The following is a 50,515-nucleotide window of genomic DNA, read 5'->3' as shown; positions in this document are numbered from 1 at the left end:
CCTGGGGCTGGAGAAGGTCCCAAGGGTTCGGCTGTTCGCCGATTAAAGTGGCACGCGAGCTGGGTTCAGAACGTCGTGAGACAGTTCGGTCCCTATCTGTGGTGGGCGTAGGAAGTTTGAGAGGCTCTGATTTTAGTACGAGAGGACCGAATTGGACTGACCGCTGGTGTATCTGTTGTCTTGCCAAGGGCACGGCAGAGTAGCTAAGTCGGGACGGGATAAACGCTGAAAGCATCTAAGTGTGAAACCCACCTCAAGATGAGACTTCCCTTGAGGAACGTTAGAGATTATGACGTAGATAGGCTACAGGTGGAAGTGCAGTAATGTATGCAGCCGAGTAGTACTAATGAACCGAGAGCTCTTAAATTTTAATTTTCAGTCTTTCTTTATCACAATGTTTTCATTAGGTATTAGGTATCAGGTATTAGGTATTAGGTATTAGTATCGATTCAAAAAACCAAAAGGAAACAATGTCAAAAAATATTTAGTAACCAAAGTGTATAGGTAAATAATAGACTTAGCTAATAGGTTAGTACCACAGGCTAAGACCTAATATCTAAAACCTAAAGCCTTATATTAAGACCTTCATGGTGTCAATAGGGCGGGTGAACACCTCTTCCCATTTCGAACAGAGCAGTTAAGCCCCGCACCGCCGATGGTACTTGGATCAAACCCGGGAGAGTAGGTAGATGCCAGTTATTTATTAGAGCCTCAAAGAGTATTCTTTGGGGCTTTTTTGTTTATATAGCCTCTAAGACCCTATATTTCCCCACTCCACCACCTTGCGATAGCTATCGGAAGTATTTGGATCAATGAGGACGCCCTTTAGTTTTACAACTAAGAGAAATATTGAAGATTACGAGACTTAGGTTAATTTTATCATGGTAAATTTTCCTAAGAGGGAAGCAGGAGAAACCTAAGGGGACGCTAAGAATAAACTTTGACTAGATCCAGGCCCTGCTCCCCTTCTCATTATAGACAATTTAACTATTTAGAAGCAGCATTTGCTGTTAATCTTATAAAGGCTCTTGTCATTTGAGATTTTCTTAGGTCAATTTTTTTTTCTTACATTAAAATTATAAAAAAATGGAAGTTTCTACAAACAATTACTCTTATTTTGTTGGCATTGATATGGCCAAAAAAAAGTTTGATGCCTGTATTATTAATGGTTTAGGCAAGAAAGTTATTCACAAAGTTTTTATTAAATCACCGAATTCCTTTGATGATTTTTTGATTTGGGTCAAGGACCAAACCAATAGTACTAATGTTTTATTCATTATGGAATATACAGGAATTTACTCAAGGCTTTTATGGTTTTATTTACAAGATAATTCTTGTGATTTGGTAATGGAATCAGGATTTAAAGTTAATCGTTCGGCAGGTATAAGGAAAGGGAAAAATGATAAAGTAGATGGTTATTTAATTGCAAATTACGGGTTTGAAAAGCGACATACACTGCAATTAACTGCTAATTATGATGAAGATTTATTCGTATTGCATGATTTATTATCTAACCGTAAAAGGCTAATTGACCAAATAAAAGCCGTTGAAGTTCCTCTAAATGAATTTAAAGAATATGCTACCAAAAAAACAAATGACTTATTACAAGAAATAAATAAAGCGGCAATTGAAGGCTTAAAAAAATCACTAAAAGAAATTGATAAGGCCATAGATACACTAATTCAGGAAAATGACGAATGGGAAGAGAATATCAAATATGGGTCATCTGTAAAAGGTATTAGTAAAATAATGATTTGTTGGATGATTGTTTATACTAGAAATTTTTGTCCAGAATTTAATGCTAGAAAATTTGCGTCATTAGCAGGTATAGCACCTTTTGATTTTACATCAGGTACATCAGTAAACAAAGGAAATCATGTAAGCCATTTTTCTCATAAATTTCTGAAAGGACTTTTACACATGGCAGCTATTACGGCCTTGACACATGACCTTAAAATTAAGACATATTATAAAAAAAAGAAGGAAGCGGAGGGCAAAAAAGGGTTTGTGGCAATTAATAATGTAAAAAATAAGCTCGTTCAACTTGTATTTGCTTTGGTAAGAACAAAATCAATGTATGAATCCGATTTTGTACACAAATTAGCCGCATAATTTCTTGAGAAAAATTAGGAATTAACTTAACTATCTAGTTCCAGGAGAATAGAGGTGCTGTATTTCGATAGATGCCTATATTTATTAGAGTCTCAGTGAGTAATCTTTGGGCTTTTTTTTGTTTTATAGTTTTAGGTACAAATTATTTAACTCAAATGCAGCAAAATAGTGAGGGAATTTAAAAAGATATTTACTTCAAGTTAAAAACAAAGAACTTTAATCAAGGACTACTTCAATTATTATTCCTAAAAGAATAATTTGAATATTATAAAATTTCTAAAGTGGATTTTTTTTATTCACAGACTTACTTAATAGAAAATTATTTTATTAATCTGCAAATCTGCATTGAAATATCTAAAAATACTATTTTTGCTCTAACATTACGCTCAATTAGCATTTGTGCATCAGAGATTTGCTCTGTGATTTGACCAATATTTTCGAATTTAAAGACTTTTGAGAATTTTTGAACAAATTGTAATTCTTCGCCCTCTAATTTAATTAGGTTATCCGCACTGATACATTTTAAATATATCTCTCTTATTATTTTTAATCCATAATCAAGTAGGCTTCTTTGACTTTCCTTTGTAAGTGCATCAAATTCATCTGCTAATGGTATTAATTTACTAAGGTCGAAGGCATAACAATATCTCATCCAGTTGGCAAACCAGTCTTTTTCGTTTTGGTCTTTTTTGTCTAAAATATCAAGTGCTTTATTTATGTTTCCTTCGGATAAATATGCAATTTTTGGTGCTCTTTCTGCAGTCACACCTTTTATATTTATTAAATAAGGGATGAGTTCTTCATCTGATAAATCTCTTATCGCTATTCTTTGTGTTCTGGAAATAATTGTGGTAAGTAATCGATGAATATTGTTGGTGATTAAAATAAATATTGTTTTTTCAGGGGGTTCTTCTAAAATTTTTAAAAGTGCATTTGCAGCTGATTGACCCATTGCCTCTACCATCCAGATTAATACAATTTTATAACCTCCTTCGTAGGATTTTAGGCTCAAATTTTGAACAATTTGTCTTGATTCTTCTACTGGTATGTTTCCTTGCTTGATTTCAATAAATTCTAACCATTCTGATATTCCACCGTAAGGTGTTTGTCTGATAAATTCTCTCCATTCTTTGATGAAGTTTTCTGAAAGGACTTTTTTGCCTCCTGCAGTTGGATATGCGTAAATAAAGTCAGGATGAGCTAGTTTGCTGATTTTTTGACAAGATGGGCATTCTCCACATGCGTCTGTTTCAGAAGGTTTTTGGCAATTGATATATGTGGCAAATGCTAATGCCATTGGTAGAGCAGCACTTCCAGATTTTCCATCAAACAATAATCCATGTGCAACATGATTTGATTTTACTGAGTTTATCAATAATTGCTTGGTTTCCAATAGACCGGGAATTTCTGAAAATAACATTTTATAAATTTTGGTTTTTGGAAATATATTCTAGAATTCTTCTATCCTCTTCGGAGAGAATCAATGCCTTTCGCTCCATTGTTGAATTGATTACTTCAATAGCCTTAGAAAATCGATATTTTTCAATTCCTTCATTTTTGCCACCCCAAGTAAAACTCGGAATGAATTTTTCTTGAAATCCCGATCCAAAAACGTTTGAACTTACACCAACAATTGTTCCAGTATTAAACATTGTGCTTATTCCTGCTTTTGAGTAATCTCCCATAAAAGTCCCGCAGAAAATTTCTTTTGTGTCATATAATTCGTTACTATCGTAATTATGTAGTTTAACGCTTTTATAATCGTTTTTTAGGTTTGAGTTGTTTGTATTTGCACCTAAATTACACCATTTTCCAATATATGAGTTTCCTAAAAAACCATCGTGAGCTTTGTTGCTATAGGATTGAAATATTGTATTACCTACTTCGCCCCCAACTCTAGAAAATGGGCCAATGGTAGTATTTGGTCTTATCTTTGACCCAAAAGCTACCATGGAGTTATTACAAATAGCGACAGGGCCTATAACAATACTGCCCTCTTGTATGACTGAATTTTTACCAATATAGATTGGGCCATTTTCAGCATTTAAAATACATGCCTTTATATTTGCTCCTTCCTCGACAAAAATATTTTCCGGAGAATAAATACTTGAAAATTTATCAATGATTTCAACAGAATTTCTGGATTTAGTTAATAGTTCAAAATCTGATTCAATTTGGTTGCCATTGTTTAAAAATAAATGAGGGAGTTCAGTTATTGAAGTAATATTTGTCCCGATTTGTTTTTGTACAAAGTCGTTTTGTGAAAAATCAAATGCAAGTTTTTTATCACTTTTTATTGCAATTAGATCTCCTTTGAACCACAATGATTCATTTTTTATTAAATCCTTAATTGTATTTGCAAATTCAATATTTGGCAAAAAAGAAGCATTAATATATATGTTTTCTTCTTCGTATTTTGGATAATATTTATGAGCTAAATATTCTTCTGTCAAAAAAGAAGGCTCAGATTTAAAATAAATTTGCCATTTTTCCTCAATAGTAAGTATTCCAATTCGTATTTTACCTATAGGTCTAGTTAAAGTTATAGGCTTCAGTTGATTACGGTACTTTGGAGAATCAAAAAGAATAATGTTCATTCGAAATATATGTTTCGATGGTAAAATTACCTTAAAAAATATTAAATCGTAGAAGATTATTGCTTTTCTACCATTTGAATAGCCATTTTTACTGCATTGTAAGTATTTACGATTCCCGCCGTATTGCACAATTCTGAAAAATCGACTTTTGTTTTTTCTCCAGGTAAGTTTACAGATACACCATTAAGCTTAACCGATGTTTCCAAAATAATATTTTTTATTTGGTTGGCCGTTAATGTTGGGAAATATGATTTTAATAATGCAGCAACTCCAGCTACTGCTGGTGAAGCCATACTTGTTCCTTGTTTCTCTTCATATCTTGAGCCTGGCACAGATGAATAAATTGCTACTCCTGGTGCAAATACATCAACGCCATTTTTTCCATAGTTACTAAAATCAGCAGGGAGTTCTTCTCCTTCAGTAAAACTACTTGCCCCAACTGTAATCCATGAACTAATTGTTTTGCCATTGTTTAGTATTCTAGTAGGATAATGAACATGTTGGTCAATATCTTCACTTTCATTTCCAGCTGCTGAAACTAATAAAACACCTTTTGATTCTGCATATTTTACAGCTTCATCAACCCATTTTTTTTCTGGTGAATATGGTTTTCCGAAACTCATATTTATAACTTCCGCTCCATTATCTACAGCATATTTTATGGCATTTGCAACATCTTTATCTCTTTCATCCCCATTAGGAACACACCTTATGGTCATTATTTGAACATTGTCAGCTACTCCCATTACCCCTAAATTATTATTTCTAGAAGCCCCTATAATACCTGCAACATGAGTTCCATGCATTGCATCAGGACCAGTAACTTCATTGTTTCCATAGCTACCATATCCTAAAGTTTTTAAATCATCTCCAACTATCTTTCTCGGGTCAAATTTTTCATTAAGGTTATATTCTATTTCTTCTTCAAAATGTGTAACTCCTTCTTTAATATCGGTTAGGGTTGCACCCATAGCAATTAGGTTTAGCCAAGCTTGTTTGGCGGCTCTAACTGATCTATCAAAGTTTTCTTCTTTCAATTCTATTACATCCTCTTTGGTGATAGTTTCCTTTCCAATTGTTTTCTTTAGTAAATCTTCGGCTTTAGAGATTCTATCATACATGCCTTTGTACATTGGCAAATATTGAGTTGCTTCTTGTCTTTTTTCGTTTATTTCACTTTTTAAAGTAGACATGAGTGCAAAGTCTACTTTGTTTTTTTTCTTAAGCCTTTTACTAGGGTTTTCTCCAAATTTTTCCTCAAGGCTTTTTAAAATCCTTACAGATTCTAATTGTTCTTGGTTGATGTCTTGACCAGAAGCTCCTCCAATAAAATCCCATCCATCTACGTCATCAATAAAACCATTTTTGTCATCATCGACTCCATTACCAGGAATTTCTTTCGAATTTATCCATATAATGTCTTTTAGGTCTTCATGCTTAATGTCTATTCCTGAGTCAATTACACCCACTATTACCGTCTTGGAAGGTCTGTTTTTAAGTAATTCTTTATAAGCCTTTTCTGTGCTCATTCCTCTTACACCATCGTCCTGTAAGTCAAGGTTGTGCCAATTGAATTTAGTTTTTAGGTCTTGAGCGTTGGCATTTATTATTATAAATAAAAAGAAAACGATTTTTTTCATAAGATTGAAATATAGTTTGCCTTAGAGCAATTTTTTGATTTGATATTTAAATGGTAAAATAACGCTTTTTTCTATAATTTAGCTTAGTGCTTGACTAAAATCTTCTAATAAATCATCTATATCCTCGATTCCGACAGAAACACGAAGGAGATTTACTGGGCTTACAGAATGAATTCCCTCAGCAGTTCGTCTATGGTCAACTAGGCTTTCTACACCACCTAAGCTAGTGGCGTGCTTAAAAACTCTTAGTTTTGAAGCTACCCTAAGGCAATTATCTTCATCACCTTTGATTTCAATTGAGATCATACCACCAAAACCATTTTTCATCTGTTTTTTAGCAATTTCATGGTTTTCATGCTCTTTAAGTCCAGGATAATAGACTTTTTCAATTTTGTCATGATTTTGAAAAAAAAATGCAAGTTTTTTAGCATTTTCAGCATGCCTTTGCATTCTTAAAAAAAAAGTTGAAAGGCTTCTGTTTAGCAACCAGCAATCATTTGGAGAAGGTACTCCACCTCCTATCGATTGATAATCCTTTAAAGCAAGTGTTAAGTTTTCATCAAGGTTTTTTCCAAATATTAATGCCCCACCTAGAATATCTGAATGTCCTCCAAGATATTTGGTGGTTGAGTGCATTACTATGTCAATTCCGAATTCTAGTGGCTGGGTAAAATATGGGGTTGCCCAAGTATTATCACAAGCTGTTAAAATATTTTTAGATTTAGCTAGTATTGAAATTTCTTGTAAATCAGCAATTTTGAGTTTTGGATTTGAAGGAGTTTCTATCCAAATTAATTTTGTATCAAGAGTTATCGCTTCTTCGATATTTCGGAGATTTGACATATCTACAATACTAAATGTTATATTCCAATTGGCATAAAGTTTCTCGATGATTAACCGAGTGCCATAATAAATATCGTCAGGGATGATTATGTGAGAAGAGGATCCTATTGTGTGAAATAGAGCAATAGAAGCTGCTTGGCCAGATGAAAAACACAGGGCTTCTGTTCCATTTTCGAGTATCGCTAATTTTTCCTCTAAGAGCCTTCTGTTTGGGTTCGAAGCTCTAGAATATATGTCTCTTTCTTTTACAAAAGAACCATTTTCGTCTCTTAAGAACGTAGTGCTTTGAATTAGAGGACTTACAACAGCTCCAGAATCTTGATTGCTTATTCCTTTATGAATTATTGTAGTTTCTATACTTTGCATATACATTTTTTAATACACAAAGTTAAGAATATTAGCCGAATTTAATTCTGTATTTTATAAACAATGCCGTTGGCATTTGAGCCTGATAAACTCGATGTTATTTCTATTTGGCTTTCTGGAATTCCTTTTTCTATTAACATTTCACGTAATGCATAAGCTCTATCTTCTGAAAGCCTTCTATTCCCAGTGTTTAAAGGAGAAATATTTATTGTTTTTGATGAGTTTTTTAATTGACTAAAGATAGAGTTTACACCAGATTTGTTGTTGATTTCTGCACTGTTATTTTTGAAAATATTTGAAAAAATAGTATTCCAACCACTTGGTGTAATGTTTTTGATTGCCTTGCTTTCAGTATCAGTTTTTTGCTGAATACTTGTTGTTGTTTTGGGGTTTTCTACTTTTTGGGTGATTTTGTCTGTATCTTTTGAGGTGACAGATTTGGGTTTTTCAGGAAGAACTGACTCAGTCTTTTTTATCTCAGGTTGGTCTTTCGAGTCGGGAACAGTATTGGAAACGCTATTTTTCTCATCTGTTTTAAGATCTGAATTTACTGGAACTGGCACAATATTTATTTTGCTCGTGTCATTTGAACTAGCGTCTGGCATAAAGTCCTCAGGTCGAAGGTCTTCTGCAGTGGAGTCTTTATACATTGGTGTAATAATTCCACCTTTTTTATTGCTTTTGTTTCCGAATTTAGCATAATATAATACTGAAAATCCCGCTATAGCCAAAATAACCCATGGGAGTATTAAGCCCCAGTTTGTTTTTTTTGATGTTCTAGCTTTTTCAACTATAGATTTTTCTAGTACAACTTTTGAGTTCTGTTGTGTACTTATTTTTTTAAATTGGAATATATTGTTGATAGCTGGAGGTAAAACGTTAATTACATTATCATTGATTTCTCTAAAATAATTTCTAAGACCTGATATGTCAAAGTTTTTATCTTTCATTAATTTTCCAATATAACCCAATACAATAGGGGCAGATAAACTAAGTAAAGAATTTGCACTCGTTTTTCGAACTTCAGAAATACCAGCAATCTTTTCTACTAAAAGAGGTACTTTATTTCCTAAAAAGTGACTAGATATATTACTTCCTATTGTAACTAGCAATTGTGTTTTTTCGAAATTACCTGAAAATGCTTCGACATTGTTAAGTATATCCCCTGTATGACCTCCGTCAATAAGGATATTTACGATGTTTTTCAGTTCAACATCAGAATGGGCATATTTTAATAGTCCTGCAACAAAAGAATTGGTACAAAGGCTAAATCCTGATGCTACAGCACTTGTTTCTTCCCCTAAAAAGGTAGCCAAGTTTGAAATAGTTTTGTCAGTTACATTACTTTTTATTTGCGATAAAAAATCCATTCTTTTAGTTTTTTAAGCTTTTTGGATAAAATTACTCCAGTTTCTTTCCTGAAACTTTAGGAGTACGAATTAAAAATACAAAAACCATGCCCATTCAATACGAACAAATTCCAGAAATATTTGAGATTTAATATGCAATTACCGAAAGGTATTAAAAAAAGAAAATCTCCAAATATTGGAGATTTCTTTGTTCACTAGGATTATTAGTTTTATTGCACTTAAGCCAACTCATTTACAGTCGAAACTATAGCTACATACTTCGACACTTGTTTTACCATTTCTCAAGGAAACAGTCTCGGATTGAATTGGTAATCCGCTATTATTATATAAATAATCAATTTGAGTCTCTTGGTCTACTTTTCCTTTATCATTATACACTTTTCCAGAGATCATGTTGTTTTCTCCGAAATACGAAAAGAAATTGTTGGCAATACCTACAAAACCAAGAGCGGCTGTTTTATACACGTCAGGGAAAAACTGTTTTTTATCGTCATATTTTTCACCTACAAATGCTAAAGTTTCTAATTCATCATTTATAGATGAATACACTTTTGCAACGTTATTGTTTGCATATTCTAACCTTGTTTTGCCAGAAACTTTTCTTCCAAACAACTCTACAGTCGTTTTTATACTTGAAAGGTTATTTTTCTCATTATATGAAAATTCGTTGGTCATAAACTGAATTCCATTAATTGACACATTGCTTTTAGTGATAATATTGTTGGTTCCATAATCGAACTTAACAATATATTTTTCTGAAGAGGCCTCCGTGGTAATCTCCATAGATTCCGCCAAGTTTTTGTTGTTGTATCTAAAAATTACAACCGTTGGGATAGAGTCTTTACTGAAAACCCGTATGAGTTTACTACCTACCCACTCGTAGTTTCTTATGTTTCCAGTAGGCCCATCTATCGACAAAAGTGGACATTTGGTGTTCTGGATAGCGGGATTGTTGTTTTTCTTTTTACAAGAAAAAATAATTGTAGAAAGTAACAACAGTCCAAAGAATAGTATAGAATTCTTTTTCACTTTAATAATTTTTATAGATTCACTCAATAGATTGATTAAGTAGTTACAAAAACTATACCGTTTGATAATGTTTTATGAAAAAGAAATTATTTGATGGGATGATATGTAGTGTAAGTGCTTGTTTATTAGGAAAGTAAATGATTTTACTTTTAGTGAAATTTTGAATGTTTTTTGTAATTAGGAAATTCTAAATTGCCACCTTTTAAAAATATTATTGACTTAAAAAATAATCTAAAGGTGTTATTATAGGCTTGTCAAATTCCGTGCCATAATTTCAGAAGTGATTTTAGCGGAAGACAAAGCCAGAGGAATACCTCCTCCTGGATGCACGCTTCCACCTACAAAATATAGATTTGGGATTTTTCTTGAGAAATTTGGATGTCTTAGAAATGCTGAAAATCTGTTATTAGAGCTGTTACCATATAATGCTCCTTGACTACTCGAAGTATTTAATTCTATTTTTATCGGATCCAATATTTTTTCGGTAACTATTAATGCTTCAATGTCAGTTTTCAATACTCTATTTATTTTTTTTATTATAGATTCTCTAGTATTTTTTATTATTTCTTTCCAGTCCTGGCCAATATTCGATGGAGCATTTATAAGAATAAACCAGTTTTCGCAGCCATCTGGAGCGTCTGACGGTATATGTTTGCTTGTAATGTTTATATAGATTGTTGGGTCTTTATAAATATCTTTCTTTTCGAATTGGTGTTTAAATTCTGTTTTATAATCCTCAGAAAATAGTATATTGTGTAAACCTAATTCTTTGAATTCTCTTTTTATACCCCAATAAAATATCAGAGCAGAGCCACTTTTTTCTTGGTTTAAGAGTTTTTTGGGTGGGTTTATATTTGGTAAAAGTTTTAAATAAGTTGGCGTAACGTCCATATTGCTTACAATAGCATCGAAAGGCCCGAAATTTTGTTTTTTTGATTGTAATGATTCTGCTTTTTTGCCATTTAAAATTATTTCTTCGATTTTGGTGTCAAAATGAAAAACTACGCCTAAGTCTAAAGCCAATCGGTAAAGTGATTCTGAAATTTGAAACATTCCTTTTTTTGGAAGGTACGCTCCAATGTTGTATTCTAAATGTGGAATGATGCCCATGGTAGCGGGGGTAAGAAAAGGGCTTGATCCATTGTAAGTTGCGTATCTGTTGAATAATTGGATGGTTTTTGGGTTTTGGAAATAACCAGAGTTTAAATCATTGAAACTGTTAAAAATGCCGAGTCTGAAAACGTTTAAATAGCCTATGATAGCTTTTTTGGAAAGCCAAGTTGATATTTTATGTAAACTTTTAAACATAAAAAGCTCGCTGAGTATTTTATATTTAAAAGCACTTTCGGAAAGGTATTTTGTTATTTTCGAGTACTTTTCACCAAGTATCTCGCTTACATCTTTGTCGAATTTTTCTAAATCACTTGTTACGTTTAACCTTGTCTGGTCTTCCCAAAAATATCTACATACCTCAGAAAGTTTCTCATATTCAAAGAAATCTGCTGGGTTTTTATTTGCTGCAATAAATAATTCATCAACAAGAGTAGGCAGTGTGAAAAGTGATGGGCCGGTGTCGAATCTGTAACCGTTTTCCGTCATTTCTCCGATTTTCCCACCTGGTGTAGAATTTGCCTCAAAAACTTCAACTTTATGGTTTTGAAGAGCAAGCCTTATTGCGACTGCCAAGCCACCTGGACCGCTACCAATTACCCCAATTTTTTTCACAGATTTCACTTATTTTTTTATTTAAAACTAATAGATTTATGGATTGTTTTTGGAAATATAAAATTTCTAGATTTTTATAAATTTACATAAATATTAGAGTTTAAAGCCTGTTTATACAAAGTTTTTGGGTAAATTGCGAAATATTTAGAATAAACCTTAAAAGGAATTTTTTTCGTATCCCATGGCCAAAATATTAGTAATAGATGATGAAAAAACAATTCGAGATGCCTTGAGAGACATTCTCGAATATGAAGGTTATGACGTAGACGAAGCCAAAGATGGACAGGAAGGTCTTGATATGGTTCTTGCTAGCCTTTATGATGTGGCCCTTTGTGATATTAAGATGCCAAAAATGGACGGATTGGACGTTCTGTTGAAAGCCAAAGAAGAAGGTGTAATTACACAATTTGTTATGGTTTCTGCTTTTGGAAATGTCGAAAATGCCGTAGAAGCTACAAAAAGGGGGGCCTTTGATTTTATCACTAAGCCACCAGATTTAAATAGATTGTTGGTAACTGTTAGAAATGCGATTGAAAAAAGTAATGACGTTGAAGTTATCAAAACCCTTAAGAAAAGAGTATATAAACTTAATGAGATAGTAGGGGAGTCGCCTTTGATTCAAAAAGTTAAAGACACAATAGATAGAGTTGCACCAACTGAAGCAAGGATTTTGGTGACTGGACCTAACGGATCGGGTAAAGAGATGGTGGCTAAGCAGATTCACGAAAAAAGCAATCGATTAAAGAAGCCTTTGGTTGAAGTAAACTGTGCTGCTATTCCTTCTGAATTGATTGAAAGTGAGTTGTTTGGGCATGAAAAAGGTGCTTTTACTTCTGCAATTAAGCAGCGTATAGGTAAGTTTGAGCAAGCAGACAATGGAACACTTTTCTTAGACGAAATCGGTGATATGAGCCTTTCGGCACAAGCTAAAGTATTGAGAGCTTTGCAAGAAAACAAAATCACTAGAGTAGGTGGAGAGAAAGAAATAAAAATTAATGTAAGGATAATAGCAGCGACCAATAAAGACCTTAAAAAAGAGATTGCGGAAGGTAACTTCCGTGAAGACCTTTATCATAGGTTGAACGTAATTCCGATTTATGTTCCGCCATTGGCTGAGCGTAGAGAGGACATTCCGTTATTAGCTGAGAAGTTTTTGGGCGATGTTGCTGAAGAATATGGTGATCAGCCGAAGACTTTTTCTTCAGATGCAATGGATTACATGAAAAACTTGCCATGGACTGGTAACGTGCGTGAATTACGCAACGTAGTTGAGCGTTTAGTGATTATGTGTGATGCAACAATTAGTGTGGACGAGGTTAAGTTATACGCTGGTTTAGGATTGTGATAAAAATTAGAATATAAAAAAAAAGAGTCGCTTACGACTCTTTTTTTGTGCTCAATATTTCAAAATTACGGGTCCTAGTAGTCCAGAGTATACTGGTTTCCAATTGGATGCATTAAAAGGTTTGTACTGAATATCTACCATATTGATATCATAGAATTTTTTCCAATTGACTTTTTGTTTATCTAAGTAAATCATTCTATTGGCTGATACATTTCGAACTTCTATTTTTAGCTCATTTTTTTCTTTTAAGATATATTGTGGAATAGATAGTTCAAAAGGTAAAGACCAAGCTATTCCTATTTCAATTCCATTGATGGACACCTTCGCTGATTCTCTCACATCTCCAAGTGATAATAATGCAGGTTTATTTATCGCATCTTTTCCAAGTTCAAAAGTTGTAGTGTATTCTCCGATTCCGCTAAAGTAATGTGCAAGCGTGTCAACTGTTTCAGTCCAAGACTTTAGCTCAGTATAGCTTTGGTTATGAGGCATAAATGGTTCTCCTTCTTTAAAAGTCAAGGTCCAATTTCCACTGATTTGTTTACGGTTTTTAAACTCCATAAAGTCGGTTTTTTCGAGATTCTCAGCTTTGTTTGAGAAAATAAAAAAAGTGCTTTTCCCAGAAGGTAAGTAGATGTTTATCAGCGTTTTGTTGTTTTTTATGACAAAGTCAATTTTGTTTTTTACGCCTGAAATTGCATCAAAAAGATAAACGTTTTTTGCAGTAGTGTTAAATTCAATATTTCCTACATTGAATTTGGTGTTTTGGTTTGCCAGAAAATATATAGTTTCGTCACTTGTTTTCTTTCTCAAAAATTGTAATCCAGTTTGAGAAAGAGATTCTTTTTTGATATTATATTTCTTTAAATTTTCAATAATATTCGTTGAGACGAAAGGTTTTAGATTTTTTATTTTCTGTTCGAATAGTTTTTGATTTTGCTGCCAATCAAGCAATCCCGAGACTTTCTGTGGGGTTTTGTTTAGGATTATTGTTTTCAAACCAATTTTAGATAGGGAAACAATATTATCTAAAGTTCCCATAGGGAAGTATTCAGTTTCTGGAATTACAATCGCTTTGTAGTTAAAATTTCCAATACCGAAACCACCGTTTTCTTTTTTTAGTTCAGCTATTTGTCTGTCAGAAATGAAATCAAACTGATAACCATTTTCATTCAATTGTTTTATGATTTCTCTATATTCAGGTGTGAAAAGCCCATTTTTTTCAATATTATGAACATCTATCAAGTGCAGGTTTTCTTTTGCTTCGTGCCAAAGGTCATGAATGGGCAAATAAAGCAAAACTTGGTTGTCTGGCTGAGAATTTTGTAGAAGTGTTTGGGCGTTTTCTATGTATTTATTTAACAAAGGCAGCTCTTTATAAAAATGGCTATTTTGATTAAAGTTAGTAGAAGCATAAAACAACCAGCCAGGAAATCCCGCTGAATGCGGAGAGTAAGGTATGCCATGATAAAAAACATGGTTTATGCCACCTAAAAAAGATTCATCAATGATAGGTTTAATTTGTGCTAAAGATACCTTGAAATGATTGCCTAGCCAGGTAGCAGTTTCGGAAGATACCAGTTTTTTACCCAATAAATGTGCTGGGGAAGAAGCGAGCTTTAAAACCGAAAGGTTAGGTTTGCCAAACTGTTTCTCAGAATAATCAGGGTCTTGTCTGTAGTTTTTTATATCGTATGGTTTTGAACCAAAAAATTCAGATTCGGGTACGTCTGAAGCTGCATACAAGTCCAATATATTCGCCGGTGAACCGTGAGATTCATTTCTGTTTATTTTATTGAATTTATGGGCAAAATCCGTAAATGAAGTAGTAAATCCATCCAATAGCAAATCTGAAATTGTCTCTTGGTAATCATGCCAAATTTGTTTGTCGACTTCTGTTAAGTTTTCAGTTTTCGTTAATGAACTCAAAAAAGGTTGGAGGTCGTATTTTCGATATGCTTTAAATTTTTCCAAGAAGTTTTCAGTCCAGTTTGCTCCATAAACTTCGTAAGAATCGCTATAGAAAGCTCTCACTCTAATGTTTTCTTTTGAAAAAACTGAGTCGAATACTGCAAAATACTTTTCAGTTGCTTCTTTGCTGAAATGGTCTAAAACAAGCCCTTCGCCACCAGGAGCGGCTCTTTTTACTTTTTGATTGGTGTTTTTGAAACTTGCATTGAAATTCCCCGAACTGTCTTTATCTAAAATTAGCGACTTAGCGGCCATCTCTTTGGTAACGTTTTTTCCTCCAAAAGGCCAGCCAGTTCCAAGCGACATATCTATTCCTAAACCAAGTTCCCTGGCAGTCTCCGTACAAAATTTTAAATGCTCAATATATTTTGGACTTAAATAATACAGGAAATTATCCTCTTCTCCTTTTACGCCATATATCGGGATTATGTGCAATCCTCCAAAACCTGCGTCGGCGTATGATTGCAAATTGGCTTTTAAATCGCTTTTATTTACAGCACTTCCCGGCCACCACCAATAAGCCCATGGTTTAGCAGTGTTTTGAGCAATTGTTTTTAGAGAAAATAATACTAGGATTAAAATTAATTTACAGTCTTTCATCAGGTTAGGTTGATTACAGTCGTAAATATAAAGAATGGATTTTTAATTACTGTTCTTTAGTGTCATGCTGGGTGCTTTTGGTGAATCTATGGGATTGATATTACACACGGATGTTACGGATTTGGCACGGATTTCTATTTATTTTGGCTACTAAATTTCATAAGGGATCAAAATTAGGTAGATTAATAAAGGAAAGAAATTGTGTTAATTCGTGTCCAATCCATCCAATCTGTATTCTAATCAATATATCCCAAATCCAAAAAACTTAATACTCAAACTCCCCAAACTCACTAGAAATTGTCAGTTTCTTAACATCCGAAGCTTCAACTCTCCCTACAATTTGAGCTGGAATACCAAAGCTTTCTGAAATTCTGATTATTTCTTCAGCGTGTTCTGGAGATATGTAAACCTCTAATCTGTGGCCCATATTGAAAACTTTGTACATCTCTGACCATGAAGTACCTGATTGCTCTTGAATAAGTTTGAAAAGCGGTGGTATTGGGAATAAATTGTCTTTTATAATATGGACATTGTCTACAAAATGTAAAACTTTGGTTTGTGCACCTCCGCTACAGTGAACCATTCCATCTATTTTGCCTTTCAGTTTTGCCAATATTTCTTTTACAATAGGTGCATAAGTTCTTGTTGGTGAAAGGATTAGTTTTCCGACATTTGCAACTAGGTTATCTTCTACTTCGATTTTATCTGTTAAAACTTTTGAGCCACTGTAGACAAGTGAACTGTGAATGTCAGCGTCATAGCTTTCTGGATATTTCTCCGCATATTGAAAATCCAGAACATCGTGCCTTGCCGATGTAAGACCATTGCTTCCCATGCCTCCGTTGTATTCGGTTTCATAGTTGGCTTTTCCATAAGATGCCAATCCTACGATTACATTTCCGGGTTTGATATTGTCGTTTGAGATTACATCTGCTACTTTCATTCTGGCTATTACTGTGGTGTTTACAGTGATAGTTCTTACTAAGTCACCAACATCTGCTGTCTCTCCTCCTGTGCTATATATTTCAACGCCATTCTCTCGAAGCATTTCTAATACTTCCTCACTTCCGTTTATTATTTCAGCTATTACTTCACCTGGTATTTTTCCTTTATTTCTGTCTATTGAAGACGACATTAATATTGGTCCAGTAGCTCCCACACAAAGGAGGTCGTCGGTATTCATTATTATAGAATCTTGTGCAATTCCTTTCCATACAGACAAGTCTCCAGTTTCTTTCCAATACAAATAGGCCAATGAGGTTTTTGTGCCAGCACCGTCAGCATGCATTATGTTACAGTAATCTACATCGCCACCTAAAATATCCGGAGAAATTTTGCAAAAAGCCTTAGGAAATAATCCTTTATCCAGTTTTTCGATGGCTTTGTGAACATCTTCTTTTGAGGCGGAAACACCCCTTTGCATATAACGGTCTGACATAGTAATGTATTAAAAGTCGCAATTTACGGATTTTTGGGGAAGAAATTCGGAATTCAGTTTATGAGTTTTTGATAAAAGCTTCCAAAACACTTAAATGGTCTTCGAAAGCCTTACGGCCATCAGCCGTGACGAGGTATAATGTGTTAGGTTTTCTGCCAATAAATTCTTTTTGAACAGATAGATAACCAGCTTCTTCTAAGGCTTTTACATGTGTTGCCAAGTTGCCATCGGTTAGATTCAATAGTTCTTTGAGTGAATTAAAATTCACAGACTCATTGACCATCAAAACCGACATGATGCCCAACCGAGCTTTGCTCTCAAAGGTTTTATTGAATTTTTCTAAAATCATTTATCGTATTTAAAATACATGGAGCTTCCATATAATATATGTAAAACCCCAAATCCTACTACCCAAAACAAAAAAGTATATCCTACAAATATAACACTTAAAAGTCCTAACACTATTTCTAATAAACCTAAGTAAAATACATCTCGGACAGTATAATTAGAAGCGAATATTAGAGCTAATCCATAAAATATTAATGTGGATGAAGCAGCCATCCAAAGCATGTTTTGCTGTACCAATGCCAAAGAAAATAAAGCTCCTGTTACTAGCGGAATACTCAAGTTTAGTAGCAGTTTTTTGGATAGATTATTCCAAATTTTTTCATTTGACTTTTTTGCTTTTCTCACTGTAAAATAAATTCCAGAAATCAAGGCTCCAATTAATGTAAAGCAAGCAACTTGAAATACAAACATTTTGAAGTCTGTTCCTTGCAAAGCTGCATCAAAAATGCCTTTAGGGTTAGAATTGTTGGTAATTTCTACTTTTTTTGCATAAACAAAATAAGCTCCAACTAAGGCAATTATTCCTGCTGAAATACCTGACAAGCCACTAAGTGAAAGGAATTTAGAGGAACGTTCCATTAAAGAACGGATTTCTTTTAGATTTTCTAAATGCTCATTCATATTTTGAACAATTTTGGAATAAAAACTATACCACCGGCCACTGCCGAAGCTATGGCTAAAAATAAAACGCCAGCTGCAGACATATCTTTAATCGTTTTGATAATAGGGTCTTTTTCTGGGCTAATTTTATCGCAAATTTTCTCAATTGCCGAATTAAAAGCTTCCCCTGACCACACCAATGCTATCGAAAAAACAATTATAAGCCACTCATTAATATTTATTTTTAAATAAAAACCAGCGGATATTACCAATACAGTCGCCAAAAAGTGGAACTGAGCATTATTTTCGTTTTTTACTAATGACCAAATACCTGCAAGTGCATATTTGAAGCTTTTTAGCATTTTAATCCAATTCATTTTTTACAGATATTAGATTGTAAAAAGACAAATATACGCCAATTAAAACAATACTGAAAACAGCTGTGGTTTGTATTGCCAAAGGCGTTTGACTGATTTCTATGGACTGTTTTAATAAAGAAAATGGCTTAGAAAAAGCGTCCCAACTATTGAATCTCGCAAATCGACCCAAGTACAAACCGAAACCACTTAAAATCATGCTCAAAACCACGAAAAACCAAGCTTTGAAATTTCCAACTAATTTTTGAAGAAGTGTCTGGAAAATGAAAATTGAGTATAGTCCAACACATAAACCAGTTAGTGCAGTGACGAATATGCCTACAGAGTCAAACCAGAGTAGGTTTTTCGGTAAATGGCCCAAATGCATTAAGTCGGTAATGATATAAGGTGAGTTTGGAAAAAACAAAAGCCATGCTATCATGAATGTATAAATAATTAATCTGGCAATCGGTTTTTTTGAGTCAAACAACTCGAAAGTTTTTTTTGCTAATAAAATGAAAAATAAAGGAGTAATAGCTAAGAATAGATTCCAAACTAAAAATAGCCCAATAAACGATCCTGTTATTTTTACTCTTATCATTAAAAGTATAAAGCACAGAAAACATAGAATCAAGACACTTACAGTAGGTTTGCTTGGACGTAAATTCATTATTATGTAATTAAAAAGTACTTTGTAGTTCAAAGTAAATACTTATTCCTCTAGTTTCAAAATTTTTGACTGAAAGAATTTAGGTAATTATCAGAATTAAGGAAAACTAGAAAACTATCCTTAATTTTGCAAAAAAAAGAATTGAATGCCTAAATCGAAATTTGTAAAAGAATCCTTAACAATAATGACCGAAATGGTTATGCCAAATGATACCAATACTTTGGGTAATTTAATGGGCGGAAACCTGATGCGTATGATGGATGTTGCAGGTGCTATAGCAGCTCAAAAACACTCCAACAGAATCGTTGTAACTGCATCAGTTGATAATGTTTCTTTTGTTAATGCTATACCTTTGGGTAATGTTGTTACACTCGAGGCCAAAGTTACAAGGGCATTTAATACTTCTATTGAGGTAATAGTTAATGTTTTTTCTGAGAATATTCCAGCAGGATTAAAAGACAATACGAACCAGGCATTTTTGACTTTTGTAGCTGTTGACCAAAGCGGGAGACCCATTGAAATTGCGGAAGCCATTCCTGAAACCGATCTAGAACAAGAATTATTTGAGGGAGCACTTCGCAGAAGACAACTAAGATTGGTATTAGCAGGTCGTATGAAACCAAACGAGGCAACAGAATTAAAAGCAATTTTTGATTTATAAATAAAAGTATGGCTCAAAAAGCCTAATTTTGCAAAACTTTTTAAGGCTCCATAGTTTAATGGATAGAACGGGGGTTTCCGGTACCCTTGGTGTGGGTTCGATTCCCTCTGGAGCTACTTTTTTTTGTTTCCGGTACCTAAGGGGTGGCGGTTTGACGCTTCGCTTCGATTCCTTCTGGAGCTACAACTATTTATTCTCAAAACTTTTCTAGAATAATTAGTTTAATGGATAGAACGGGGGTTTCCGGTACCTATGGGGTGGCGGTTCGACGCTTCGATTCGATTCCCTCTGGAGCTACTCTTTTTTGTTTCCGGTACCTATGGGGTGGCGGTTAGACGCTTCGATTCCTTCTGGAGCTACTTTAATTTCGGTACCTTTGCATATGTGATTTTACTCTTCAATTTCTTTTTAATATAATTTGTATCATTATAATACTTTTTTTTCTCAAAAAAATCTCTTTCTCATCTTCGAATTATTTCCTTTTGTCAATATATAATAAATTATTTTAAAAAAATCTGCATTGATTTTTCGTTTAACAAAATAATGGTTCTATTTTTAGGGTAATAAAGATTCAACCCCAAATATATGTTAGACTTTCAGATAAAAGAGCAAGCCAATGTGTTTGATGTAGTGATTGTTGGTTCTGGTGCTGGTGGTGGCATGGCCGCTTACCAACTTACCAAAGCAGGTGCAAAAGTTTGTTTACTCGAAGCCGGTGGATTTTACGATCCAGCCGATCCAAAATATATAACTCAACTCAAAAAACCATGGGAATCCCCTCGCAGAGGTGCAGGCACTACAAGAGCATTTGGCGACTTTGACGCCGCTTGGGGCGGTTGGGAAATAGATGGTGAACCTTATACCCGTAAAAATGGAACTGAGTTTGACTGGTTTCGCTCTAGAATGTTGGGCGGTAGAACCAACCACTGGGGAAGGATTTCTTTACGTTTTGGCCCTAAAGATTTTAAAAGAAAAAGTATAGACGGATTGGGCGATGATTGGCCAATCAGTTATGATGATATCGCTCCATATTACGATGAGGTAGATAAACTTGTAGGTGTATTTGGTACTCGCGAAGGTCTTTCTAATGATCCTGATAGTATATTTTTACCCCCTCCAAAGCCCCGTTTGCATGAATTAATGCTGATGGAGGCCAATAAAAAAACCGGCGTTTTAACTATTCCTTCAAGAATGTCAATGCTTACCAAGCCAATAAATGGCCGCGGAGAATGTTTTTATTGTGGCCAATGTAGCAGAGGCTGTATGGCTTATGCAGACTTTTCTTCATCATCAGTTTTGGTTAAACCAGCAATGAAAACTGGTAACCTAACTTTGATAAACAATGCCATGGCGAGAGAGGTCCTGACAGATGAAAAAGGTTTGGCAACTGGAGTTTCGTATGTAAATAAACATACATTAGAAGAAACAACTGTGCATGGCAAAATTGTAATTTTGGCAGCAAGTGCTTGTGAATCAGCTCGTTTATTATTGAATTCAAAATCTTCAAAACATCCTAATGGTCTTGCTAATTCATCTGGAATCGTTGGCAAATATCTTCATGACAGTACAGGTGCTAGTCGTAGTGCTTTTATTCCACATTTGACAAATAGAACCAGATATAATGAAGACGGCGTTGGCGGTATGCACGTTTATTCGCCTTGGTGGTTGGATAACAGTAAACTAGATTTCCCTAGAGGATACCACATTGAGTATGGTGGTGGACAGAGAATGCCAGGCTACGGTTTTGGATTTGGGATGGAAAATGTAAACGGAAAATATCCAGACAGAAGCGGAAATATGAAAGAAGCTGGAGGATATGGAGCTGCATTGAAAGACGATTATAGATTTTTCTATGGCACTGACATAGGCATGGCAGGTAGGGGAGAAGCAATAGCAAGAGAAGACAATTATTGTGAGATTGACCCCAAAACAGTTGATAAATGGGGTATTCCAGTGCTTAGATTCAATTACAACTGGAGCGATAATGAGATAAAACAAGCCAAGCACATGCAGGACACATTTGAGGAAATAATCCATGCTTTGGGAGGAATTCCGAATGGAACTAAACCTGGTGCTGATAGTAATTACGGTTTGGCTGCTCCGGGTAGAATAATTCACGAAGTTGGTACTGTAAGAATGGGAAATGATCCGAACAAGTCGGCATTGAATAAAAATTGCCAAGCCCATGATGTTAAAAACTTATTTGTGGTAGACGGCGGCCCATTTGTTTCTCAAGCTGACAAAAACCCAACTTGGACTATTTTGGCTTTGTCACTTCGTGCCTCTGAGTTCATCATGAATGGCGTAAAAGCAAAAGATTTTTAATTAATTTTTGAAATTCCTTGAAAACGGATTGAACGTTTTTACCAAAAAAAAAGAAAAATGAAAAGAAGAGATATTCTAAAAAATATTGGTTTAGGCACTGCTGGAGTGATGGTTTCGGGTGAAACTATAGCTCAAACTAAACCAAAAGCAACTCCTTCGAAAGAAATCCCAGAAGCTGAAAATGGCAGATTGAGAGATGAGATAATTCGAGACAATAAATTAAAAGCTGAAAAGTTTTTTACAGCTCATGAATTGGCCACAGTAACTGTTTTGGTTGATATTATAATACCTGCAGATGCCAAATCGGGCAGTGCAAGCCAAGCTGGGGTTCCGGCATTTATAGAATTTATTGCTAAAGATATGCCATATCAACAAACTCCTTTAAGAGGTGGATTGATGTGGCTGGATAATGAATCCAAAAAGCAGTTTTCAAAGAAATTCGTTCAATTGTCTGCGTCAGATAGGCTTAAAATAGTGGATTTGATAGCCTATCCCGCTAAAGCTAAACCTGAACATTCGCAAGGTGTAAGTTTCTTTAATCTAATGAGAAATCTTACGGCAACAGGTTTTTTTAGTTCAGAAATAGGCATTAAAGATTTGGGCTATGCTGGAAATACACCAAACAAATGGGACGGAGTTCCGCAAGAAGTTTTAAATCAATATAACCTTAGCTACACAGAATGGGAAAAGCACTTAGCAAAATAATTCGCTTTTCTTTTTTAGTATTGTTCTTTTTTGATGTTCAGGCTCAAGCTGATTCAACAATTCTATTGGACGAAACTATAGTTAAGGGTTTCGAAACAAATCAAAGTATTCTAAAAACGGGTGCTGCAGTCTCAAAAATAGACCTTAAAACTATAGAGCGTTTCGGGAATACGAATCTTTTGCCGGTTTTTAATTCACAAGCTGGAGTTAGGTTTGAAGAAAGATCACCTGGGAGTTATAGGATTGCTATTAGAGGGAGCTCGCTTAGGTCTCCTTTTGGCGTTAGAAATGTAAAAGTATATTGGAATTCTATACCGATGTCAGATGCAAATGGTCAGAGTTATTTTAACCAATTGGATATGAATAGCATTGGGAATATTGAAATACTGAGAGGTCCTTCAGGGAGTATTTATGGTGCCGGTATAGGTGGAGTCATAAATATGCAAACCAAAACTGCAAATCCTGGAAATACAATATCAACTGGTTTACATTTAGGTTCTTACGGAACAGTTAATAGCTTTGCCGCTCTTCAAAATGGGAATTCAAAAAGTAATACTTTTATTAATTTTTCGCGATTAAAATCTGACGGTTATCGCGAAAATTCTGCTTTAGAAAAGAATACTTTAAATTTAAACCATTCATTATTTTTATCGAATAAGCACACGTTAAATATTCTTGGTTTTTTGTCAGAACTTGAATATCAAACACCAGGAGGTTTAAATTTGGCACAAAAAGACGCCAATCCTCAGGCTTCAAGACCTAAAACACCAGCTACGCCAAGTGCAATAGATCAAAAAGCAGCCATTAGACAAAAAATAGCCTTTATTGGTTTTTCTGATCAAATTGCTTTAAAAAATAGTTTTGATTTAAATTCTTCGATTTTTTACACTACCAATAAATTGGAGAATCCTTTTATTACCAATTTTGAGAAAAGGAATGAATTCTCTTTGGGCTATAGAGTTGTTTTATCCAAAAAAATAGTGGAGTTGCCTTTGAAATTTTGGTTGGGTTCAGAAGGCACAAATACAAATTCGACTTTTGCAGTTTATGACAATAATCTTGGAGTTTCTGGAGCAGGAAGATATTCAGACCAAGTAAAATCGTTTCAAAATTCTATTTTTGGTCAATTCCAATGGGTTTTGCCTCATGATATTTTTCTTACTGCAGGCTTAAGTTATAATTTACAGAGTTATGACTTTGTTCGTACGCCTTTGTCTACCAAAGAAAAGAGTATTATTGTTAATGATAAGCCAGTGGTTCCATTTACACCTAGAATCTCACTTTTGAAATCTTTCAATGATAAAAGTTCTATTTATTTTAATTTGAGCAATGGGTTTTCGGCTCCAACAGCACAAGAGTTTGTTTCAACTATCCAAACATTATCTCAAGTTCAGCTTTTGAAAGCCGAAAAAGGGATCAATAAAGAAATTGGATTTAAGTCCAACGCTCTTCCGTTTTGGAATATAGACTTGGTGCTTTTCCATCAAAATGTTAAAAATGGCCTGATTAGGAATCTGAATGCAAATGGTGATGAATATTTTACTAATTCAGGAGGATTGATTCAAAAAGGTATAGAATTTTCTAATATTTTCAAAATTGTCAAACCAAATAAAAATCAATTTTTCAAAAAGGTGGATATGGTTTTAAATTTCGTAGTTTATGACTTTAAATACCAAACCTATAGCTCAGGGAATAATGATTTTTCTGGCAATTATCTTCCAGGAGTAGCAAAATACAATACTTTTTTTAGATTAGACTTAGAACAAAGGAATGGTTTTTATATGTATTTTGACAATAATTATCTTTCTAAAATACTATTGAACGATGTAAATGATGTTTCAAGCGATAAGGCTTTAGTTTCGATTTTAAGATTGGGTTATTTAAAAGAATGGAGCAAGTCGAAACTGAAAATTTATGGTGGAATTGATAATCTGATGAATGCCAAATATTCTGCTGGATATGATTTTAATGCTTTTGGCAATCGATTCTATAATCCGGCTCCACCAAGAAACTACAACGCAGGAGTACAATTTGAAATAAAAATTAAATAAAATGCTGCGTTTTTTAATTTTAATGATGCTTTTTATGAATCATGAAATCAAACATTTTGAAATACAAGGCCACAGAGGTTGCAGAGGGCTTATGCCTGAAAATACGATCCCTGCTTTCATTAAAGCTATTGATTTAGGCGTGGAAACTTTAGAGATGGATGTGGTGATATCTAAAGATAAAAAAGTGGTGGTTTCTCATGAGCCTCAATTTAATCCAGTTTTTACTACTAAAAAAGACGGAACGCATTACCAGAAATTTGAGGATTCTAATTTGTATCAACTTACTTACAATGAAATAAAAAGCCATGATGTAGGTCTTAGAGGAAATCCGCTTTTTCCCGAACAAGAAAAAATCAATGTCTTTAAACCTTTGCTTTCTGATGTTATAAAAGAAGTAAAGGCACATTTAAAAACTAAAGGAAAATCAAGAATTGCTTATAATATTGAAATAAAAAGTCTGCCCGAAGAGTATAATAAAACTCAACCAGAGGTTAAGGAATTCGTAGATTTGGTATTGAAAGTTATTGGTAAAAACATTTCTCCAGCTGATTTGACTTTGCAAAGTTTTGATTTTAATGTTCTTCAGCATCTTAATTCGCTGAATAAAGAAAAGCATAGATTTAAAATTTCGGCTCTGATAGAACCCGAAGACAATAATGAAATAGACTTCAATATTGAAAAACTCAAATTTAAACCCGATATTTGGAGTCCGTATTTCAAAGTTCTTGATGAGGTTAAAGTGAAATATTTGCACAGCCTTGGTATTCAGGTGATTCCTTGGACAGTAAATTCGGAATCTGAAATGGAGCAAGTTTTTGATTTACAATGTGATGGATTGATTACGGATTATCCAAACAGAGCTGTGAAGTACATTAAAAAATAAATTTTAATTCCCTTGAGCGTAATTACTGAAGTTGTTGGCTTTTTTATAAAAAGGCGAAGGTCTCGGATTGAGCATTTTAAAATGTATCCAATTGAGACCCAAAGCGAAGTTTTTTTTAGCTTAATTGATAGAGCCAAATTTACCATTTTTGGAATAAAATACAGTTTTAGTTCTATAACTTCCATCAAAGATTTTCAGGAACGTGTGCCTGTCGTAAGTTACGAGGAGCATTATCCATGGATTGAAAGGGTGATGAAAGGAGAAAAAAACGTGCTTTGGCCTTCCGAAATCAATTGGTTTTCTAAGTCTTCAGGCACTACAAATGCCCGCAGTAAGTTCATTCCAGTTTCTGAAGAAGCTCTTGAAGAATGCAACTATCGCGGTGGCAAAGACTTACTCACTTTGTATTTTGAAAACAAAATAGATTCCCAGCTTTTTGATGGGAAAAGCATCTCAATTGGAGGTTCATTGAGTCCAAATCCTTTCAATACTCCTGCCATGACGGGTGATATTTCGGCTATAATTACTCGAAATATGCCAAAGTGGGCTGAAATGTTCAGAATTCCGCCTCCAGAAATTGCTTTGTTAGAGAAATGGGAGGATAAAATGAAGCTTATGATTGAGCTTTGTTCTAAAGAAAACGTGACGGGAATTGCCGGCGTACCAACTTGGACTGTAGTACTTATTGAAAGTATAATGGAAAAAATGGGAGCCAAAACGGCTCTGGATATTTGGCCAAATTTCGAAGTGTTTTTTCATGGTGCGGTTTCATTTACCCCTTATCGTAAATTATTTGGGGAAAGGCTTTTTCCAAGTTCAAACGTTAATTATTTCGAGTCATACAACGCTTCAGAAGGCTTTTTTGCTATTCAAGACGATTTTGCTTTGCAAGATCAAATGCTTTTGATGCTAGATTATGGTATATTTTATGAGTTTTTGCCTGTAGAAGAGTGGGAAAAAGAGTTCCCGAAATCATTAACTTTAGACGAAGTAGAGTTAGAGAAAAGTTATGCCATGGTAATCTCTACCAATGGTGGTTTATGGAGATATAAGATAGGAGATACCGTGAAGTTTACCTCCAAGTATCCTTTTCGGATTAAGATTACGGGTAGGACTAAGCATTTTATCAATGCATTTGGTGAGGAATTGATGGTTGAAAATGCCGATACCGCTCTTACATTTGCAGCTCAAGAAGCGAGTGTAGATTTGAAAGATTATACTGCCGGGCCAGTTTATATGGCAGATGATGCCAAAGGAGGACATGAATGGATTGTGGAATGTTCTGCAATTCCTGAAAATACCGAAAAGTTTATTAGTGATTTAGACGCCAAACTAAGAGAAATAAACTCTGATTATGACGCCAAACGTCAAAATGACATTGCATTGTTAATGCCGATTGTTCATTTTGTAGAAACAGGTACTTTTTATAAATGGATGGAAAAAAGAGGTAAATTGGGTGGTCAACACAAAGTGCCGAGATTGAGCAATTCACGCGATTATTTGGAGGAAATTCTTCAAGGATAAACATTATCATAAATGAAAGCTATCATATTGGGTTCTACTGGTCTTATTGGATCTACTTTAATATCGAAACTTGATGCCGATGCAAGTTTTACTGAAGTGATAGCATTGGTAAGAAAAAAAACGGACAAGAATTTCTCAAAAGCAAAAGAAGTAGTTTTTGACTTTGAAAATCCTACCGATTCGGTTTTTGAAGGAATTGATATTATATTTTGTTGTTTAGGAACTACAATTAAAAAAGCTGGAAGCAAAGAAGCTTTTCGAAAAGTAGATTTTGAATATCCATTGGTTACTGCTCAACTGGCTAAAAATAAAGGTGTTGGGAAATATGCCATTGTGACTGCAATGGGTGCAGATAAGTCATCTGCCATTTTTTATAACAAAGTAAAAGGGGAAATTGAGTCAGAATTGGAAAAGTTGAATTTCCCTAGTTTAGGAATATTCAGACCTTCTATGCTTTTAGGAGAAAGAAAAGAGTTCAGATTGGGCGAAAAAATAGGTCAAATGGCAATGAAGGCCTTGGCATTTCTAATTCCGGCAAATTATAAAGCCATCCAAGGCTCCAAAGTTGCCGAAGCTATGGTTAAGTTTTCGAAACAAACCCAAAATTCAGAAAAAGAAATAATATTTTCAGGAGAAATGCTTTAATCCCATTTTAGGTCTGAACCTAAAATTTCAGTATCGTCTTTTTTGTAAAACGATTTTTCATTGAATTCTTCTTCCGTGTTTTTAAATTGAGAAAAATCTACATGAGGCATTAATTCATTTTTTATATGATCTACAGTTTCTTGTAGTGCCTCCACCACTTTGTCAAAGTCTTCTTTATAAATAAATAATTTGCTTTTTTCGTAAACAAAATCCCCGTCTTTTTGAAATCTCCGGCTTTCTGTAACGGTAAGATAATAGTCATTTGAGCGTGTGGCTCTTACATCAAAAAAATAAGTTCTTTTTCCTGCCCTGATTCTTTTAGAAAAAATCTTCTCTTGCTCTTCTCTTTCCACTTTAAGTATTATTTTATGGGTTTTTTCGATTTCCAAAAATAGGTTTTTATTATTTTAAAAAAAAAATTTTCATTAGAAAAAACAGATGGTTTTGAATTAAATTTGGTAGAAAATAAATATTTATTTGTACTTTGTAGGTAAATATCTTCAAAAAGTGCTATCCAAAACAATAAAATTTAAATAAATTGATTCTTTTGCAAATATGGATTTAGTGAAAAAGCGTTTTGAAGGCATGGTTTGGTTAATTACAATATTTTTTATATTTTCCTCAGATTTAGTAGCTCAAGAATCAGAAATAGGTTTAACAATTAAGGGTAAGGCTTCTTATTATCATAAAAAATTTCATGGTCGAAAAACTGCTAGTGGTGAAGTTTTTAGCAATTTGGAATATACATGTGCTCATAGAACTTTACCTTTCGGTACTATGATAGAAGTCGAAAATCCATATAGTCATAAATGGGTAATTGTTAGAGTTAATGATAGAGGGCCATTTACTAAAACTAGGGTTTTAGATTTGTCTTATCAAGCTGCAAAAGAGATTGGAATGATACAAAAAGGCATTATCTTTGTTAATGCCAAAGTAGTAGGTAAGGATGGCGAGGTTATGTTATTCAGAGAAGGGAGTACTGAAGATAATTTCTTCGAAATTTTCCCTTCAGATAGTGTTGACTTTCCCGCCTCACGGATACCTGAAACAGTTTCTTCCAAAAAACAGAAATAATGCAAAAATTAGATTTATCTAAAATAAGAGAATACGGAAACCTCGATTTTTTGTCGAAACAATTGGTAGAAGGGTTTATTACGGGACTTCACAAATCTCCTTTTCATGGTTTTTCAGTAGAGTTTGCAGAGCATAGATTGTACAATTCAGGTGAAAGCACACGCCATATAGATTGGAAAGTTTTTGGTAAAACGGACAAGCTATTTGTGAAACGATATGAAGAAGAAACCAATCTTCGCTGTCATCTACTTTTAGATGTTTCATCTTCGATGTATTATCCTATTAAAACCAACGGTAAGCTGAATTTTGCGACTTTAGCGGCTGGAACTTTAGCCAATATGTTACAAAGACAACGTGATGCGGTTAGTTTGGTTACATTTTCTGACCATATTGAAGCTCAAACAGAGTGCAAGTCTACCACTACGCACATCATGAAAATCTATCATGAGCTTGAGAGAGTGCTGAACAGAAAACAAACACTTCAGAAAACCTCTGTTGTAGAGACTCTTCATGAAATTGCAGATAAGATTCATACCCGCTCATTGGTAGTTATTTTTTCAGATATGTTTGAAAATATGGATGATATGGAGAAAATATTTTCTGCATTACAACATCTGAAACACAATAAACACGAGGTTTTGCTTTTTCATGTCACTGACAAGAAAACTGAAATGGATTTTGAGTTTGATGAGAGACCTTATGAGTTTATTGATTTGGAATCTGGCGAAAAAGTTAAGATTCAACCTTCTCAGGTTAAAGATAAATACGTGGCTGTACTTGAAGACTTTCATCATGAATTAAAAATCAAATGTGGTCAGTATAAAATAGATTATATCGAAGTTGATATAGAGAAAGGATTTGATCAAATTTTGTCATCTTTTCTAGCCAAAAGGGCGAAGATGAGTTAAGTTTATTAAAATAACTTTAAAAAACAACCTTCCATATTTCAAAAAATACCAATCATAAACATTCTATTGATTCGCTACCTTATTAGCATCTATTTTTGAGAAAATAAAACAAAAAATAGACATGTTATTAACTACAACCCCAAGTATAGAAGGCCGTAGTATTGTAGAATATAAAGCAATAGTTACTGGCGAAACCATCATAGGAGCAAATATTTTCAAAGATTTTCTAGCAGGCATAAGGGACGTTATAGGTGGTAGGTCAGGATCTTATGAAAGAGTTCTGCGTGAAGCAAAAGATACCGCTATGTCAGAAATGATAGATAGAGCAAGAAAATACGGTGCAGATGCGATTGTAGGCATTGATCTTGACTACGAAACTGTAGGTAAATCAGGCGGTATGCTAATGGTTTCTGCCTCAGGTACTGCAGTGAAATTAAACTAAAAGATTGGGTTTTGAACCCAATCTTTTTTACTTCTCATTCAAAATCAATGCAGGGAGATTTTTTTGTTTGTAAAGCTCATTGTAGGCTTTTACGTCTTCATTTATGATTTTATCCAAAGTGTTTTTCTGCTTTGTCCATGCATCTATCAACTCTATGTATTTGGCTTTTGAGCCTTCTGTTAGTCTAGGGTCGTGCATGTCGGCTCTTGATTTGAGGTCTAGAAATTCAGCATTTAACTTATTTTGAAAATTAATTACATCTTGGAAAGTCTCTTGTTTCACCGTAATTAGATTTCCTTCCCAATCATTTAGAGATTTTAAAATACTTTTTCCTTTCTCTAAAAGATCTTTTGCTTCATTATTGTTTTTTAGAAGACTATTATAACCATCAATTTGGGTTTTTACTTTTCGCATTTGATTCACTGCCTTATGGATTTCTTCAACGTTTTTATCTATTTTTTGCAAAAACTCGCCTTGCTTATCAAAGTCGGACTGACTAACTTTTAATCTTGGGTCAGGAAGAATAGTTGCTTCTGTTTCTAAAGTATCCTTTGGTGTTATTAATTGCACAAAATACTTGCCGGGAGGAACACTAGAGCCTCTATAATCACCATTTACAAATACTTTATTTACTCCTTGAATACTCTCATTTCTTAAGTCCCATGCCATTCTGTTTATACCTTTTTTGCTAGGAATTGGTTTTTTCTCAGCTGGGCCACCGTCATATTTTACATAAGTCTTGTCTTTTTGATTGCTGTAGCTTCTTATTGTTTTTTTGTTTTTGTCCAAAATATTGACCGAAACTCTAGAACTGTCTAAGTTTTCTTCCAAGAAATAGTCAATAATCAATCCTGTCATAGGATTTTGTCCCATGCCAGGAATAGGCTCAGGAGGAGTTTGTGCATCGATTTTTACAGTACTTTTTGGTTGAAAAAGCATTGTTTTCTCAAGCTTTCGTGATTGTTGAAGAGCTGCCAAATCATCTAATATCCAAAATCCTCTGCCAGCGGTAGCCGCTACAAGGTCATTGTCATGTATCACCAAGTCGTTAATGGGTACAATTGGTAAGTTTAGTTGAAGTTTGTTCCACTGCTCACCTTGGTTATAGGAAATATATAAACCTAATTCAGTACCTGCATAAAGCAAACCTTTATGCTTGGTGTCTTCTCTAACTACCCTCACAAAGTTTTCATTCGGAATGCCACTGATGATTTTTTTCCATGTTTGTCCATAATCTTTTGTGATATATACCATTGGACTAAAGTCATTAAAGCGGTATTTGGTAGCCACAACATAAGCCGTAGCAGGATCATGAGGAGACACCTCGATGCTGTTTATCATGCATTCGTCGAGATCTTTTGGTGTTACATTCTCCCAGTTTTTTCCTTCGTTTTGGGTAAGAAATACCAGACCGCAATCGCTTCCTGTCCATATCACGCCTTCTTTGTGCGGTGAAACAGCGATGTATTGGAGCGTATTATAGACTTCGCCACCTGCACCTTCGTTGGTATAAGGCCCACCGCCTTCTTCTTGTTTGGTTTTTTCATTTCTGGTTAAGTCACCACTTATTTCATTCCAGCTTAAGCCTCCGTCAGTACTTTTTAATACTACATTGCCACCATGGTAAAGTACATTGTTTCTAAACGGAGAATTTACCAGCGGAGAGTTCCAATTGAAACGATACTTTTGGTCTTTGGGTATTTCACCTAAACCAATGTGAGGATAAGCAATAATATCTTTTGTAATACCTGTATTTCGATCTAAAACTTCCAAATTCCCTTGATAACAACCTCCGTAAATAAGTTTAGGTTCGTTGGGATTGTCAAATGCGATAAAAGCAGACTCGCAACCAGGTCCTGTAAACCAGTCTTGCCAGCCTATGCCCGGCCCAGTGGTTCTGGAACTAATGCCCATTGAAGAATTATCTTGCTGACCGCCATAAACATTATAGGGAAACTGATTGTCCGTAATCACTCTATAAAACTGTGCCGTCGGCTGATTCTCTTGTGTACTCCAACTCGCTCCTCCGTTGAAACTGATGTTCGCACCTCCATCGTTTGCATTAATCATTATTTGATTATTTGTTGGGTTTATCCAAACATCGTGATTGTCGCCATGGGGAGTTTTAACTGGGAAGAATGACTTTCCGCCATCAATAGATTTTAGAAACGGGGCGTTCATAATATATACCAAGTCTGCATTGATAGGGTCAGCGAAAATTTCTATATAATACCAAGCTCTCGCAATCGTAACTCTCTGTTTGGAAGTTTGACTCCACGTTTTGCCAGCATCATCACTTCTATAAACCCCTGCTTTATCGCCTTCAGCTTCTATATTTGCATAAACTCTGTTTGAGTTTGCCTTCGAAACCGAAACCGCAGATTTTCCAAAAGCCTTAGGTAAACCTTCACTAAGTTTTTTCCAAGTTTCACCACTATCATCTGATTTGTAAATGGCACAACCAGCACCACCAGAAACTACTTTCCAAGGATAGCGTCTATGTTCCCACATGCTGGCATACAAGATTCTCGGATTGTTCATGTCCATGCTGAGGTCAGCACAGCCAGTGTTTTCGTCTACATAAAAAACTTTTTGCCAAGTTTTACCGCCATCTATAGACTTATAGATTCCTCTATCTTCATTGGCACCATAAGGGGCACCTTGTGCGGCCACATAAACTACATCGGGATTGTTCGGATGAATTCTGATTTCCGCAATTTGTCTGGTTTTTTCTAGACCTATGTGCTTCCAAGTTTTACCAGCATCAGTTGATTTGTATACGCCATCGCCATGGGAAGTCATCACACCTCGCACAGGATGTTCTCCCATTCCTACATATATTACATTTGGGTCTGATTCTGCAACAGAAATGGCTCCAACACTTCCTGTGTTTATTTGTCCATCTGTAATGTTTTTCCATGAAATTCCAGCGTCTTCAGTTTTCCAAACACCACCACCTGTTCCACCAAAATAATAAACCATTGGATTTTGGGTTACTCCTGTAGCAGTTACGCTTCTTCCTCCTCTTGTGGGTCCAATGTTTCGCCATTTAAGGCCTTTGTAAAGTTCGGTATTCAATGTGTCCACGACTGTTTGCGAGGAAATATCAATACTTTTTTTCGATTTTTTTTGGCTAAAAGCTATTGTAGTTGTACAAAAAGTAAGGCAACAGAGTAAGAATGTTTTCATTTTGGTTATTTAGGTTATTGATGAAATAAATATAGGGAGATTATTTTGAAAAATTGTATTTTTTTTGTTTTCAATTTGATGAAGAATGATAGGTCTTTAGATGGCTTAAAGCTAATTAGAGGCAGGTATTTATTATTTTAGATTAAATTAAAATTACAAGAGTTTTAATTAATTATTACTCTAAAAATGTAAATATATTTATTCTATTGAATAATTTTATATTAAATTTTTCAATCTATTGAAGGAATTAATGAAAAATATTTATTTTTGGTAAAAAATATAGATTGTGGATATTAATAGAGTAATAGAGAAAATCCTTGTCGAGAGACTGGTTCCTAATAAAGTTAATCTGATTTTTGGAACAAGACGCGTTGGTAAAACATTTCTTTTAAAAAAAATTATAGCTAATACATCTTTCAGAATATTGATGTTGCAAGGCGAAGATATTGATACGCAACAACTCTTGGTACATAAAAGCATAGCCAATTATGAAAGGATATTGCAAAATATTGATCTTTTGGTTATTGATGAAGCACAAGTAATTCCTGAAATTGGTAAAATATTAAAATTAATTATTGACAATATTAGTGGCATAAGAGTTATTGTCACAGGTTCATCTGCTTTTGATTTGGCTAATGTATCAGGAGAGCCACTTACTGGAAGAGCTTACTTTCATGAGTTATTTCCAATTTCGCAAGGGGAATTAATGGAACAAGAGAATGCCTTGCAAACCCTTCAAAATTTAGAGGAGAGAATGATATATGGGGCTTATCCTGAACTTTGGAATTTGCCATTTTCGGTATCCAAAGCTGAATATTTGAAGGATCTACTGAATACCTATTTGTTAAAAGATATTATTGCCTATGAAGGAATTAAGAATAGTTCAAAAATAAGGGATTTGCTAAGGTTGATTGCTTTTCAAATTGGAAAAGAAGTTTCTTTGGATGAACTGGCTAAACAGCTTCAAATGAGTAGAAATACGGTTGAAAAATATCTTGATTTATGCAGCAAAGTATTTATTTTGAAAAAAATAGAAGCCTTTAGTGGAAACTTGAGGAAAGAAATCAGTAAAAGTTCACGATGGTATTTTTGGGATTTAGGTGTAAGGAATGCCTTAATAAATGATTTTAGACCAATGGCGTTGAGAAATGACAAAGGCGAATTATGGGAAAATTATTTAGTTTCTGAAAGGCTTAAGTTTTTAAAATATAGCAAAAGCTTGACTGAGACTTATTTTTGGCGTACTTATGATCAACAAGAAGTCGACTGGCTCGAACATGAAAATGGGCAGTTGCGAGCATTTGAATTTAAGTTTAAAGACGGAAAGGCAAAGGTTCCTACAGCATTTGCAAAAACTTATGTTGAAGCAACTTTTTCTGTAATAAACCAAGAAAATTATTTGCAATTTATTACTGGGGAAACTTTATAAATATGAATTCTCAGCTATATAAATAATCTATCTTGATTTATAAACTTTGAAAATCCCATACATTCGGGTTTTGTGCGTAATTTTGCAAAAAAAACGCATAGGGATGTTATACCCCAAAAATATAGAGGTAAAATTAGGTTTTGATAAGATAAGAGTGCTTTTGGCTGAAGAATGCGTGAGTTCTTTAGGAAGGTCTTTTGTGGATAAAATTAAGTTTTCGGATAGGTTTGACCAGATTAAAAAGATGGTCGAACAAACTGCTGAGTTTCGTTTGATTTTGCAACTCGAATCCAGTTTTCCTAATCAAAATTACCTTGATGTAATTCCCTATCTAAAACGTGCGGCCATTCCGGGGGCATATCTTGACGAAGAAGAGTTTTTTGATATTAAATTATCATTGACCACCATTCAGCAAATCATTCATTTTTTTAAAAATAAAGAAGATGAAAGATATCCTCAGTTAAAAACCTTGATGCGAAACACACTTCCTGAGAATAAACAAGAGGGCTGGGGTGATTTGATTGCACAGATTAATGGAGTAATAGATGAAAAAGGAAAAGTTAAAGATAATGCCTCGCGTGAGTTATATGACATACGGAGGAAACTGGCCGTTGAGCAATCCAATGTAAAACGAACTTTAGAAAGAATATACAGAACTGCCAAAAACTCTGGTTGGATAGGCGAGGATATGAGCTTGGCTTTTAGAAACAGTCGCTTAGTTTTGCCACTTTTGGCTGAACATAAACGTAAGTTGCAAGGCTTTGTACACGATGAAACTTCCACAGGCCAGATAGCCTTTGTAGAACCGGGCGAGGTTTTAGAAGCCAACAATGAGATTAGAGATTTAGAAATTAAAGAGAGAAGAGAAATAATAAAGATTCTTGAAAATCTTACTTCGGCACTTCGGCCTCATTTGCCAGACTTAGAAAAGTCTTATAACTTTTTAGGTTTGATGGATTTTATTAGAGCAAAGGCACGATTGGCCCATAAAACAGATTGCTCGAATCCTTGGTTGGTAAACGAAACAATAGTTGATTGGACAAAAGCCACACATCCGCTTTTGTATTTGGCTCATAAAAAAATAAATAAGCCGATAATTCCGCTAAAAGTTGGCCTAAATGCTGAAAACAGAATCTTGGTAGTTTCTGGTCCTAATGCAGGAGGTAAATCAGTTATGTTGAAAACCATAGGGCTGCTGCAATATATGGCTCAATGCGGACTGATGGTGCCTGTTTCTCCTGATTCTAAAATCGGAATTTTCAAAAGTATTTTTATAGATATTGGCGACGAACAGAGTATTGAGAATGACCTTTCCACTTACAGTTCGCACCTGACCAATATGCGGGAGTTTCTGGTGCATTCCGACAAAAATACTTTGTTTTTGATAGATGAGTTTGGAACTGGTACAGAGCCATCTTTGGGTGGAGCTATCGCGGAATCTATTCTTGAAAATTTACTTAAAAACAATGCTTTTGGTGTTGTAAATACACACTATACCAATCTTAAAATATTTGCAGACAAAAACCCTGGACTGATAAATGGTGCAATGAAGTTTGACGCCGAGCAATTAGATCCTTTGTATGAACTTGAAATAGGAAAGCCTGGAAGTTCTTTTGCCTTGGAAGTAGCCCAAAAAATAGGTTTGCCAAGACATATAGTAGACAATGCCAAAAGGAAATTGGGCAAAAATCAGGTGAATTTTGAAAAGTTGCTGAAAGAGTTAGAAATAGAGAAAAAGGTTTTTGCCGAGCAAAATGCTTTATTGAAAAAAGAAACGACCGAACTTAAGCAAAAAATAGATCAATACAATGCTTTGAAGAATTTCTTGGATACGGACAAAAAACGTATATTGAATGAAGCCAAAGAAAATGCCAAAACTTTGCTCAAAGATGCCAATAAGCAGATAGAGAGCACCATTAAAGAAATAAAAGAAAACAAAGCAGACAAAGAAAAGACCAAAGATGTCAGAAAAGCTTTGGATGATTTCAAAGTAGAAAAACTTAAACCTGAAAAAACGCAAGCTGCTGTTGTTACTAATAAAATAACTTTTGAAAAAGAAGACGGGAAAATAGGAATAGGAGATTTTGTGAAATTAGCTGGCCAAGAAACTTATGGTCAGGTGATAAGCTTAAATGGCAAAGATGCCGAGGTAATGTTAGGCGAATTGAAATCTAATATAAGATTGGGAAGGTTAGAGCGGGTATCTAAAAAAGAATACAAATCTGCCGTAAAAGAAACGCCCAGAGAAAACCTTCGTGGAATCGACATAAATGAAAAGATGACCCAGTTTAGTTTTAATTTGGATATTAGAGGAAAAAGGGGAGAGGAGGCACTTCAAGAAGTGGATGTATTGATGGACGACGCCATATTTTTGGGCTATCCCCAGCTAAGAATTGTGCATGGCAAAGGCGACGGAATTCTGCGTAATTTGATAAGAACGCATCTAAAACAATACAAATCCGTAAAGAAAATGTCTGACGAACATGCAGATAGGGGTGGTCAAGGTGTTACTGTGGTTGATATGAAGTAGACTTTAATTTGTTAGGCTATTTTCGGCGTATTTTATTTTTTGTTGATAAATCCGTGAAAATCTGCGTTACTTGCATCAGCTTTATCCGAGTGCCATAAAATTTGTATCATTTCCGTTTTTCGAAAAAAAAATCATAATCAAAAAAAACTTCTCATCACTATTTCCATCCATTCATGTACTTTGTTATGCACAGTACCTTGCTGTGTGTTAGTTTTGAATCATCAAACAAAGCAAAACAAATTACAAATATGAAAAAGCTATTTAGAATAAAAGGAAACGAAAGTATGTTAGGTGGAGTATTCGCTGGATTGGCAGAATATTTAGAAATAGATGTAACACTTTTAAGAGTATTGGCCGTTGGAGCATTTTTTACTCCGATACCTATCGTGTTTTTATACATCATTATGTGGGCGGTTTTCCCGAAAAAACCACAGACATTTGCCACTTTAGCACAATAAAATCTAGCCCGAGACTATGTTTCGGGCTTTATTTTTTTATTTGAGTCGTTCTGAAATAACTATAAACCACAGATATCAAAATCCAAAGGCCCATTTTGCCAAAGGTCAAAATACTATTAAACCAATCTACCATAAGTTGTCCAGAAAATTCTTTTGTAAGGCGATCTACACCTGTATCAAGTACAAAACTGATCAACATTATCAAGATTACGAAAACTGCAGCTTGGCTTAAAATGGTTTTTATAAGGGATGTATTCATAATATTTTTTTATGCAATTTAGCAACATTCCAATTGCCTTTCCCAAAAAGTACTTGAAGATTTTTCTTTTGTTGATTTTGAATTTCTTCAAAAAATAATTTTTAAATTCTAGAATTTTGAAATCCTTGTTCATTTTGTTGTAACTTCGATTAATATCAAAAAAAAGGGTTTAATTTTTTCAAAATGCTTAAAAGTGCCATCTTCTCCTTTTGTTTTTTTCTGATTTTCTCAAATTCTTTTTCCCAAAACCAAGCTCTTTATTATTTTGACAATGGTTTTGAAGAATTCACGAAGAAATATCCAGCCTTACAAGTAGAAGGGGAGAAAGGAGAGTTTATTGAAGAAGTTGTGGAGAAATTTGGCAAAGAAAAACGCAAAGTTTACAGGATTCCGGAGAGTTCGGGCTTGATGTTTGACAACTCAAAAATCAAAAACTTTATAAGTGGGTCTTACGGTATCGAGATGTATTTCAGATATGACGACGGAAGCATGCTTTTATATGGCCAACTTTTTGGTGACCAACTGGCCTCAAGTCAAGGTAAATATGTGCATTTGGTGACCACGCGAAATGCTAAAACCAAACTAGTGAACGTTTTTGTGAATGGAAAACTTACCATGAATTTTCCAGATGCTGATGATAATATGGACATCGATAATAAATCTCAAGTGAGTTTTTTCAACCAAGAAGGCACTAAGACAACCTCAGGAGCTGTGGCAATGATAAAACTCTACGATTATTTTATTGATGAAAATACAGCGAGTAACTTATTTGATATTTTTCAAAATGATAATATTAGTCCAAATCTCAACCCTGATGGCGTCATAAAAAACTTGTATTTTGTGCAGAGCTTACCCATTTTATTGCCTGAATCTTCCCCTGAACTAGAGAATGTTTTTGCTTTTTTAGAACAAAATCCGAAAGTCGAAATTGAACTTCAAGGCCATACCGACAATCAAGGCGATTATAATTTAAACATGAAACTCTCCAAAGAAAGAGCAGAGGCTGTAAAGGAATATTTGACAAAAAAAGGCATCAAAAGTTCAAGAATTAAAACCAAAGGTTTTGGGAGCCTAAAGCCAATAGCCAGCAACGCTCAAGAAGAAACCAGACAAAAAAACAGAAGAGTAGAATTGCAAATACTCAAAAAGTAATCTTTGACAAATCTACATTTCCGCCGCTGAAAATTATCCCTACTTTTTTGCCATTAAACAAGTCTTTTTGTTTTAAAAGTACAGCAAAAGGCACAGCCGCTGAAGGTTCTATTACGACCTTGAGTCTTTCAAATACCAGTTTCATGGCTGCTAAAATCTCATCATCACTCACGGTGAAAATGTCCGTCACGGTTTCTTTAATAATACTCAGCGTTTTATCTGAAAGTTTAGTAAGTAGCCCGTCCGCGATGGTATTGATAAAAGGAGCATTTTCGATTTTTCCAGACTTAAAAGACAAAATAGCATCCGCTGCACCTTCTGGTTCACATCCATAGACTTTGGCTTTTTTTGAAAAATATTTCGCCGATAGTCCAGTTCCGCTTAAAAGTCCGCCACCACCTACTGGGGCTAATATAACATCTAAGTCGGGATATTCCTCCAAGAGTTCTTTCGCTGCTGTGGCCTGACCAGCTATTACGTCATAATTGTCAAATGGATGAATGAAAAACGCCTGGGTTCTTGCTATGATTTCCTTCACGCCGTTTTCTCTTGCTTCTAGTGTTGGCTCACAAAAAATCAACTCAGCTTCTAATTCTTTTACACCATTCACTTTTGGCAAAGGAGCATTTTCTGGCATCACTATGTAGGCTTTTGTGTTGAGCATTTTGGCAGCAAGTGCCACCGCTTGGGCGTGATTGCCAGACGAATGTGTACAAATTCCGTTTTTTGCCAATTCTTTGTCTAAACTCAATGCCGCGTTTATTCCTCCTCGAGCCTTAAATGCCCCGATTTTTTGAAGATTCTCGCATTTAAAAAATACCTCAGCACCAGTTTTTTCGTTTAAATACTCGGAGCTAAGGACGGGTGTACGGTTTATATAAGGCCTCACTCTTTCGTGGGCGGTCATTATGTCGAGTTTGGAGGGTTTACTTTCAAGCATACAGTGAACTGTTTATACCATTATCAAATTTATATATCGAAAAGCCTTAAAAAAATAGTATTTTTGCGGGCGAATTCTCCAGTTACAAAATTATGCGAATATTAATATTATTTTTCATATCCTTTAGTTTATTTGCTAAGGCACCTCTAAATGTAAACCTTAAAAATCCTCCTCCGAGAATTATCCGCACATGTTGCTCTTTTGGTGTAGACGTAAAAGTGGCAGGTATGCCATTTGTGAAAATAACCGAAGTTACCTCTTTTGAGCAAATGGGGAAACACAAGTTTCTTGGTAGCAAGGAAGAACACAACGGCATAATATACACACAGAATGGCGGTTTTATAGATATGGGACACCTGAGAGATATTGCTGATTTTACAGCCTATTTGTATGTGCTGATTCAAAGCCAACAGAACCAAGGTGAGTTTGTACTAAAGCTTGGAAATGAGGCTGGTATGAAGAATCTAATTCTAAATATACCTGAAAATTTCCCAAATGAAGACGCTGTGCATTTAGCAGGAAAAATAGCCTACGATTTGTCTGTTTGGCACGAAATCTCTACGGCTTATGGGGCGTCTTTTATTCCATTGGTGCCGGAGCGATACTCAAGTTTTTCTATCGAAGACGCATATTCTAACCTTACAGGTGTGATTTTAGGCATGAAAGCACTTTTGAGCGAAAACGCTTATGAAGACGAAATGAGCAAAAATATCACGGAGACTTTAATTAAGCTAGAAGCCGTAAAAGGCGAAGAAGCTACCAAAGACGCCATGAATGCTGTGAAAGACATTTGGTGGTCAGGAAAAGCCAAATTACCAAGTCGAAAGGTATTGATTAAACGCCAGTTTGCGGTTTACGGTTGTGTATATCCCATGTTAATAGATGACAATAAAATCGAAAATAGCGATAATAACAAAGTTTGTGTACCTGAAAACACTTTGGCAAATGAGCCTTTGAACAAATATTATTCTTTGTCCATAAAAGCCAATTTTAAAATTCCCGTTAAGAAGGTTTTTGGTGAAAACGTGAAAGAAAAAAACACCATCACACAATTGGATTTTCCCGCTTTGATAAAATATGCGGAGGAGGAAACTTTCAAGGAGCAGGGGAAGTAAGAAAATCAAAAGATATTTTTAAATATTTGGATAGTTATTTTTAAAAGTGAAACTACACCTATCTCATTTAATTCTCCTAGATTCAATTAATAAAAGTAATACCACCCTTATAAACTCCCACCCAAGCCCTTAACTTTATCTTGTAATAATTCAATAATAATCTTTTGGTGAGAGATAGTTTCTTTTAAATGCCTTATCTCATCTTGAGTTTCTGGATTTTTAGGAGTCATAAGTTTGAGTAATAGTTCTTTTTTGTCCGCTTTGGGCTGGTTGTATCCGCTTTCCCAAAAACCTACAGTTGGCTGTGACACACCTAGTATTATGGCAAGGTCACTTTGGGTTAAGTTCTGTGCTTTTCTGAATTTTAGGATTTGTGTACCGAAGTCTTCTTTAGACATATCTCTTGTGTTTTAAAAGTTTTGAATTGTTTGCGTTTCTTTTTGGGTGATTTTTTAAGAAACCAAATATAGAAAGGAATATTTCAAAAATCAAAACTTATTTTTTTTATAAGTTTTACAGGAGGGGGGTAAGTGTTTGATTATTAGCATATTGTGTAAGTAATAATTTTCTGAAAAATGATTTTAAGGTAAAAAATATAACAAAATTTATTAAAAATATAAGTTTACTTATAATTTTTATAAGTTAGAAATTTAGAAATGGGTTTTAGGTTTTTCACTTTTGATGAAGCAAATAATCTTAAACACCTTGAAAAACAATTTCCTAAGCACTTTCACCAAATTCTTAAAGCAGCTACAAGTATCTGTTACAGAAAGCAGTGCATTGGAGTATTTGGAAACGCACCCTGACGAAGGCTCCATGTTGGCCTATTCTGATGCCCTTAATCATTTTAAGATAGAGAATGCAGTTATAAGAATCAAACAGGATTTAAGTACGATAAAAGCAGTAAACTTGCTCGTAGTTCGAGTTGTTAAAAAAGCAGTCTGTGTTGTTGATAATTTAATTGATAAAACTATTATTCTGTTTTTAAATAAAAAAAAAGAAAATAGGTATAAAGCAATTTTCCTTCTAGAAATTGAAGGAATTCAAAAAAAAATCAAAAACAACAAATTAGTTTTTTTTTTATTTCTGATAATTCTAAACTTATTTAATTCAAAAGATCTAAGTGCCCAAGACTATATAAACAACTATTACCCATATATATATGATGCTGAAATTAATTTTCTAAATAAGAAATACAACGAATCTTTTCTGAACTACTCCAAAGCTTTTTCAAATGAGGAAGGACTTAGACCAAACCTAATGAACGCTGCAGTTGTCGCGATTAAAGTAAAAAATTATGAACAAGCTATAATTTGGTTAAAGAAAGCTGTAGAATATGGAGCTACAATAAAGAGTATAGAAAAGTTGAAAAACATTAGAAACCTTAAAAAATCAAAATTATGGGCCTCATTTGTGCAAGAATATCCTACACTAAGAGATTACCATTTAAAAGGTATCAATAAAATATATCAAGAAGCAATAAATAGAATGAAACATGATGACCAATTGTATAGAACAGGTAAATATAAGAAATTAAGACATCAAGTAGTCAAAAATGATACAATAAAGGGATGGCAAGGCAATCCAGATATCATTAAAAAAATTACTGGTTTTGAAATTCAAAAACAAATAGACAACAAAAACATTCTCGAACTCTTAGAATTAATTGAAAAATATGGATTTCCCAGTGAAAAAACAATTGGCGTTCAAAGCATTAAAAAAGACTATCAAGACCCATGGCTGGGAGCCGGTTTGATTATTATTCATGGGTTTTATATCAAAGACATAAAAGACAAATTGTTCATTACCTTGTTGAATCAAATAAAAATTGGAAATTGTTACCCCCAACTTCTAGGTTATGCCTATGATTATTCAAATTTAACTCAGTTCCAAAAATATGGTACTGGTAATACAATAAAATTTTCTTTTCCACCTTTTCATGTTTTACCATATAGTAATATTATTTCCTTAAATAAAGATAGAGAATCTATTGGAATTGAACCACTTGAGAATTATCAAAGGAAAAACAGGTACCTAATAAATAAAAAATCAATTAAATAAATTTATAACTTAAACAAGTCAACTATGGAACAAATCAATCACGAGTCTTTCAAAAAATTTAGAGGCTCAGAAATTAACTCCCTCGAACAAATTAAAGGGGGATCAGACAGCTATGAGATGGTTGGATGTGGCTCATCTTCCTCAGTGGGTGGTGGGGCATATGAGCGTTCGGACACAAAAATACTTGGTATTACTATATGGGGTCGCTGGAAACCAATGGAGTAAGACATTATTATTACAAGTTGTTATAAGTAAAATCATAAAAACAAACAAAATGGAATCAATTAAATCAAACAATTCTAAGTTTTCTAAATTCGAGACTTCCGAAATTTCTAAATTAGAAACTATTAAAGGAGGGAGTACTAGTTATAATGTGGTTGATCTTTGCGATGGAAGAGAAATGGTCGAGGAGGACCATAGCTTTTTAGGAATTCATTGGACTAAACGTTATATTCAAGAATGTTAACTAAATTACCTGAGTGTAAGCTTTTTGCACTCAGGTTCTTTTACTTATGATATTAATACTTACTGAGCAAAAAGAGGATAGCGTCAATAAAGTAATTGACTGGTTAATTTACTATAATTTCGAGTTTATAAGATTTAATGAATCTGACTTCATTAGTAAATTTGAAATGGAGATTAATTTAAATTCTACCATTAAATTTAATCTGAAGGAACTTAAATTTTCTGAAATTTCATCAGTTTGGTTAAGAAAAGGAGCTTTTAATTACCAAATATCCAATAGTAATGCAAATCAAAGTATAACGAGTTATCTATTCAATGAATGGAATTCTTTTAGTAATTACTTAATGGAAGAATTTAAATTCCATGGTTCTTTAGTCCTTGGTACATCAAATGATTTAAAATATAATAAACTTATAAATTTAAAAGTTGCATTAAATGCCGGTCTTTTGATACCACAAACTTTAATTACTGATTATTTAAACCACGGAACTACAAAATTTTTTAAAGAAAACTCAATTGTTTCAAAGGCAATACAGGATGTATTTACAGGGAAATTGTTCAACAAAAATGTTGGAACTTATGCAGAATCAATTAAAATACCCGATACGAAAACTGGTGACATCTTTTTCCCAACTTGCTTACAAAGTATTATCAGAAAAAAAATGGATGTAAGAGTGTTTTTTCTAAACTTCAGTTTATTCGCTTTTGCAATCTTTTCAAGTTCTGAAAATCTTGACTACCGAAAGGATGATAAAAATAGTCAACGAATAGTTCCTTTTAAACTGCCAAAAAATCTTATAATAAAGATAATTAAATTTATAAGAAATTTAGATTTAAACTGTGGTTCTATTGATTTTATTTACTCTACAGATGGAAAGTTCTTTTTCCTCGAAGTAAATCCTGATGGTCAATTTGGAAGACTGTCATATGAATGTAATTATTATTTAGAAAAAGAAATTGCAGATTACCTATGTTTTCAAAAAAGAAATTAAAATCATTACCAATAAATTTCAGGACTTTAACAACATTTCGGGCTGAAAACTCCACGAAGGTAAGAATTACTACAAACAATGAACTAAATACCAGTTTTTATATAACACAGCCGCCACATAAAAAAATATCTAAAATAATAAGTTGGGATTCCTTTTATGAAAAACAAATATTTTAAACTCTATGCTTGCTGTCTAATTTCCAAAGGGTTTTCAAGATCAATTATAATTGACATCAATAGGAATACTTTTCACATGATTCCAAATTCATTATATGAAATCTTGAATAATCATCAGGGAAAGACTGTTTTTCAAATCAATGATTTCTACAACAACAAATATGAGAATATTATAATTGAGTATTTCGAATTTCTGGAACAAAATGATTATATTTTCTTTTGTTCCAAGAAAGAATTAGAATACTTCCCTAATATAATACTTGACTATCACTACCCAGGTGAGATTTCAAACTCAATTCTAGACCTTTCATCAAATTCTGATTACAACGCTCTTTCAGCAATGATTCAGCTAATAAATTTAGGTTGCAGACATTTTCAAATTCGATTTTTTTGTGACTCTTCATTAGAAAATATAGAAAGCCTTTTAAATCCTCTCGAAGGTGAAAACATTAGCTCCATTGAATTCATACTTAAATTTAATGGCTCAATTCCAATTGAAAGTTATCACAAAATTTTGGCTGAAAGGCCCGTGATACAGAGTATTATTTTATATTCTGCTCCGGAAAATAAGATTTTAGACCTTCATAAATCAAAAATGGGTAATCTAATATTAGTAAAACAAATTCTTAATGATAGTTCTCACTGTGGTGCAATAAGTGAGCATACGTTCGCCAACAATATAAAAACTTTTTCAGAATCCCAAACTAAAAACACCTGTTTGAATAAAAAAGTAGGTATCGATATTAATGGCGAAATTAAGAACTGCCCGTCGATGACAAAAAGCTATGGAAATATAAAAAATATTACGGTAAAAGAAGCAATTGAAAAGAATGATTTTAAAGACGTATGGAATATACATAAAGACCAGATAGAAGTTTGTAAAGATTGTGAATTTAGACATATCTGTACCGATTGTAGAGTGTATATTCAAGACCCAAACAATATTTACTCAAAACCTGCTAAATGTAGTTATAATCCGTACACTGGTACGTGGGGAGATGAAAATCTAACTAATAACCCTCTATATGGGCAATGAGTACTTTTCCTACATATCGCCAATATGACGCCATGGACTGTGGTCCAGCTTGTATTAGAATGGTTGCAAAGTTTTATGGTCGCAATTTATCTGCACAAGAATTACGAGACGCTACGGAGCTGGGCAAAGAAGGTGTAAATCTATTAGGTATTGCTCAGGCATCTGAAAAGGTTGGATTTAGAACCCTTGGTGTTAAAGTTAATCTTCAAAAATTAAAGAAAGATGCACCGCTTCCATCAATAGTCCACTGGAGTCAGAACCACTTCATTGTGGTCTATAAAATTTCAAAAAACCAAGTCTTTGTAGCCGACCCAGCTAAAGGTTTGATAATATATAGTTTTAAAGAATTCGAATCTCAATGGGCAACAACAGTCATAGATGGCGAACGCACTGGCGTGGCTTTGCTCCTAGAGCCTACGGCGGCTTTTTTTGAGAACGATACCTTTGCAGAAAAAAACAAAGAGAAAAGCTTTGGGGCTTTGTTTCAATATTTTTTTAAGTACAAATCCCTTGTTGTTCAGCTGGGTTTGGGGCTTTTGGTAGGTTCCATGATACAACTCATTATGCCTTTTCTTACCCAAAGTGTGGTAGATACGGGCATCCAAACCCGCAATCTTAATTTTATTTATCTGGTACTGGCTGCACAACTCATGCTTTTCATTGGTCGCATGGCGGTAGATTTTCTGCGGTCGTGGATACTGCTACATGTGAGTACCCGTATCAACCTGTCCATTCTTTCAGAGTTTTTGGGCAAACTGCTCAAACTGCCTGTAAGCTATTTTGAGAGCAAACAAACTGGGGATATCCTCCAACGCATAGGAGACCATAGCCGCATAGAGTCATTTCTAACAGGCACCTCGCTCAATGTGCTGTTTTCTATGTTTAATCTGGTCATTTTTTCGTTTGTGTTGGCCTATTATAATCTCAGCATTTTTGGGGTATTTGTGGTGGCTTCGGTGGCTTACAGTGTGTGGGTGGTATTGTTTCTCAAATATCGCCGTGTTTTGGATAACAAACGTTTTGCCCTAAATTCCAAAAACCAAAGCTCATTAATTCAGCTCGTACAATCTGTTCCTGAGCTAAAACTGAACAATGCCACATTAAGAAAACGCTGGGACTGGGAGAATCTACAGGTACAAAGCTTTAAACTGAGTATGCGTGGCTTAGCTCTGCAACAATATCAACAAGTGGGGGCTTTGTTTATCAACGAGGGCAAAAATATTTTTATTACTTTTTTGGCAGCTACGGCGGTGGTCAATGGCCAAATGACCCTAGGAGCCATGATGGCCATGCAATATATCATCGGGCAGCTCAATAGCCCTGTGGAGCAATTGGTGGGTTTTATGCAACACCTCCAAGATGCCAAAATGAGCCTCGAACGCCTCAACGAAGTCCATACCATGGACGAGGAAGAACCCGCAGACCAGCATTTGCTCAAAACCTTGCCACAAGACCACAGTATCAATATTGAAAACCTGAGTTATACTTACCCCGGTGCTGGCAATGAACCAGTTTTGACCGATATCAACATCAAAATACCCGCAGGTAAAACCACCGCCATAGTGGGCAGTAGTGGCAGTGGTAAAACTACTTTATTAAAACTGTTGCTAAAGTTTGTAAATGCCCAAAAAGGCCAAATCAAAATTGGCAATACTCAACTCAAAAACATCAGTCACGACTATTGGCGGAGCCTATGCGGCACTGTAATGCAAGACGGCTATATTTTTTCTGACACCATCGCCAATAACATCAGCATATCAGACGAACGGCCAGATATACACAAACTCATGCATGCTGTAAAAGTGGCCAACATCCAAGATTTTATAGAGGAACTACCCCTAAGCTACAACACCAAAATAGGTGCTGAAGGCAATGGCGTCTCACAAGGCCAAAGACAAAGACTATTGATAGCCAGAGCCGTATATAAAAACCCTGAATATCTATTTTTTGACGAAGCCACCAATGCCCTTGATGCCGAAAACGAAAGGGTAATTATGGATAATCTGGAGGAATTTAACAGAGGCAAAACTGTAGTAGTAGTAGCCCACCGCCTAAGCACCGTAAAAAATGCCGACCAGATTATAGTATTTGAAAAAGGTAAAGTGGTAGAAGTGGGCACACATGCGGAATTGAGTAGGTCAAACGGAAGATATTATGAGTTGGTAAAGAATCAGTTGGAGTTGGGGAGTTGAGTATTTGGAAAGTTGGAAAGTTGGAAAGTTGGAAAGTTGGAAAGTTGGAAAGTTGGAAAGGTGGTAAGTTGGAAAGGTGGTAAGTTGGAAAGGTGGTAAGTTAGGAAGGTGGAAAGTTGGGAAGTTGGGGAGGTGATGCGTGAGGATAAAATTGTGAAAAAAAATATTTACCACATAGTTCACAAAAGGAAATACCACATAGACACAATAGATGAAACTATGTTTCTATTTGAAAAATATGGACAATAGTATGCTATGTGGCCTATGTGGTTAAAAAAGTATTAAAGAAAGGTGAATGGTAAAATATAGTATAAAGATTTTGTGAAAACCTTTGCAATATTCAAACTGATAATATATTGATTTTCAAATCGGTATAGTTTTTTATTTTTTCGAAATCCTTTTTATTGAAGGTATAAAGTTCTTTACAATGTGATTCGGCTATGGCGGTGTGTAGACAGTCGTTGATACTATTGAAACCAACCTTGGAAGCTAGAAATTTGGCTCTTTCAAATTCTTTTTTAGAATAATTAATATTTCCAAATCTTTCGATTTGATTTATTTTCTCAATTATTTCGAAAGAATCGAAATTAAGTCTTGAAAGGACAAAAGAAGTTTCTTGCATGGTTAGCAAAGAAATGAAAACCTTTTCACTCTCCAGCCAAGGTTTTATCTTTTTATTTACTATTCTGTGTATTTCTTTGTCTTGAATAACCAAATAGTGTATCAGAAAATCAGTGTCCAAATAAATCATAGATTTACTTCGTTGGCTAGAGCTGATAGATCTATGTCTTTAGAAATTACTTTTGGCGGATACTTTTTTTGTAAAGCCTCCAATTTTCTAAAAATTTCCATTTGGCTCACTTTTTCGGGAACTTCATCAATTGTAATTCTCATGTCTTTGTCGCCGAATTGCTTTTTTAGTTTTTCAAAAAAGCTAAAATCGATATCGCTTAAATTTATTACTGTTGTCATAATTACTTTGATTTTCATACAAATATAACAAATGAACGAAAAAGAATATATAAATAGTTCGGAAAAGCTCCTCTATACTGACATTAGGATATTGATGGGGGGTAGGGGTGTTTTTAGCACACGGATTTGACACGGACAATTTTAATTTATATTGCTCGAAACTTTGATTTTTTATAAATAAAAATCCGTGTCAAATCCGTGTTTATCTGTGTTCTATTATGCATTAGAAAAATAATATAATGAACGAAAAAGAATATATAAATAGTTCGGAAAAGCTCCTCTATACCGACATCAGGATATTGATGGGGGGTAGGGGTGTTTTTGAGCAAGAGTTGCTTCCAAAAGAAGCTTCTCCGCCACCAATTCCTCCCGAGATAGAATTTGAAGGAGATAATGGTGGAAATAGAAACCGCATGCCTGAATTGGTAAATTCAAATGTAGACGAAGTGCTCAACAAACCGCCCATCTGGCTTATTCGTTGGGGTACTACGGTCTTCTTTTTGGCTTTTGTTATGCTGATAGGCATTACTTGGTTTGTAGAATATCCCGACTTGGTGGGTTCTTCGCTCAAGGTAGTTGCCAATAATCTACCAAAAACTATCCTAAGCAAAACAGATGGTAACCTCACCCGCCTTTTTGCAAAAGAAGGCGAATTGGTGGAAAAAGGCCAGGTATTGGCCTATCTTGAAAGCACAGCAAGCCACGACGAAGTACTGCAACTTGAAGAAACGGTAAATACTTTGGTGAATTTTGCCCAGGAAAATAATATCAATGCAATTCAAAACACAAAGATTCCCCAGTATTTTAGCTTGGGTGAATTGCAAAAGTCATATCAAGCATTTCAACAAGCTTTGATGCAATCCAAAGCTGCTGCTAGCAATGGGGTTTTTGAAAAGAAAAAGGCAACCATTGGCAGTGAAATCGGTTCTTTAAGAAGACTTCAGGACAATACCAAAAGTCAATTGCAATTGCAAGAGCAAGATTTACAAATGGCTTTAGAAGAAGCCCAAAGCCAACAGCGACTTGCAGAAAAAGGCTTTGTGGCACATTTGGAAGCTAAAAATTCAATGAGCAAATATCTAAGCAAAAAACAGGCTTATGAACAAGCCAAAGGCAGTTTAGAAAACAATACCATTAACCAGACGCAAAAGCAGCAGGAAATATTTGAAATAGACAAAAACGTTTTGGATCAAAAAGTGGCGGTTATACAATCAATCAATACGCTCAAAAGCGACATAGAAGCTTGGAAACAAAGGTATATAGCTACGGCGGCTATTTCTGGCAAAGTGAATTTCTTAAGTACTTTACAAGAAAACCAAAT

General features: G+C 34.5%; 44 protein-coding genes, 1 tRNA gene and 2 rRNA genes. 27 read left to right on the top strand and 20 right to left on the bottom strand.

Going from position 1 to position 50,515, the window contains the following annotated elements:
* From EGI22_RS13935 to EGI22_RS13925, 3 genes are all read left to right on the top strand, one after another.
* Positions 1–368, top strand: a 23S ribosomal RNA gene (locus EGI22_RS13935); the annotation flags it as partial.
* Between the two features lie 218 nt (positions 369–586).
* Positions 587–698: ribosomal RNA gene (gene rrf, locus EGI22_RS13930) — 5S ribosomal RNA — on the top strand.
* 388 nt (positions 699–1,086) lie between these two features.
* On the top strand, positions 1,087–2,112 hold the full coding sequence (locus EGI22_RS13925) for a transposase (protein ID WP_255069071.1): 1,026 nt from the start codon (positions 1,087–1,089) through the stop codon (positions 2,110–2,112).
* Positions 2,113–2,431: 319 nt separating this feature from the next.
* On the opposite strand, the gene holB is transcribed toward EGI22_RS13925, so the two are convergent.
* The 7 genes from holB to crtD form a co-directional block, all read right to left on the bottom strand.
* Positions 2,432–3,532 carry a DNA polymerase III subunit delta' gene (holB, locus tag EGI22_RS13920; RefSeq protein WP_255069070.1) on the bottom strand — a complete coding sequence of 367 codons (1,101 nt, stop codon included), beginning with the start codon at positions 3,530–3,532 and terminating at the stop codon, positions 2,432–2,434.
* Between the two features lies 1 nt (position 3,533).
* Positions 3,534–4,709, bottom strand: coding sequence for a putative sugar nucleotidyl transferase (locus tag EGI22_RS13915; protein WP_255069069.1), 1,176 nt, complete (start codon positions 4,707–4,709; stop codon positions 3,534–3,536).
* Positions 4,710–4,765: 56 nt separating this feature from the next.
* Positions 4,766–6,349: a S8 family peptidase gene (locus tag EGI22_RS13910; protein WP_255069068.1), complete on the bottom strand. Its 1,584-nt coding sequence runs from the start codon at positions 6,347–6,349 to the stop codon at positions 4,766–4,768.
* Between the two features lie 78 nt (positions 6,350–6,427).
* Positions 6,428–7,558, bottom strand: a complete 1,131-nt coding sequence (locus tag EGI22_RS13905) for a PLP-dependent aspartate aminotransferase family protein (RefSeq protein ID WP_255069067.1) — start codon at positions 7,556–7,558, stop codon at positions 6,428–6,430.
* 41 nt (positions 7,559–7,599) lie between these two features.
* The gene (locus tag EGI22_RS13900; protein WP_255069066.1) at positions 7,600–8,928 is read right to left on the bottom strand and encodes a DUF937 domain-containing protein; all 1,329 of its coding nucleotides are present in this window, start codon (positions 8,926–8,928) and stop codon (positions 7,600–7,602) included.
* Between the two features lie 228 nt (positions 8,929–9,156).
* Positions 9,157–9,957: a hypothetical protein gene (locus EGI22_RS13895; protein WP_255069065.1), complete on the bottom strand. Its 801-nt coding sequence runs from the start codon at positions 9,955–9,957 to the stop codon at positions 9,157–9,159.
* 243 nt (positions 9,958–10,200) lie between these two features.
* The gene (crtD, locus tag EGI22_RS13890) at positions 10,201–11,682 is read right to left on the bottom strand and encodes a 1-hydroxycarotenoid 3,4-desaturase CrtD (protein WP_255069064.1); all 1,482 of its coding nucleotides are present in this window, start codon (positions 11,680–11,682) and stop codon (positions 10,201–10,203) included.
* A gap of 181 nt (positions 11,683–11,863) precedes the next feature.
* Between crtD and EGI22_RS13885 the strand changes: the two genes are divergently transcribed.
* Entirely contained in the window at positions 11,864–13,027 is a 1,164-nt protein-coding gene (locus EGI22_RS13885; protein ID WP_255069063.1) for a sigma-54 dependent transcriptional regulator, read from the top strand.
* Between the two features lie 51 nt (positions 13,028–13,078).
* Here the strand turns inward: EGI22_RS13885 and EGI22_RS13880 are convergent, their stop codons facing one another.
* The 6 genes from EGI22_RS13880 to EGI22_RS13855 form a co-directional block, all read right to left on the bottom strand.
* Entirely contained in the window at positions 13,079–15,598 is a 2,520-nt protein-coding gene (locus EGI22_RS13880; protein ID WP_255069062.1) for a glycosyl hydrolase, read from the bottom strand.
* Between the two features lie 265 nt (positions 15,599–15,863).
* A complete protein-coding gene (locus EGI22_RS13875) occupies positions 15,864–17,036 on the bottom strand; it encodes an AIR synthase-related protein (protein WP_255069061.1) in 1,173 nt (390 codons plus the stop codon).
* 58 nt (positions 17,037–17,094) lie between these two features.
* Positions 17,095–17,385: a transcriptional regulator gene (locus EGI22_RS13870; RefSeq protein ID WP_255069060.1), complete on the bottom strand. Its 291-nt coding sequence runs from the start codon at positions 17,383–17,385 to the stop codon at positions 17,095–17,097.
* Positions 17,382–18,005, bottom strand: coding sequence for a hypothetical protein (locus EGI22_RS13865; protein ID WP_255069059.1), 624 nt, complete (start codon positions 18,003–18,005; stop codon positions 17,382–17,384). Before EGI22_RS13865 ends, EGI22_RS13870 begins: the two co-directional genes overlap by 4 nt.
* Positions 18,002–18,361, bottom strand: a complete 360-nt coding sequence (locus EGI22_RS13860) for a diacylglycerol kinase family protein (protein WP_255069058.1) — start codon at positions 18,359–18,361, stop codon at positions 18,002–18,004. Before EGI22_RS13860 ends, EGI22_RS13865 begins: the two co-directional genes overlap by 4 nt.
* Entirely contained in the window at positions 18,348–18,941 is a 594-nt protein-coding gene (locus EGI22_RS13855) for a DUF1361 domain-containing protein (RefSeq protein WP_255069057.1), read from the bottom strand. Before EGI22_RS13855 ends, EGI22_RS13860 begins: the two co-directional genes overlap by 14 nt.
* A 214-nt stretch (positions 18,942–19,155) precedes the next feature.
* On the opposite strand from EGI22_RS13855, the gene EGI22_RS13850 reads away from it, so the two are divergent.
* The 8 genes from EGI22_RS13850 to EGI22_RS13815 all read left to right on the top strand — a co-directional run bounded on the left by EGI22_RS13850 (position 19,156) and on the right by EGI22_RS13815 (position 27,804).
* On the top strand, positions 19,156–19,671 hold the full coding sequence (locus tag EGI22_RS13850; RefSeq protein ID WP_255069056.1) for an acyl-CoA thioesterase: 516 nt from the start codon (positions 19,156–19,158) through the stop codon (positions 19,669–19,671).
* A gap of 44 nt (positions 19,672–19,715) precedes the next feature.
* A tRNA-Arg gene (locus EGI22_RS13845) sits at positions 19,716–19,787 on the top strand.
* A gap of 469 nt (positions 19,788–20,256) precedes the next feature.
* Complete coding sequence (locus EGI22_RS13840) at positions 20,257–21,996, top strand: GMC family oxidoreductase (RefSeq protein WP_255069055.1); 1,740 nt, start codon at positions 20,257–20,259, stop codon at positions 21,994–21,996.
* Positions 21,997–22,053: 57 nt separating this feature from the next.
* Positions 22,054–22,701: a gluconate 2-dehydrogenase subunit 3 family protein gene (locus EGI22_RS13835; RefSeq protein WP_255069054.1), complete on the top strand. Its 648-nt coding sequence runs from the start codon at positions 22,054–22,056 to the stop codon at positions 22,699–22,701.
* Positions 22,677–24,752, top strand: a complete 2,076-nt coding sequence (locus EGI22_RS13830; protein WP_255069053.1) for a TonB-dependent receptor — start codon at positions 22,677–22,679, stop codon at positions 24,750–24,752. Before EGI22_RS13835 ends, EGI22_RS13830 begins: the two co-directional genes overlap by 25 nt.
* A gap of 1 nt (position 24,753) precedes the next feature.
* Entirely contained in the window at positions 24,754–25,635 is an 882-nt protein-coding gene (locus tag EGI22_RS13825; RefSeq protein ID WP_255069052.1) for a glycerophosphodiester phosphodiesterase family protein, read from the top strand.
* A gap of 12 nt (positions 25,636–25,647) precedes the next feature.
* Positions 25,648–27,159 carry a GH3 auxin-responsive promoter family protein gene (locus tag EGI22_RS13820; RefSeq protein WP_255069051.1) on the top strand — a complete coding sequence of 504 codons (1,512 nt, stop codon included), beginning with the start codon at positions 25,648–25,650 and terminating at the stop codon, positions 27,157–27,159.
* A gap of 12 nt (positions 27,160–27,171) precedes the next feature.
* Positions 27,172–27,804 (top strand): NAD(P)H-binding protein, encoded by a 633-nt coding sequence (locus EGI22_RS13815; RefSeq protein WP_255069050.1) that lies wholly within the window; start codon positions 27,172–27,174, stop codon positions 27,802–27,804.
* Here EGI22_RS13815 and EGI22_RS13810 read toward each other — a convergent pair.
* Entirely contained in the window at positions 27,801–28,157 is a 357-nt protein-coding gene (locus tag EGI22_RS13810) for a DUF3276 family protein (protein ID WP_255069073.1), read from the bottom strand. The genes EGI22_RS13815 and EGI22_RS13810 overlap by 4 nt on opposite strands.
* A 202-nt stretch (positions 28,158–28,359) precedes the next feature.
* On the opposite strand from EGI22_RS13810, the gene EGI22_RS13805 reads away from it, so the two are divergent.
* The 3 genes from EGI22_RS13805 (at position 28,360) to EGI22_RS13795 (ending at position 30,228) form a co-directional block, all read left to right on the top strand.
* Positions 28,360–28,878, top strand: a complete 519-nt coding sequence (locus tag EGI22_RS13805) for a septal ring lytic transglycosylase RlpA family protein (protein WP_255069049.1) — start codon at positions 28,360–28,362, stop codon at positions 28,876–28,878.
* Positions 28,878–29,786 (top strand): DUF58 domain-containing protein, encoded by a 909-nt coding sequence (locus tag EGI22_RS13800; protein WP_255069048.1) that lies wholly within the window; start codon positions 28,878–28,880, stop codon positions 29,784–29,786. The genes EGI22_RS13805 and EGI22_RS13800 overlap by 1 nt, the downstream gene beginning before the upstream one ends.
* Positions 29,787–29,907: 121 nt before the next feature.
* Positions 29,908–30,228: a heavy metal-binding domain-containing protein gene (locus EGI22_RS13795; protein WP_255069047.1), complete on the top strand. Its 321-nt coding sequence runs from the start codon at positions 29,908–29,910 to the stop codon at positions 30,226–30,228.
* A gap of 27 nt (positions 30,229–30,255) precedes the next feature.
* Here the strand turns inward: EGI22_RS13795 and EGI22_RS13790 are convergent, their stop codons facing one another.
* A complete protein-coding gene (locus EGI22_RS13790; protein WP_255069046.1) occupies positions 30,256–33,417 on the bottom strand; it encodes a glycosyl hydrolase in 3,162 nt (1,053 codons plus the stop codon).
* 283 nt (positions 33,418–33,700) lie between these two features.
* Between EGI22_RS13790 and EGI22_RS13785 the strand changes: the two genes are divergently transcribed.
* From EGI22_RS13785 to EGI22_RS13775, 3 genes are all read left to right on the top strand, one after another.
* Positions 33,701–34,846: an AAA family ATPase gene (locus EGI22_RS13785; RefSeq protein ID WP_255069072.1), complete on the top strand. Its 1,146-nt coding sequence runs from the start codon at positions 33,701–33,703 to the stop codon at positions 34,844–34,846.
* A 103-nt stretch (positions 34,847–34,949) separates the two neighbouring features.
* Positions 34,950–37,376 carry an endonuclease MutS2 gene (locus EGI22_RS13780; RefSeq protein WP_255069045.1) on the top strand — a complete coding sequence of 809 codons (2,427 nt, stop codon included), beginning with the start codon at positions 34,950–34,952 and terminating at the stop codon, positions 37,374–37,376.
* Between the two features lie 248 nt (positions 37,377–37,624).
* Entirely contained in the window at positions 37,625–37,834 is a 210-nt protein-coding gene (locus EGI22_RS13775) for a PspC domain-containing protein (RefSeq protein ID WP_255069044.1), read from the top strand.
* A 28-nt stretch (positions 37,835–37,862) separates the two neighbouring features.
* Here the strand turns inward: EGI22_RS13775 and EGI22_RS13770 are convergent, their stop codons facing one another.
* A complete protein-coding gene (locus tag EGI22_RS13770; protein ID WP_255069043.1) occupies positions 37,863–38,093 on the bottom strand; it encodes a hypothetical protein in 231 nt (76 codons plus the stop codon).
* Between the two features lie 183 nt (positions 38,094–38,276).
* Here EGI22_RS13770 and EGI22_RS13765 point away from each other — a divergent pair, with 183 nt between their 5' ends.
* On the top strand, positions 38,277–39,245 hold the full coding sequence (locus EGI22_RS13765; RefSeq protein ID WP_255069042.1) for an OmpA family protein: 969 nt from the start codon (positions 38,277–38,279) through the stop codon (positions 39,243–39,245).
* On the opposite strand, the gene EGI22_RS13760 is transcribed toward EGI22_RS13765, so the two are convergent.
* Positions 39,235–40,185 carry a threonine/serine dehydratase gene (locus EGI22_RS13760; protein WP_255069041.1) on the bottom strand — a complete coding sequence of 317 codons (951 nt, stop codon included), beginning with the start codon at positions 40,183–40,185 and terminating at the stop codon, positions 39,235–39,237. The genes EGI22_RS13765 and EGI22_RS13760 overlap by 11 nt on opposite strands.
* A gap of 92 nt (positions 40,186–40,277) precedes the next feature.
* Between EGI22_RS13760 and EGI22_RS13755 the strand changes: the two genes are divergently transcribed.
* Positions 40,278–41,300, top strand: coding sequence for a DUF4056 domain-containing protein (locus EGI22_RS13755; protein ID WP_255069040.1), 1,023 nt, complete (start codon positions 40,278–40,280; stop codon positions 41,298–41,300).
* Between the two features lie 107 nt (positions 41,301–41,407).
* On the opposite strand, the gene EGI22_RS13750 is transcribed toward EGI22_RS13755, so the two are convergent.
* Positions 41,408–41,698, bottom strand: coding sequence for a helix-turn-helix domain-containing protein (locus EGI22_RS13750; protein WP_255069039.1), 291 nt, complete (start codon positions 41,696–41,698; stop codon positions 41,408–41,410).
* Between the two features lie 418 nt (positions 41,699–42,116).
* Between EGI22_RS13750 and EGI22_RS13745 the strand changes: the two genes are divergently transcribed.
* The 6 genes from EGI22_RS13745 (at position 42,117) to EGI22_RS13720 (ending at position 48,222) form a co-directional block, all read left to right on the top strand.
* Entirely contained in the window at positions 42,117–43,361 is a 1,245-nt protein-coding gene (locus EGI22_RS13745) for a hypothetical protein (RefSeq protein ID WP_255069038.1), read from the top strand.
* A gap of 24 nt (positions 43,362–43,385) precedes the next feature.
* The gene (locus EGI22_RS13740) at positions 43,386–43,586 is read left to right on the top strand and encodes a hypothetical protein (protein ID WP_255069037.1); all 201 of its coding nucleotides are present in this window, start codon (positions 43,386–43,388) and stop codon (positions 43,584–43,586) included.
* Between the two features lie 49 nt (positions 43,587–43,635).
* Complete coding sequence (locus EGI22_RS13735) at positions 43,636–43,827, top strand: hypothetical protein (protein ID WP_255069036.1); 192 nt, start codon at positions 43,636–43,638, stop codon at positions 43,825–43,827.
* A gap of 46 nt (positions 43,828–43,873) precedes the next feature.
* Entirely contained in the window at positions 43,874–44,818 is a 945-nt protein-coding gene (locus tag EGI22_RS13730) for an MvdC/MvdD family ATP grasp protein (RefSeq protein WP_255069035.1), read from the top strand.
* Between the two features lie 156 nt (positions 44,819–44,974).
* Positions 44,975–46,030 carry a grasp-with-spasm system SPASM domain peptide maturase gene (gwsS, locus tag EGI22_RS13725; protein ID WP_255069034.1) on the top strand — a complete coding sequence of 352 codons (1,056 nt, stop codon included), beginning with the start codon at positions 44,975–44,977 and terminating at the stop codon, positions 46,028–46,030.
* A complete protein-coding gene (locus EGI22_RS13720) occupies positions 46,027–48,222 on the top strand; it encodes a peptidase domain-containing ABC transporter (protein WP_255069033.1) in 2,196 nt (731 codons plus the stop codon). Before gwsS ends, EGI22_RS13720 begins: the two co-directional genes overlap by 4 nt.
* A 340-nt stretch (positions 48,223–48,562) precedes the next feature.
* On the opposite strand, the gene EGI22_RS13715 is transcribed toward EGI22_RS13720, so the two are convergent.
* Together EGI22_RS13715 and EGI22_RS13710 are read right to left on the bottom strand one after the other, a co-directional pair.
* Positions 48,563–48,973: a PIN domain-containing protein gene (locus EGI22_RS13715; protein ID WP_255069032.1), complete on the bottom strand. Its 411-nt coding sequence runs from the start codon at positions 48,971–48,973 to the stop codon at positions 48,563–48,565.
* On the bottom strand, positions 48,970–49,194 hold the full coding sequence (locus EGI22_RS13710) for a hypothetical protein (RefSeq protein WP_255069031.1): 225 nt from the start codon (positions 49,192–49,194) through the stop codon (positions 48,970–48,972). The genes EGI22_RS13715 and EGI22_RS13710 overlap by 4 nt, the downstream gene beginning before the upstream one ends.
* A 239-nt stretch (positions 49,195–49,433) precedes the next feature.
* Between EGI22_RS13710 and EGI22_RS13705 the strand changes: the two genes are divergently transcribed.
* A partial coding sequence (locus tag EGI22_RS13705) for a biotin/lipoyl-binding protein (protein WP_255069030.1) occupies positions 49,434–50,515 on the top strand: 1,082 nt, incomplete at its 3' end.

The sequence above is a fragment of the Lacihabitans sp. LS3-19 genome (assembly GCF_024343575.1).
Lineage (GTDB): Bacteria > Bacteroidota > Bacteroidia > Cytophagales > Spirosomataceae > Leadbetterella.
The sequence above is the reverse complement of the archived record's forward strand: the minus strand, read 5'-3'. Positions and strand labels throughout refer to the sequence as shown.

Bases quoted from the DNA above. Each gene is read 5' to 3' on its own strand.
- EGI22_RS13710 (WP_255069031.1), bottom strand. From the start codon at position 49,194: ATGACAACAGTAATAAATTTAAGCGATATCGATTTTAGCTTTTTTGAA.
- EGI22_RS13760 (WP_255069041.1), bottom strand. From the start codon at position 40,185: ATGCTTGAAAGTAAACCCTCCAAACTCGACATAATGACCGCCCACGAA.
- EGI22_RS13865 (WP_255069059.1), bottom strand. From the start codon at position 18,005: ATGAATGAGCATTTAGAAAATCTAAAAGAAATCCGTTCTTTAATGGAA.
- EGI22_RS13755 (WP_255069040.1), top strand. From the start codon at position 40,278: ATGCGAATATTAATATTATTTTTCATATCCTTTAGTTTATTTGCTAAG.
- EGI22_RS13775 (WP_255069044.1), top strand. From the start codon at position 37,625: ATGAAAAAGCTATTTAGAATAAAAGGAAACGAAAGTATGTTAGGTGGA.
- EGI22_RS13915 (WP_255069069.1), bottom strand. From the start codon at position 4,709: ATGAACATTATTCTTTTTGATTCTCCAAAGTACCGTAATCAACTGAAG.
- EGI22_RS13780 (WP_255069045.1), top strand. From the start codon at position 34,950: ATGTTATACCCCAAAAATATAGAGGTAAAATTAGGTTTTGATAAGATA.
- gwsS (WP_255069034.1), top strand. From the start codon at position 44,975: ATGAAAAACAAATATTTTAAACTCTATGCTTGCTGTCTAATTTCCAAA.
- EGI22_RS13740 (WP_255069037.1), top strand. From the start codon at position 43,386: ATGGAACAAATCAATCACGAGTCTTTCAAAAAATTTAGAGGCTCAGAA.
- EGI22_RS13750 (WP_255069039.1), bottom strand. From the start codon at position 41,698: ATGTCTAAAGAAGACTTCGGTACACAAATCCTAAAATTCAGAAAAGCA.
- EGI22_RS13815 (WP_255069050.1), top strand. From the start codon at position 27,172: ATGAAAGCTATCATATTGGGTTCTACTGGTCTTATTGGATCTACTTTA.
- EGI22_RS13800 (WP_255069048.1), top strand. From the start codon at position 28,878: ATGCAAAAATTAGATTTATCTAAAATAAGAGAATACGGAAACCTCGAT.
- EGI22_RS13855 (WP_255069057.1), bottom strand. From the start codon at position 18,941: ATGATAAGAGTAAAAATAACAGGATCGTTTATTGGGCTATTTTTAGTT.
- EGI22_RS13900 (WP_255069066.1), bottom strand. From the start codon at position 8,928: ATGGATTTTTTATCGCAAATAAAAAGTAATGTAACTGACAAAACTATT.
- EGI22_RS13795 (WP_255069047.1), top strand. From the start codon at position 29,908: ATGTTATTAACTACAACCCCAAGTATAGAAGGCCGTAGTATTGTAGAA.
- EGI22_RS13830 (WP_255069053.1), top strand. From the start codon at position 22,677: ATGGGAAAAGCACTTAGCAAAATAATTCGCTTTTCTTTTTTAGTATTG.
- EGI22_RS13805 (WP_255069049.1), top strand. From the start codon at position 28,360: ATGGATTTAGTGAAAAAGCGTTTTGAAGGCATGGTTTGGTTAATTACA.
- EGI22_RS13885 (WP_255069063.1), top strand. From the start codon at position 11,864: ATGGCCAAAATATTAGTAATAGATGATGAAAAAACAATTCGAGATGCC.
- EGI22_RS13875 (WP_255069061.1), bottom strand. From the start codon at position 17,036: ATGTCAGACCGTTATATGCAAAGGGGTGTTTCCGCCTCAAAAGAAGAT.
- EGI22_RS13825 (WP_255069052.1), top strand. From the start codon at position 24,754: ATGCTGCGTTTTTTAATTTTAATGATGCTTTTTATGAATCATGAAATC.
- EGI22_RS13840 (WP_255069055.1), top strand. From the start codon at position 20,257: ATGTTAGACTTTCAGATAAAAGAGCAAGCCAATGTGTTTGATGTAGTG.
- EGI22_RS13790 (WP_255069046.1), bottom strand. From the start codon at position 33,417: ATGAAAACATTCTTACTCTGTTGCCTTACTTTTTGTACAACTACAATA.
- EGI22_RS13730 (WP_255069035.1), top strand. From the start codon at position 43,874: ATGATATTAATACTTACTGAGCAAAAAGAGGATAGCGTCAATAAAGTA.
- holB (WP_255069070.1), bottom strand. From the start codon at position 3,532: ATGTTATTTTCAGAAATTCCCGGTCTATTGGAAACCAAGCAATTATTG.
- EGI22_RS13850 (WP_255069056.1), top strand. From the start codon at position 19,156: ATGCCTAAATCGAAATTTGTAAAAGAATCCTTAACAATAATGACCGAA.
- EGI22_RS13870 (WP_255069060.1), bottom strand. From the start codon at position 17,385: ATGATTTTAGAAAAATTCAATAAAACCTTTGAGAGCAAAGCTCGGTTG.
- EGI22_RS13735 (WP_255069036.1), top strand. From the start codon at position 43,636: ATGGAATCAATTAAATCAAACAATTCTAAGTTTTCTAAATTCGAGACT.
- EGI22_RS13925 (WP_255069071.1), top strand. From the start codon at position 1,087: ATGGAAGTTTCTACAAACAATTACTCTTATTTTGTTGGCATTGATATG.
- EGI22_RS13835 (WP_255069054.1), top strand. From the start codon at position 22,054: ATGAAAAGAAGAGATATTCTAAAAAATATTGGTTTAGGCACTGCTGGA.
- EGI22_RS13880 (WP_255069062.1), bottom strand. From the start codon at position 15,598: ATGAAAGACTGTAAATTAATTTTAATCCTAGTATTATTTTCTCTAAAA.
- EGI22_RS13720 (WP_255069033.1), top strand. From the start codon at position 46,027: ATGAGTACTTTTCCTACATATCGCCAATATGACGCCATGGACTGTGGT.
- EGI22_RS13860 (WP_255069058.1), bottom strand. From the start codon at position 18,361: ATGAATTGGATTAAAATGCTAAAAAGCTTCAAATATGCACTTGCAGGT.
- EGI22_RS13905 (WP_255069067.1), bottom strand. From the start codon at position 7,558: ATGCAAAGTATAGAAACTACAATAATTCATAAAGGAATAAGCAATCAA.
- EGI22_RS13745 (WP_255069038.1), top strand. From the start codon at position 42,117: ATGTTGGCCTATTCTGATGCCCTTAATCATTTTAAGATAGAGAATGCA.
- EGI22_RS13910 (WP_255069068.1), bottom strand. From the start codon at position 6,349: ATGAAAAAAATCGTTTTCTTTTTATTTATAATAATAAATGCCAACGCT.
- EGI22_RS13715 (WP_255069032.1), bottom strand. From the start codon at position 48,973: ATGATTTATTTGGACACTGATTTTCTGATACACTATTTGGTTATTCAA.
- EGI22_RS13765 (WP_255069042.1), top strand. From the start codon at position 38,277: ATGCTTAAAAGTGCCATCTTCTCCTTTTGTTTTTTTCTGATTTTCTCA.
- EGI22_RS13770 (WP_255069043.1), bottom strand. From the start codon at position 38,093: ATGAATACATCCCTTATAAAAACCATTTTAAGCCAAGCTGCAGTTTTC.